General features: G+C 35.5%; 55 protein-coding genes, 1 pseudogene and 1 riboswitch. Of the genes and pseudogenes, 28 read left to right on the plus strand and 28 right to left on the minus strand.

The window, feature by feature from the left end; translation table 11 throughout:
- Window positions 1-148: 148 nt before the first annotated feature.
- From QLS31_RS11820 to QLS31_RS11845, 6 genes are all read right to left on the minus strand, one after another.
- Window positions 149-757 carry a YkgJ family cysteine cluster protein gene (locus QLS31_RS11820; RefSeq protein ID WP_282711421.1) on the minus strand — a complete coding sequence of 203 codons (609 nt, stop codon included), beginning with the start codon at window positions 755-757 and terminating at the stop codon, window positions 149-151.
- A gap of 350 nt (window positions 758-1,107) precedes the next feature.
- The gene (locus tag QLS31_RS11825; RefSeq protein ID WP_282744031.1) at window positions 1,108-2,643 is read right to left on the minus strand and encodes a CHRD domain-containing protein; all 1,536 of its coding nucleotides are present in this window, start codon (window positions 2,641-2,643) and stop codon (window positions 1,108-1,110) included.
- Window positions 2,644-3,048: 405 nt separating this feature from the next.
- A complete protein-coding gene (locus tag QLS31_RS11830) occupies window positions 3,049-3,942 on the minus strand; it encodes a dienelactone hydrolase family protein (RefSeq protein ID WP_282744032.1) in 894 nt (297 codons plus the stop codon).
- Window positions 3,943-4,028: 86 nt separating this feature from the next.
- Window positions 4,029-4,466 carry a VOC family protein gene (locus QLS31_RS11835; protein ID WP_282744033.1) on the minus strand — a complete coding sequence of 146 codons (438 nt, stop codon included), beginning with the start codon at window positions 4,464-4,466 and terminating at the stop codon, window positions 4,029-4,031.
- 60 nt (window positions 4,467-4,526) lie between these two features.
- Window positions 4,527-5,171 carry a dienelactone hydrolase family protein gene (locus QLS31_RS11840; RefSeq protein WP_282744034.1) on the minus strand — a complete coding sequence of 215 codons (645 nt, stop codon included), beginning with the start codon at window positions 5,169-5,171 and terminating at the stop codon, window positions 4,527-4,529.
- 42 nt (window positions 5,172-5,213) lie between these two features.
- Complete coding sequence (locus QLS31_RS11845; protein ID WP_282744035.1) at window positions 5,214-5,849, minus strand: phosphoribosyltransferase family protein; 636 nt, start codon at window positions 5,847-5,849, stop codon at window positions 5,214-5,216.
- A 283-nt stretch (window positions 5,850-6,132) separates the two neighbouring features.
- On the opposite strand from QLS31_RS11845, the gene QLS31_RS11850 reads away from it, so the two are divergent.
- The 7 genes from QLS31_RS11850 to QLS31_RS11880 all read left to right on the plus strand — a co-directional run bounded on the left by QLS31_RS11850 (window position 6,133) and on the right by QLS31_RS11880 (window position 12,937).
- Window positions 6,133-7,095 carry an ion channel gene (locus QLS31_RS11850; protein ID WP_282744070.1) on the plus strand — a complete coding sequence of 321 codons (963 nt, stop codon included), beginning with the start codon at window positions 6,133-6,135 and terminating at the stop codon, window positions 7,093-7,095.
- A 71-nt stretch (window positions 7,096-7,166) separates the two neighbouring features.
- Entirely contained in the window at window positions 7,167-8,066 is a 900-nt protein-coding gene (locus tag QLS31_RS11855; protein ID WP_282744036.1) for a MerR family transcriptional regulator, read from the plus strand.
- A gap of 36 nt (window positions 8,067-8,102) precedes the next feature.
- Window positions 8,103-9,578 carry a phytoene desaturase family protein gene (gene crtI / locus QLS31_RS11860; RefSeq protein ID WP_282744037.1) on the plus strand — a complete coding sequence of 492 codons (1,476 nt, stop codon included), beginning with the start codon at window positions 8,103-8,105 and terminating at the stop codon, window positions 9,576-9,578.
- Window position 9,579: 1 nt separating this feature from the next.
- Window positions 9,580-10,419 carry a phytoene/squalene synthase family protein gene (locus tag QLS31_RS11865; protein ID WP_099716076.1) on the plus strand — a complete coding sequence of 280 codons (840 nt, stop codon included), beginning with the start codon at window positions 9,580-9,582 and terminating at the stop codon, window positions 10,417-10,419.
- 47 nt (window positions 10,420-10,466) lie between these two features.
- Window positions 10,467-10,907, plus strand: a complete 441-nt coding sequence (locus QLS31_RS11870) for a sterol desaturase family protein (RefSeq protein WP_282729854.1) — start codon at window positions 10,467-10,469, stop codon at window positions 10,905-10,907.
- 273 nt (window positions 10,908-11,180) lie between these two features.
- Window positions 11,181-11,642 (plus strand): SRPBCC family protein, encoded by a 462-nt coding sequence (locus tag QLS31_RS11875; RefSeq protein WP_282744038.1) that lies wholly within the window; start codon window positions 11,181-11,183, stop codon window positions 11,640-11,642.
- Window positions 11,642-12,937 carry a deoxyribodipyrimidine photo-lyase gene (locus tag QLS31_RS11880; protein ID WP_282744039.1) on the plus strand — a complete coding sequence of 432 codons (1,296 nt, stop codon included), beginning with the start codon at window positions 11,642-11,644 and terminating at the stop codon, window positions 12,935-12,937. Before QLS31_RS11875 ends, QLS31_RS11880 begins: the two co-directional genes overlap by 1 nt.
- Window positions 12,938-13,018: 81 nt before the next feature.
- Here QLS31_RS11880 and QLS31_RS11885 read toward each other — a convergent pair whose 3' ends face one another.
- The 9 genes from QLS31_RS11885 to QLS31_RS11925 form a co-directional block, all read right to left on the minus strand.
- Complete coding sequence (locus QLS31_RS11885; protein WP_282744040.1) at window positions 13,019-14,437, minus strand: SDR family oxidoreductase; 1,419 nt, start codon at window positions 14,435-14,437, stop codon at window positions 13,019-13,021.
- Between the two features lie 24 nt (window positions 14,438-14,461).
- A complete protein-coding gene (gene folE / locus QLS31_RS11890; RefSeq protein ID WP_233550004.1) occupies window positions 14,462-15,073 on the minus strand; it encodes a GTP cyclohydrolase I FolE in 612 nt (203 codons plus the stop codon).
- A 162-nt stretch (window positions 15,074-15,235) separates the two neighbouring features.
- Entirely contained in the window at window positions 15,236-15,919 is a 684-nt protein-coding gene (locus tag QLS31_RS11895; protein ID WP_099716071.1) for an SDR family oxidoreductase, read from the minus strand.
- A 52-nt stretch (window positions 15,920-15,971) separates the two neighbouring features.
- Complete coding sequence (locus QLS31_RS11900; RefSeq protein ID WP_255409053.1) at window positions 15,972-16,256, minus strand: TIGR03643 family protein; 285 nt, start codon at window positions 16,254-16,256, stop codon at window positions 15,972-15,974.
- A gap of 52 nt (window positions 16,257-16,308) precedes the next feature.
- Window positions 16,309-17,793: an FAD-binding domain-containing protein gene (locus QLS31_RS11905; RefSeq protein ID WP_282744041.1), complete on the minus strand. Its 1,485-nt coding sequence runs from the start codon at window positions 17,791-17,793 to the stop codon at window positions 16,309-16,311.
- 7 nt (window positions 17,794-17,800) lie between these two features.
- Complete coding sequence (locus tag QLS31_RS11910; protein WP_282744043.1) at window positions 17,801-19,105, minus strand: DASH family cryptochrome; 1,305 nt, start codon at window positions 19,103-19,105, stop codon at window positions 17,801-17,803.
- On the minus strand, window positions 19,081-19,215 hold the full coding sequence (locus tag QLS31_RS11915; protein ID WP_082014130.1) for a DUF2256 domain-containing protein: 135 nt from the start codon (window positions 19,213-19,215) through the stop codon (window positions 19,081-19,083). The genes QLS31_RS11910 and QLS31_RS11915 overlap by 25 nt, the downstream gene beginning before the upstream one ends.
- A complete protein-coding gene (locus QLS31_RS11920) occupies window positions 19,215-20,522 on the minus strand; it encodes an AarF/UbiB family protein (RefSeq protein ID WP_282744044.1) in 1,308 nt (435 codons plus the stop codon). The genes QLS31_RS11915 and QLS31_RS11920 overlap by 1 nt, the downstream gene beginning before the upstream one ends.
- Complete coding sequence (locus tag QLS31_RS11925; RefSeq protein ID WP_282744045.1) at window positions 20,522-21,181, minus strand: TetR family transcriptional regulator C-terminal domain-containing protein; 660 nt, start codon at window positions 21,179-21,181, stop codon at window positions 20,522-20,524. The genes QLS31_RS11920 and QLS31_RS11925 overlap by 1 nt, the downstream gene beginning before the upstream one ends.
- Before the next feature lie 118 nt (window positions 21,182-21,299).
- Between QLS31_RS11925 and QLS31_RS11930 the strand changes: the two genes are divergently transcribed.
- Window positions 21,300-22,214 (plus strand): TIGR01777 family oxidoreductase, encoded by a 915-nt coding sequence (locus tag QLS31_RS11930; RefSeq protein WP_282744046.1) that lies wholly within the window; start codon window positions 21,300-21,302, stop codon window positions 22,212-22,214.
- 2 nt (window positions 22,215-22,216) lie between these two features.
- Here QLS31_RS11930 and QLS31_RS11935 read toward each other — a convergent pair whose 3' ends face one another.
- From QLS31_RS11935 to rmuC, 4 genes are all read right to left on the minus strand, one after another.
- A complete protein-coding gene (locus tag QLS31_RS11935) occupies window positions 22,217-22,756 on the minus strand; it encodes a YceI family protein (protein ID WP_282744047.1) in 540 nt (179 codons plus the stop codon).
- 190 nt (window positions 22,757-22,946) lie between these two features.
- On the minus strand, window positions 22,947-23,492 hold the full coding sequence (locus QLS31_RS11940; protein WP_099716063.1) for an acyl-CoA thioesterase: 546 nt from the start codon (window positions 23,490-23,492) through the stop codon (window positions 22,947-22,949).
- Complete coding sequence (locus QLS31_RS11945) at window positions 23,493-23,858, minus strand: 6-phosphogluconate dehydrogenase (protein ID WP_282744048.1); 366 nt, start codon at window positions 23,856-23,858, stop codon at window positions 23,493-23,495.
- Between the two features lie 6 nt (window positions 23,859-23,864).
- A complete protein-coding gene (gene rmuC, locus QLS31_RS11950; protein WP_282744049.1) occupies window positions 23,865-25,235 on the minus strand; it encodes a DNA recombination protein RmuC in 1,371 nt (456 codons plus the stop codon).
- A 137-nt stretch (window positions 25,236-25,372) separates the two neighbouring features.
- On the opposite strand from rmuC, the gene QLS31_RS11955 reads away from it, so the two are divergent.
- A complete protein-coding gene (locus QLS31_RS11955; protein WP_282744050.1) occupies window positions 25,373-26,014 on the plus strand; it encodes a Pr6Pr family membrane protein in 642 nt (213 codons plus the stop codon).
- A gap of 33 nt (window positions 26,015-26,047) precedes the next feature.
- Here the strand turns inward: QLS31_RS11955 and QLS31_RS11960 are convergent, their stop codons facing one another.
- Window positions 26,048-26,413 (minus strand): hypothetical protein, encoded by a 366-nt coding sequence (locus QLS31_RS11960; RefSeq protein WP_121341287.1) that lies wholly within the window; start codon window positions 26,411-26,413, stop codon window positions 26,048-26,050.
- A gap of 171 nt (window positions 26,414-26,584) precedes the next feature.
- On the opposite strand from QLS31_RS11960, the gene QLS31_RS11965 reads away from it, so the two are divergent.
- The 3 genes from QLS31_RS11965 (at window position 26,585) to QLS31_RS11975 (ending at window position 29,374) form a co-directional block, all read left to right on the plus strand.
- Window positions 26,585-27,169 carry a pseudouridine synthase gene (locus QLS31_RS11965; protein ID WP_282744052.1) on the plus strand — a complete coding sequence of 195 codons (585 nt, stop codon included), beginning with the start codon at window positions 26,585-26,587 and terminating at the stop codon, window positions 27,167-27,169.
- Window positions 27,170-27,193: 24 nt separating this feature from the next.
- Window positions 27,194-27,649 carry a tRNA (cytidine(34)-2'-O)-methyltransferase gene (locus tag QLS31_RS11970; protein ID WP_282744054.1) on the plus strand — a complete coding sequence of 152 codons (456 nt, stop codon included), beginning with the start codon at window positions 27,194-27,196 and terminating at the stop codon, window positions 27,647-27,649.
- 114 nt (window positions 27,650-27,763) lie between these two features.
- The gene (locus QLS31_RS11975; protein WP_282744055.1) at window positions 27,764-29,374 is read left to right on the plus strand and encodes a class I SAM-dependent methyltransferase; all 1,611 of its coding nucleotides are present in this window, start codon (window positions 27,764-27,766) and stop codon (window positions 29,372-29,374) included.
- A 30-nt stretch (window positions 29,375-29,404) separates the two neighbouring features.
- Here the strand turns inward: QLS31_RS11975 and QLS31_RS11980 are convergent, their stop codons facing one another.
- The 4 genes from QLS31_RS11980 to QLS31_RS11995 all read right to left on the minus strand — a co-directional run bounded on the left by QLS31_RS11980 (window position 29,405) and on the right by QLS31_RS11995 (window position 32,713).
- Window positions 29,405-30,187, minus strand: coding sequence for an ABC transporter ATP-binding protein (locus tag QLS31_RS11980; protein ID WP_282744056.1), 783 nt, complete (start codon window positions 30,185-30,187; stop codon window positions 29,405-29,407).
- On the minus strand, window positions 30,187-31,218 hold the full coding sequence (locus tag QLS31_RS11985; RefSeq protein ID WP_282729895.1) for an iron ABC transporter permease: 1,032 nt from the start codon (window positions 31,216-31,218) through the stop codon (window positions 30,187-30,189). Before QLS31_RS11985 ends, QLS31_RS11980 begins: the two co-directional genes overlap by 1 nt.
- 1 nt (window position 31,219) lies before the next feature.
- Window positions 31,220-32,362: an ABC transporter substrate-binding protein gene (locus QLS31_RS11990; protein ID WP_282744057.1), complete on the minus strand. Its 1,143-nt coding sequence runs from the start codon at window positions 32,360-32,362 to the stop codon at window positions 31,220-31,222.
- A 90-nt stretch (window positions 32,363-32,452) separates the two neighbouring features.
- Window positions 32,453-32,713, minus strand: a complete 261-nt coding sequence (locus QLS31_RS11995) for a hypothetical protein (RefSeq protein WP_282744075.1) — start codon at window positions 32,711-32,713, stop codon at window positions 32,453-32,455.
- 7 nt (window positions 32,714-32,720) lie between these two features.
- Here QLS31_RS11995 and QLS31_RS12000 point away from each other — a divergent pair, with 7 nt between their 5' ends.
- The 8 genes from QLS31_RS12000 (at window position 32,721) to QLS31_RS12035 (ending at window position 40,014) form a co-directional block, all read left to right on the plus strand.
- Window positions 32,721-32,825, plus strand: coding sequence for a DUF5522 domain-containing protein (locus tag QLS31_RS12000; RefSeq protein WP_282744071.1), 105 nt, complete (start codon window positions 32,721-32,723; stop codon window positions 32,823-32,825).
- A gap of 23 nt (window positions 32,826-32,848) precedes the next feature.
- Entirely contained in the window at window positions 32,849-33,214 is a 366-nt protein-coding gene (locus tag QLS31_RS12005) for a four helix bundle protein (RefSeq protein WP_121341306.1), read from the plus strand.
- 59 nt (window positions 33,215-33,273) lie between these two features.
- Complete coding sequence (gene cobU / locus QLS31_RS12010) at window positions 33,274-33,789, plus strand: bifunctional adenosylcobinamide kinase/adenosylcobinamide-phosphate guanylyltransferase (RefSeq protein WP_282744058.1); 516 nt, start codon at window positions 33,274-33,276, stop codon at window positions 33,787-33,789.
- 90 nt (window positions 33,790-33,879) lie between these two features.
- The gene (locus tag QLS31_RS12015) at window positions 33,880-34,524 is read left to right on the plus strand and encodes a diphthine--ammonia ligase (protein WP_282744059.1); all 645 of its coding nucleotides are present in this window, start codon (window positions 33,880-33,882) and stop codon (window positions 34,522-34,524) included.
- Between the two features lie 122 nt (window positions 34,525-34,646).
- Entirely contained in the window at window positions 34,647-36,323 is a 1,677-nt protein-coding gene (gene cobT, locus QLS31_RS12020; RefSeq protein ID WP_282744060.1) for a nicotinate-nucleotide--dimethylbenzimidazole phosphoribosyltransferase, read from the plus strand.
- A 66-nt stretch (window positions 36,324-36,389) separates the two neighbouring features.
- Window positions 36,390-37,196 (plus strand): adenosylcobinamide-GDP ribazoletransferase, encoded by an 807-nt coding sequence (locus QLS31_RS12025; protein WP_282744061.1) that lies wholly within the window; start codon window positions 36,390-36,392, stop codon window positions 37,194-37,196.
- Window positions 37,181-37,717 (plus strand): alpha-ribazole phosphatase, encoded by a 537-nt coding sequence (gene cobC, locus QLS31_RS12030; RefSeq protein ID WP_282744062.1) that lies wholly within the window; start codon window positions 37,181-37,183, stop codon window positions 37,715-37,717. The genes QLS31_RS12025 and cobC overlap by 16 nt, the downstream gene beginning before the upstream one ends.
- 46 nt (window positions 37,718-37,763) lie before the next feature.
- A riboswitch (cobalamin riboswitch) is annotated at window positions 37,764-38,028 on the plus strand.
- Window positions 38,029-38,103: 75 nt separating this feature from the next.
- Complete coding sequence (locus tag QLS31_RS12035) at window positions 38,104-40,014, plus strand: TonB-dependent receptor (protein ID WP_282744063.1); 1,911 nt, start codon at window positions 38,104-38,106, stop codon at window positions 40,012-40,014.
- 152 nt (window positions 40,015-40,166) lie between these two features.
- Here QLS31_RS12035 and QLS31_RS12040 read toward each other — a convergent pair whose 3' ends face one another.
- Window positions 40,167-41,618 carry a S41 family peptidase gene (locus tag QLS31_RS12040; protein ID WP_282744064.1) on the minus strand — a complete coding sequence of 484 codons (1,452 nt, stop codon included), beginning with the start codon at window positions 41,616-41,618 and terminating at the stop codon, window positions 40,167-40,169.
- 120 nt (window positions 41,619-41,738) lie between these two features.
- Between QLS31_RS12040 and QLS31_RS12045 the strand changes: the two genes are divergently transcribed.
- From QLS31_RS12045 to QLS31_RS12060, 4 genes are read left to right on the plus strand one after another with little or no spacing between them, the layout of a single operon-like run.
- Window positions 41,739-42,248 (plus strand): sigma-70 family RNA polymerase sigma factor, encoded by a 510-nt coding sequence (locus tag QLS31_RS12045; protein WP_282718507.1) that lies wholly within the window; start codon window positions 41,739-41,741, stop codon window positions 42,246-42,248.
- A complete protein-coding gene (locus QLS31_RS12050; protein WP_121341324.1) occupies window positions 42,235-42,720 on the plus strand; it encodes a hypothetical protein in 486 nt (161 codons plus the stop codon). The genes QLS31_RS12045 and QLS31_RS12050 overlap by 14 nt, the downstream gene beginning before the upstream one ends.
- Window positions 42,721-42,780: 60 nt before the next feature.
- Window positions 42,781-43,356, plus strand: coding sequence for a DUF4252 domain-containing protein (locus QLS31_RS12055; protein WP_282744065.1), 576 nt, complete (start codon window positions 42,781-42,783; stop codon window positions 43,354-43,356).
- Between the two features lies 1 nt (window position 43,357).
- The gene (locus QLS31_RS12060; protein ID WP_099716045.1) at window positions 43,358-43,891 is read left to right on the plus strand and encodes a DUF4252 domain-containing protein; all 534 of its coding nucleotides are present in this window, start codon (window positions 43,358-43,360) and stop codon (window positions 43,889-43,891) included.
- 269 nt (window positions 43,892-44,160) lie between these two features.
- Here QLS31_RS12060 and QLS31_RS12065 read toward each other — a convergent pair whose 3' ends face one another.
- The 3 genes from QLS31_RS12065 to QLS31_RS12075 all read right to left on the minus strand — a co-directional run bounded on the left by QLS31_RS12065 (window position 44,161) and on the right by QLS31_RS12075 (window position 45,506).
- A complete protein-coding gene (locus QLS31_RS12065) occupies window positions 44,161-44,586 on the minus strand; it encodes an ATP-binding protein (protein ID WP_349238938.1) in 426 nt (141 codons plus the stop codon).
- A complete protein-coding gene (locus QLS31_RS12070; protein WP_349238939.1) occupies window positions 44,504-44,725 on the minus strand; it encodes a hypothetical protein in 222 nt (73 codons plus the stop codon). The genes QLS31_RS12065 and QLS31_RS12070 overlap by 83 nt, the downstream gene beginning before the upstream one ends.
- A gap of 181 nt (window positions 44,726-44,906) precedes the next feature.
- On the minus strand, window positions 44,907-45,506 hold the full coding sequence (locus QLS31_RS12075) for a hypothetical protein (RefSeq protein ID WP_282744066.1): 600 nt from the start codon (window positions 45,504-45,506) through the stop codon (window positions 44,907-44,909).
- A 546-nt stretch (window positions 45,507-46,052) separates the two neighbouring features.
- Here QLS31_RS12075 and QLS31_RS12080 point away from each other — a divergent pair.
- From QLS31_RS12080 to QLS31_RS12095, 4 genes and pseudogenes are all read left to right on the plus strand, one after another.
- The gene (locus QLS31_RS12080; RefSeq protein ID WP_282744074.1) at window positions 46,053-46,487 is read left to right on the plus strand and encodes an IS30 family transposase; all 435 of its coding nucleotides are present in this window, start codon (window positions 46,053-46,055) and stop codon (window positions 46,485-46,487) included.
- Window positions 46,488-47,164: 677 nt separating this feature from the next.
- Window positions 47,165-47,860: a hypothetical protein gene (locus tag QLS31_RS12085; RefSeq protein WP_282744067.1), complete on the plus strand. Its 696-nt coding sequence runs from the start codon at window positions 47,165-47,167 to the stop codon at window positions 47,858-47,860.
- A gap of 217 nt (window positions 47,861-48,077) precedes the next feature.
- On the plus strand, window positions 48,078-48,584 hold the full coding sequence (locus QLS31_RS12090; RefSeq protein ID WP_282744069.1) for a hypothetical protein: 507 nt from the start codon (window positions 48,078-48,080) through the stop codon (window positions 48,582-48,584).
- Between the two features lie 479 nt (window positions 48,585-49,063).
- A pseudogene (locus tag QLS31_RS12095) lies at window positions 49,064-55,015 on the plus strand (hypothetical protein); the annotation flags it as partial.

Raw genomic sequence — 55,015 nt, forward strand, 5'->3', positions numbered from 1 at the left:
ATTACAATAACGATAGAATCAAGTCTAATTTAAACAAAATGAGCCCGATACAATATCGAGCTCATTATTATCAAAATTAATTATAAATTTGTCTAAACTTTTGGGTGCAGTCTATTTGGGGCTTTTTTTATGGAATGTGTTTTGTGTTTTAGGCGATGTTTTCGAGACCGCCCGGAAATGGCCTGTACGCATAATAATGCAAGACTTCTTCGATGGCAACTTTTAAAGCTTCATTTATAGGAAGTATGGTAGTGGCTAATCTACTGTCAATTTGTGAGAGTTGCATGTAGTAATCAGTAAAAACAGGTATGTAGAGTCCTTTGCTGATGGCTTCTTCGGCCGTTTTGTAGTTTTCTTGTTGTCCTTCTTTGATTATTTTGCAAGTAGCTAATCGTAGTTTGCCATATTTGTCTCTACTGGCAGCATACCCAAAAAGCCTGCAAATTAATCCGCGATAGCGATAATTGCTGCAACTTCCCATATTTCTGTCCAGTACAGTAAGTGGTCGGTATAGATGACAATTGCTGTCGGATTTATTGTTTAGCTCGACTAACATTTCCTCGGCTTTCCCGTTTAAAAATAAATACAATGCCCAAGGTAAAAACTCTAGTGGCGTAGCATTGATGTCTGGAGTGGAACAACACTTGCCGCAACCGGTGCGACACTGTAAATGAGTTTCTGATTGGAACACCGTAACTTCATTTTCAAGACGGTCAAATAATTCTTCGACCAATCGAACCTTGTGTTCTATAGACATTAATTTCTTGGTAAGGTAGGCTATTAAAAATCGTTACAGCGATAATACCGTTTTACTTGCGGATTATATTTTGAAACTAATTTACGTTTACGTGTGTGACGTTTAATTTGTATTAATGAGATTGTTTTTTGTGGTATAATGGTTTGTTCTTCTGAATCATTGTTGAGTGGCAAAGTTGGATACATTTGATTAAATATCGTAGAGAGGTTTTTTTTTGTTTTAAAAATCACAAATAGCTATGAATTTCTCATAGCTATTTGTGTTATTTACTCGCTAATGTAGGCACAGTTTGCAAAACTGCACTAACGATTGTCTAATATTAGCGCTATCTGGGTACTTTTGTTTTTTTCTTAATTAGTAATTGTTATAATACCTGTCATTGATGAATGAAACTCACAGATGTAATATAATGTATTTGGTGCATTACTTGGTACCGTAAAAGTTATAATTCCATTTGATGATCCATTGTTGGTTACCCCATCACTGAATGGATTTAGAGTTCCTGTACTTTGAACACTTTTAATTAGAAAAGGATGTCCAGGTGTATTTACAGTGAAAGTATATGTTTTTCCTCTTTGGAATGTTAAATTAGGATTATTACTATTGATTAAACCATTTCCGTTAAAAACATAAGATGTAGCTCCTGAGTTAGTAACATTATAATTTACAGTAGTAGGATTTCCAGTATTAGATCCAATATTTCCTTGAGCGATTATTGTTGCCAAATTGTTAGCACTTTGATGAACATTTATGTATCCATTAAAATTCAATAGTTCCTCATAGGTTATGGGGGTTCCATTATTAAGCTTATTCACGCTAGTCTCACTCTTTCCAGTAGCACCGGTGATATTGGTAAGATCAATTGCTATAGGTCCTCCCTGGGCGGCAGTATTGAGATGGATGTGTGCGGGAGAACTAACTCCTGCAGTTGTTCCAGTTATGGAGATACTTACTAAAGTTTCACCGCTAACCCTTTTTGTGAATTTCGCTGTTCCGCTTATCGCGTTGTTAGAAACCGCGCTTAAAGTATATGTTTTGCTGGTATTAGTAAGTTCATTCTTACCAATATCGCCTTGTGCTATTAATGTTGATATGGCTGTAGCACTTTCATGAACATTTATATAACCATTAAAAATCAAGAGCTCATCATAAGTGATGGCTGCTCCAGTATTGAGTTTATTTACACTAGTTTCACTTTTACCAGAAGATCCATTTACCGGTGTGAGATCTACTACTACACCGCCTGTCTGAGCGACAGTATTGAGGTGAATATGTGCAATAGAACTAACTCCTGGAGTTGTTCCAGTTAGTGCTATACTTACCAAAGTTTTACCGCTTACTCTTTTAGTGAATTTTGCAGTACCACTTATGGCGGTATTAGAAACGGCACTTAGGGGGTACGTTTTGCTAGTACTTGTAAGTTCATTTATACCAATGTCGCCTTGCGCAATCAATGTTTCAAGATCAACTACACTAAGGTGCACATTAACATAACCATCTAAATTTATTAACTGATCATAAGTGATTGGTGAGCCATTATTTAAAGTTTTAACCACCGTTTCACTTTTACCTGTACTTCCATCAACAGCTGATAGGTCGAGTGCAATAGCTCCGCCTTCTGCAGCTGAATTAGCGTGGATATGTGCAGGGTGAGTTCCACCAGCACTAGTGCCGTTTAATTGAACTGTAATCAGAGTAGCATCATCATTTCTTTTGGAAATAGTAACGGTTCCGCTAATGGAAGGGTTCGATTTATTGAACAAAACGAATTGTTTTGATTCCCCGGTGAGTTGTTGCAAAGCCTCGTCATCACTACATCCAGTAAAAAACGTCATACTGGATAAAAGTAAACATGATAAAAAATATAATTTAAAAATTTTTTTCATAATCTTCATTGTTTAAGTTTTAAGTAAAAAAGTTAAACAAAACTAACGAAAATAATTATTTATCACTTGTTAATTTGTGATTTATTTAACATATTTTTTTATTAAACGACCGAAGGGGTCCTTCAAAGCAGAACTATCTACATACCCAAAATTCCAAAAAATGAATCCCTTTTCAGTCTTCTGATGGTTACTTCAAAAGACTTAAATCCGATATATTGTAACTGGTGTATATGCTCAAAGATGAACTTGTTTAACAGCCATCTTCTTTAGCTGTTACAGAAAGCCCGAGGTGTTGTTTTAACAATGAATTTATTCTTGTAGTCGATCCTTATCATCATTGGTTTCTCCCGTTTGTTTATAAGATTGCTCAATTTACGCAGTATTCTCTTTAAAAATAATCTGTAATTATTTTTTCTTCAATTTTTCCTTAAAAAAATCTATGGTTCTTGTCCAAGATAAAGTGGCGGCTTTTTCATCGTATCTGGGAGTCGTATTGTTATGAAAACCATGATTCACACCGTCATAGAAATAAGCAATATGTTCTATTTTGTTCTTTTTAAGGATGGCTTCAAAAGCGGGCCAACCTTCATTTACGCGCGTGTCTAAACTAGCATATTGCGCTAGGATAGGCGTTTTTATTTTTTCGACTTCAGCTGCCGTGGGTTGCCCGCCGTAATACGGAACCGCGGCACACAAATCTGGGATTTTTACCGCCATCATATTGGCAATCCAACCACCAAAACAAAATCCTACTACGCCAATACGTCCATTACAATCTTTGTGGGATTTTAGGTATTCGTAGGCTGCAATGAAGTCTTCGAGCATTTCCTCACGCGTACGTTTTTTTTGTAATTCTCTTCCCGCATCATCATTTCCGGGATAACCGCCCAGAGGCGATAATGCGTCTGGTGCCAAAGTAATGAATCCTTCCACGGCTGCTCTTCGTCCTACATCTTCAATATACGGATTCAGTCCACGGTTTTCATGTACGACGATGATTCCCGGTAATTTCTTTTTGGTTCCTGTGGGTTGGGATAAAAGACCTTTAATTTTTCCTCCGCCTTTAGGAGAATCGTAAGTGATGAATTCTGATTTTAATCGGGGATCACCGGGTTTTATCAAAATAGAATCAATATAATTTGGTGTCATAAAGCTAAGGAGTGACGGTAGTGTTAGCGCTCCTACCGCAAACAGGGATAGTTTCTCGACGAATTGTCTTCGTTCAATTTTGTTATGGGCGTAATCATCGTATAAGTCAAATACTTCCTGACTGATATCTTCTTTGGTTAGTTTTTTCATAGCATTTATTTTGATTCAACTAATTTAGGAAAAAAAAGCAAGTAAAGTCCCAATGAAGGAATTTTACTTGCAGTATACGAATTGATTTACTCCCCTTGATTTTTCTCAAAATTTATCATCCAGTTTACCCCAAATTTATCTGTGAATGTCCCAAAATAGCCACCCCAAAAAGCATCTTCCATAGGCATGATGACTTTTCCACCGGCTGAAAGGGCTTGGAACATTTTATCGGCTTCATCTTTACTTTCGGCATTGATGGAAAGTGAAAAATTATTCCCGTAAATAGTTTTTGCCCCAAAAGATTCGAAACTGTCACTTCCCATTATTGCTGTTTCGTCACTAATGGGCAGAGAAACATGCATTATTTTTTCAGCATCTCCGGGAGGGCAGGTTTTGCCTTCTGACATTGGCATTTCTTTGAATCTTCCAAAATAAGAAAATTCACCACCAAAAACTGATTTGTAAAACAGGAATGCTTCTTCGCAATTCCCATTATAAGTGATATACGTATTAACTGTTACCATGATACTTTTTATTTAAAGGATTGTTTGCTTCTTTATTTTTTTCCAAATTTATAATCGGTATTAATCGTCTTTTGTTGTTAAATACCTTTTGTACCAAACCATTGCTAATTCAGCTACTTCAAGTAATTTTCCGGGTTCTTCAAAAAGATGGGTGGCTCCGGGAATTATTTTCATTTCTTTTACGGATTCTAATTGATCGTAGGCCATTTTATTCATCCCGATAACTGCAACATCAAGACCGCCTACAATCAGTAGAGTGGGAGCGGTTACTTGTGGCAATTCGGTAATGGCTAAATCGGGTCGTCCGCCACGGGAAACGACAGCTTTAATTTTTGTCTTGAAATATGCCGCTGCCCGCAACGCCGATGCAGCTCCCGTGCTGGCCCCAAAATAACCAATTGGTAAATCCGTTGTGCTTTCATAATCCATCAACCATTGCGTAGTTTCGATTAATCGGTCGCTTAATAAATCAATATTGAACCGGTTCTCATACAGTTCATCTTCTTCCTCGGTGAGCAGATCAAAAAGGAATGTGCCGATGTTTTGTTTTTGTATCAACTCGGCTACCATTCTGTTTCGGGAACTGAATCTGCTGCTGCCACTTCCATGAGAAAAAATAACGATTCCTCTTGCGTTTTCAGGAATTATCAAATCTCCTTTCAATGTGACAGATGATAAAGGAATGTCTAAATCTAATTTTTCCATCATTTCAAGTTTTAAATATGAAACTGTATTTTAAAAATGACATTATTCTGTGCTAATAGGAAGTCGCAACAATTCTATCACTTCATTATCTTCTACTTGATTGAATACTTCATAAAATCCGCCTACACCCGTAAAATATTTCGAAGCTATCAGGTAGATAAATTCATCGGTATTTTTCTCAAATACAGGCACGTTCTCATAAGGTATTACGGGTGTAGCCACGATTATTTTTGCCGGATTTTTTTTTCGAAGCATATTTATGCTGGCAAGCAAAGTATTTCCTGTAGCGATGCCGTCATCTACTAAAATTATATTTTTACCTTTGACATCCAGCGGTTTTCTATTGCCCATATAGAGCTCGTATTTATATTTCATTAATTGCCGCAGCCGAATAATTTCACTGTCGATATACTTTCTAGGGATATTTGGATGTTCATCAAGAATCATAGAATCTGATGAGACGGCACCAATCGCAAATTCTTTATTATTGGGGTGTCCTATTTTTTTTGAAAGAACGATATCTAAAGGAAGGTGTAAATTTTTAGCAATTACATATCCCACAGGTACTCCGCCTCTGGGAACGGCAAGTACTATGGTGTTGCTATTCTGGTACTTTTTTAGTTTTTTCGAAAGCAATAAACCCGCCTCAATTCTATCTTTTAAGATCTCGTCAAACATAACTTAAAGTTTTGTGTGAAAGAATAAATCACACATAAAGGTATTGATTTTCAATTAATTACAATTGTGTTTTAAAAATATTTTAGCATTAAAAATAGCAGTTGTGCAAAAAAATATTCTTGAAAAGAAACATTAGTGATAAATAAAAAAAGGAGGGTACAAATGAACGAATAGCGTTATAAAAACAAGTTGGATTAAGGAATGGCATATTCGAAAGGTAAAAGCACTTCTTATTTATAAAGCGTTTTTTTTGCTATTTTTACCTCACAACAAATGAATAGCAATAACTGCAATGAAGAAAATAAATTCAAAAGCTAAGGCAGATACCAATACTGGTTTTGGAGTAAATGCCAATAACTATGGTGGACGTTTTGTGAATAAAAATGGAACGGCTAATGTAGAGAAACGAGGCATGCATCTCTTGCATCGCATTAGTTGGTATCATACCATGATTGATTTGCCAAGATGGAAATTCATGTTGATTCTTTTGTTGTTCTACGTGGGTATGAATTTTCTATTTGCGCTACTGTATTATGCCATTGGAATCGAAAATCTGAACGGGATTGATGCTTCAGGTTCAAATTGGGTTCAATTTGGACAGGCTTATTTTTTTAGTGCGCAAACTTTTACAACCGTGGGATATGGACACATTAGTCCTTCCGGTTTTTTGACCAGTTTATTAGCAGCTGCCGAGGCTTTGATAGGATTGTTGAGTTTTGCGATTGCTACCGGTTTATTTTTTGGACGTTTTAGCAAGCCCACCGCTTTTTTGAAATTTTCTCACAATGCCCTGATTGCTCCTTATGGGGAAATGAAAGGTTTAATGATAAGAATTACACCTTTTAAAAACACTAATTTTACTGATGCTGAAGCCAAAATGACACTCGGTATGAGTGTGGAAGAAAATGGTGCAAAAACAAATAAATTCTATTCTTTAGATTTAGAATTGGAAAGAATAAATGCATTAACCTTAAGCTGGACTTTGGTTCATCCCATAACCGAAAATAGTCCGCTGTATAACTTAACCAAAGAAGATTTTGATAGTATTCATGGAGAAATCCTTGTTTTTATAAAAACCTTTGATGATATGTTTAGTAATACGGTTGCCATTCGTACTTCGTATACTTTTGAGGAAGTTATCTACGGAGCAAAATTTGAACCTATGTACACTCGAAGTACTGATAATTCAAAAACAGTTCTTGATTTAGACAAATTAAATGCTTTTTACAGCGTCACTTTAGACTAATGCAATAGTTTTCAAATTATTTCAAATTTATAATAAAATTTATTTTACATTTGTTTATTAAATTTAGATAAATGATAAACAATATAAAAAGTGTGTTTAGTATAAAAGATCTTGAAAATCTTTCAGGAATCAAAGCACACACTATACGAATCTGGGAGAAAAGATACGATATTCTTCAGCCGATGCGCACTGATACTAACATCCGATTGTACGATTTGGCTAGTTTGCAAAAACTATTAAACATTACTTTGCTACATGACTATGGCTATAAAATTTCAAAAATAGCGACTTATCCACAAGAAAAAATACCCTCTCTTGTACGAGAAATAATTTCGAACAAAACGGCCAAAAGTCATGCTATCAGTGAGTTTAAAATGGCAATGATGAATTTTGACCAAGAATTATTTTTCAATACCTACAATTGGTTGATTGCTGAAAAATCATTCAAGGAAATATTTCATCAAGTCTTTATTCCTTTGATGAATGAACTGGGATTGTTATGGCAATCTGATACCATAACACCTGCTCACGAGCATTTTATCAGTTATTTAATTAAGCAAAAACTACTCATTAATACGGAGAAACTTCAAGTTTTAAAGCAAACAAAAAACGATAAAGTTTTTGTGCTTTCACTGCCAATGAATGAAATTCATGAACTTGGGTTGATGTATTTAAATTATGAAATTCTGTTACTGGGTTACAAAACCATCTATCTGGGTGAAAGTATGCCTATCAGTAATTTGAAAGATTTAAAAAAACATTTTGACTCCATTATTTTTGTTTCTTACCTCACGGTGCAGCCTGAAAGAGATATTTTGGACGAATACATCCAAAAAATGTCAGATGAATTAGTGGATGAAAATACACAGTTGTGGTTTATGGGACGTTTGGTTGAATTTATAAATAAAGAAGACCTTTCAGATAAAATATCAATTTTCAATTCCATTTCTGAATTAGTGGATGAAATTTGATTTTTTGTTTAAACTTTTTGTATATTTGCTAAACAAATGAGAGAGATAAAAAAAATTACAATTATAGGTTCTGGGTTTTCTTCGCTTGCTGCTTCCTGTTATTTAGCGCAAAGCGGGCACGATGTTACCGTTTATGAAAAAAATGCAACAATTGGCGGAAGAGCACGACAATTAAAAATGGAGGGTTTCACGTTTGACATGGGGCCAAGTTGGTACTGGATGCCTGATGTGTTCGATCGTTTTTTTGCTGATTTTGATAAAAAAACTTCTGATTATTACGAGTTAATAAAGTTGTCACCGGCGTATCGTGTGTATTACGGAATCGATGATTTCATTACCATTGCGGATAATTTAACCGATATAATATTTGCTTTTGAAGCGATTGAAAAAGGTAGCGGAAAAATATTAAATGATTTTATGGCTGAGGCCAAAAGCAATTATGACATTGCCATAAAGGATTTAGTATACCGTCCGGGAGTTTCTCCAATGGAGTTAATAACCGTTGAAACGGCTAAAAAAGTAGGACAGTTTTTTAGCAATATAAGTAAAGATGTTCGTAAGAAATTTAAAAATGAAAAGCTGATTCAAATTCTGGAATTTCCAGTTGTGTTTCTTGGTGCAAAACCATCCGATACGCCTTCGTTTTATAGTTTTATGAACTATGCCGATTTTGGTCTTGGAACCTGGCATCCTAAAACAGGAATGTTTGATGTTGTTCGTGCCATGGAAAGTTTAGCAAGAGAATTAGGAGTTACGTTTCACACGAATTCAAATATTGAAAAGATAATTGTTGAGAATAAAACAGCTAAGGCTTTAGTGGTAAATGGCGAAAAAATTGCATCTGATTTGATTTTGAGCGGTGCCGATTACCATCATACCGAAACATTGTTGGATCAGGAACATCGTGCGTATTCTGAGAAATATTGGAACAGCCGTGTTTTTGCTCCGTCATCATTATTGTTTTACGTTGGTTTCAATAAAAAAATAGAGAATATTTCGCATCACGCGTTGTTTTTTGATGTCGATTTTTATCAGCATGCCAAGGATATTTATGATGAACCACAATGGCCAAGTGAACCGTTGTTTTATGCCAATTTTCCATCAGTGACAGATAAAACTGCCGCTCCCGAAGGAATGGAATCTGGCTTTTTCTTAGTGCCTCTGGCTCCGGGAATCAATGATACTGAGGCATTACGAGAAGAATATTTTGAAAAAATAATGGATCGTTTTGAAACGTTAACACAGCAAAGCGTGAAAAATAATATTATATTTAAAAAATCATTTTGCAAAAACGACTTTGTTTCAGAGTACAACTCTTATAAAGGAAATGCATACGGAATGGCGAATACATTATTGCAAACCGCTTTTTTGAGACCTAAATTAAAAAGTAAAAAAGTAAAGAATTTATATTTTACAGGTCAATTGACCGTTCCGGGACCAGGTGTTCCACCAGCATTAATTTCTGGAAAATTAGTGTCAGAATTAATTAATAAGCAATTTTCAGAGCAATAATATGAAGCAATTATTTGATGATGTATCTTTTAAATGTAGCAAGCTAGTTACAAAAAACTATAGCACCTCTTTCTCTATGGCGGTTTACATGTTGTCGCCAAGTATAAGAGATGCCATTTATAGTATATATGGATTTGTGCGTTTTGCCGATGAAATTGTAGATTCATTTCACGGTTTCGATAAAGAAAGTTTAATCACGGAGTTTGAGGATGAGTATTACAAATCAATGGATAGAGGAATAAGCCTGAATCCAATTTTGAATTCTTTTCAGCAAACGGTAAAACAATACAATATCTCGGATGATTTAATTCAAGCTTTCTTGAGAAGTATGAAATTAGATTTAATCAAATCCGATTACAACAGCAAAGCCGAATATGATGAATATATTTATGGTTCCGCAGATGTGGTTGGATTAATGTGTCTTAAGGTTTTTGTTGCCGGTGATAATAATCGATATGAGCAACTAAAAGACGAAGCTATGCGATTGGGTTCTGCTTTCCAGAAAGTTAATTTTTTGAGAGATTTGAAAGATGATAATTTGGTTTTGAACCGAAATTATTTCCCCGGAGTCGATTTGAATTCATTCGATGAAAAAGCTAAAACAGCAATCATCAATGAAATTGAAGAAGATTTTAAAGTCGCCTATCAAGGAATTGTGAAATTGCCAATAGAAGCTAAGTTTGGCGTTTACACTGCATTTGTGTACTACAAAAAACTACTGAAAAAATTAGAAAACACGCCTTGTCATGAAATTGGAAATGCCAGAATTCGAGTTTCTAATTATACTAAAGCGGGTCTTTTGGCGCAATCTTTTGTAACGTATAAATTAAAATTGGTATAAAATAATACCAGTTTTGAAAAGTATATTTTTAATTAAATAAAAAAACAATGATTTCCTTTTTAATCTTTTTGGGTGTTTTCCTTTTCATGGAATGTGTGACCTGGCTTACGCATAAGTACATTATGCACGGTTTGATGTGGTATTTTCATGCCGATCATCACCAACCTAAATACGCCAATGTTTTCGAACGGAATGACATTTTTTTTGTGATTTTTGCCATTCCCAGCATCGTTCTTTTCTACTTTGGCGTGCAAGGCGGAATGAATTATTTGTTTTTCATTGGACTCGGAATCACATTTTACGGATTCTGTTATTTCATGATTCACGACGTCTTAATTCACCAACGATTTAAGTGGTTCAAAAACACTAATAACAAGTATTTAATAGGCTTGCGAAAAGCACACAAAGTGCATCACAAACATTTGGGTAAGGAACACGGCGAGTGTTTCGGAATGTTATTTGTGCCTTTCAAATATTATAAAATCTAACAATTCCATTTGGGCGTGACCCGCTGAAAAAGCGGGTCGGGCTGTACGTTCCCGCTTTTTTATAGGTAGTCTCGTTCAAAAAAACGAGACCACCTATAAAAAGAGCTCCACTGCCATCCCTCACGCACAATTCCGTAAAGTTAAAGAGATTTTTGGATGAAGATTAAAGATTTTTGTCCTGAAGCTTCGGGAGCAGATTTCTTAAAATCCTTATAAGCACGTTTGAAAATCTTAAATCAAGAATCGTTAATCAAAAATCTTAAATATTTTTAGATGAAACTCTATAAAAAAGAAACCGTTCAGCATGTAAATGCAAGTTTAGAAGAATGTTGGGCTTTTTTTTCCAGTCCACGTAATCTTCAGAAAATCACACCAGAAACAATGGGGTTCGAAATCACTGATTTCGATAATAAATCCATGTACGCAGGGCAAATAATACAATACAAAGTGTCACCACTTTTGGGATTGAAATTGCCTTGGGTTACTGAAATTACATTCGTAAAAGAGAATAGTTATTTTATCGACGAACAACGTTTTGGACCGTATGCATTGTGGCATCACAAACATTTTTTTGAAGCTACTGAAAACGGAGTGAAAATGACTGATTTGGTTCATTATGCGCTGCCTTTGGGTTTCATCGGTCGCATTATGAACACACTTATCGTAAAGAATAAATTGAAAGCCATCTTTGATCATAGACGTGTTATGGTAGATCAAATGTTTAATTCAAAATAATGGTGAAACAACAAGTATCTTTTTTTTGGTTCAGACGCGATTTGCGTTTAGAAGATAATATTGGATTATTCCATGCTTTAAAATCCAAATGCCCGGTTATTCCATTGTTTATTTTTGATGATTCCATTTTAGACAGTTTACCAAAAAACGATGCTCGAGTAGGTTTCATTCACGAATCACTTTCGAAAATAAACACGCAATTACAAGAAATAGGAAGTTCTCTTTTGGTAAAAAAAGGAAAAACTATTGACGTTTGGCAATCGCTTATTCAAGAATTTGATGTTAAGGAAGTCTTTTTCAACAAAGATTACGAGCCCTACGCCATACAACGAGATATTGTTATTTGTGAAATTTTGGAAGCTAACAATACCATCACTTATTCTTTTAAAGACCAAGTAATTTTCGAAGAAAAAGAAATCACAAAAGCTGATGGATTGCCTTATAAGGTTTATACTCCTTTTAAAAATAAATGGTTAGAAAAATACAAATCAATGGCTCCGGTTCCAGAATACGATGCCACGGATATGTTTTCTAATTTTCATAAAAATGACTTTGCTTTTCCAACATTGGAACAAATAGGTTTCGAAGAAAGTCCTATAAAAGTAAAGCCGCACAATTTAAAATTCATTGCAAATTATCACGATATAAGGGATTTTCCAGCCTTAGACAAAACTTCTTATCTTTCGCCACATTTGCGTTTTGGAACCGTAAGCGTTAGGAAATTAGTCAATTGGGCATTTCATAAAAATGATGTTTTTTTGAGTGAATTGATTTGGAGAGAATTCTTCATGCAAATCTTATTCAGTTTTCCAAAAGTCGTTACGCAAAACTTCAAATCAGCGTATGATGGGATTCAGTGGCGCAATGATGAAGAGGATTTCAAGCGATGGTGTTCGGGAACAACTGGATATCCAATGGTTGATGCCGGAATGCGTCAGCTCAATGAAACAGGATACATGCACAACAGAGTCCGAATGGTCGTGGCGAGTTTTCTCTGCAAGCATTTATTGATTCAGTGGCAATGGGGTGAGGCTTATTTTGCTCAAAAATTACTGGATTACGAATTGTCTGCCAATGTAGGAAACTGGCAATGGGCAGCAGGAACCGGTTGTGATGCTGCGCCTTATTTCCGTGTTTTCAATCCGGAGATTCAACAAAAAAAATTCGACGAAAAAGGAATCTACATCCGAAAATGGATTCCAGAATTTGATTTAGGATATGGAAAACCTATGGTAGAGCATGCTATGGCTAGAGACAGAGCGATTGCCACCTACAAAGCGGGAATTTTAAAATAAAAGATACAAATTGAACAGATTGATAACCTGTTCAATTTGTATTTCCTTTTTCCAGTAGGTACAGAAAAGGTTATTTGTTTACTATTGAATCAATTTCTTCAGCATCCCTTCGAAAATAAATCCATGAAACGGCAAAACAGAATACCAGTATAATTTTCCCCAAATTCCTCTTGGTCTAAAAGTCGCCGCTTGATACAAAGTATTTCCGATAATTTTAAATTCTAACCAAGCTTCACCTGGTAATTTCATTTCGGCAAATAAGATTAGTTTTCCCTCTTCTTTATTGGCATACAAAACGCGCCAAAAATCTAAGGCATCACCAGAATGTATATCATGACGATTCGTTCTTCCTCTTCGGGAACCCACGCCACCGTATAATTTGTCTATAAAACCTCGTAAATCCCAAAGCCAATCCCCATAATACCAACCCGAATCGCCTCCGATGGACCAGATTCTGCTGATGGTAAAATCGCGGTCAATGATTTCCATTTTACGGCGGTCGATAAAACAATCTTTTTTTGGAACTTTCAAATATTCCGACATATTGCTGCTAAAACGCCCGCTGATTAAGGAATCTTTCCAACTTGAAGCTACTTTGTCTTCGTCTACTTTTATCAAAGCACGGGAAAGCGCTTGTTTGTAAGTCATAGGCGTAACATTCAATAAAGCATTGATTCGGTTATCACTGCAAACCACTTCGACTTTCATACTGCTAACCAGTGCTGATGCGAGTCTATACGATGTTGAGGTTACAAAATACAACCAATACGAGGATAATTTTGGAGTCATTATTGGGACAGTAATAATCCATCGCTTTAGTTTTTTTGCTTCTGCAAAACCCAAAAGCATTTCTTTGTACGTTAAAATATCCGGTCCGCCAATGTCAAAACTCTGATTGTAGGTAAGCGGATTTAATAGAGATTTGGATAAAAAATCAAGAACATCCGGAATTGCAATCGGCTGGCATTTTGTATTGAGCCATTTTGGAGTAATCATAATGGGAAGTTTATTCACTAAATCCCGAATGATTTCAAACGATGCACTTCCGGAACCCACAATAATTCCAGCTCGTAAAGTTGTCGTGGCAAACGTTCCAATATTTAAAATTTCTTCTACTTTTTTTCTCGATGATAAATGTTTGGACAGCGATTTATCATTGACAATGCCGCTCAAATAAATAACTTGTTTTGCTTTGGTTTCATTCAATCGTTGCACAAAATTCAATGCTGACACGCTTTCTAATTCATCAAAATTATTAGCGGATCCTGACATGGAATGAATCAGATAATAAGCGGCATCAATAGCATCTGGAATGGCTGTCAATGTTTCTTGTTTGAGAAAATCGACTTCAATTACGGTAACACTTTTTTGAAATTCTATGGGACAATAAAACCTGTTTTTATCTCTTACACAACAGATTATTTCATGTCCTTGTGCCACCAACAAAGGCAAAAGTCGCTTCCCGATATAACCTGTTGCGCCTGTTAAGAGAATTTTCATGATTTTGTGTTTAAATGATAAAAATTAACTCAGTTTATTAGAAACCAAACTGATAAATTCTTTTCTGGTTTTGTCTTTTTCGAAAGCACCGGTGAAAGACGATGTTGTGGTAACTGAGTTTTGTTTTTGAATGCCTCGCATTTGCATACACATGTGTTGGGCTTCAATCACAACGGCTACGCCCAGTGGATTCAAAGCGTCCTGAATACAGTTTTTAATTTGGTCTGTCAATCGTTCTTGTACTTGCATTCTTCTGGCAAAAGCATCTACGACTCTTGGTATTTTACTTAAACCTACAATTTTACCATTTGGAATATAAGCGACATGTGCTTTTCCAAAAAACGGCAACATATGGTGTTCACACATAGAGTAAACTTCGATGTCCTTTACCACAATCATTTGTTGATGATCTTCGGTAAACATCGCCGATTTTAATATCTCTAATGGATCTAATCCGTAACCATGAGTTAGATACTGCATGGCTTTTGCAACACGTTCCGGTGTTTTTTCAAGACCTTCACGAGTAACATCTTCTCCTAAATTTTCAATTATTACTCTATAATTATCAGCTAAAGCTTCCGTTATTTCAGTATCGTATTGTTCGATTTTTTCGTAACTTTTCATTTCTTTTATCATGGTGTTCTGTGTTTCAATATTAAGTTTGGCTAATTATTTTATTGGATGTTTTTTTTTTTATAAACCATTAAGAGATTAAGAAAAGTTAAGTACTCTTTCTAAATAAACTTAATTCATTAATGGTTTAAAAACTTATTTTCTAGATGATAAATAACAACTTCTTTAGATTTTAAAAGTCACTATTCCGTAATCCATTTCGAATATCTGACCTGAGATTGATTTCGCATTTTCCGAAATCAGGAAGTTTGCCATATTGGCCACTTCTTCCGGTTTCAAATAACCTTTCATCGGGTGGCGTTCCACCATATTTTCTTTCATTCGATCATTTCTTAAAATACCTGCCGAAAGTGATGTTTCGGTAATCGTGGGAGCAATGGCATTGATGCGTACTACCGAAGCCAATTCTGCTCCCAGCGATTTCACTAATCCTTCAATTCCTGCTTTTGCGGTAGCAATACTAGCATGAAACGGCATTCCTAATTTTGCGGCTACGGTGCTAAACAAAACAATCGATGGATTAGTTCCCTTTTTTAAAACAGGTAAATATTTCTGAATGGCTTTTACTGCGCCAATGACATTAATTTCAAAATCATTTCTAAAATCATCGATACTAAGACTTCCGATGGGTTTCAAATTGATGGAGCCCGGACAGTAAATCAAGGTATCAATAGTTTCAATTTCCGGAAGTGCATCCTGCAAAACATCTGCAGAAAAGTGTTTCAGATTGGGATGTGTGATATCTGGAGCATTTCTGCTGATGTTGTACACCATGTTTGTCTCTAATTGTTGCAACAAAATGGCACTGCCAATTCCCTTACTACCACCTATGATTACTATGTTTTTCATTTTTTATTTATGTTGTTATTTTAACAGATTACTGTTCACTGAATACTAATTTTTATCGCTTAGAAATCTTGTTGTTGTTAATTTGTCTTTGCATCGTACATTTAAAACGCCCTTCTCGAAAATCCCTCAATTTTTCATGTTTTGTTTTGCGGCCTTGCACTCTTTCGCGCCACATTCTAAAACTCGAAGGTTTCATTTCGGTACGCATCAGGTCGATTACTTCTTGTTCTTTTAATCCAAATTGCATTAAAATCGCATCAAAAGTGGTTCGGTCTTCCCAAGCCATTTCTATGATTCGGTCTTTGTCTAAATCGGTAAGTTCTTTTTTTACAGTCACGATATTTTATTTATTTGAAATTGCTATTGTTTTTGAGATTGCTATTGAAAAATTATTCACTGTCGCCAATATCGGCCATGGTGTGTAATTTTAATATGCGTGAACTTTCCTCTTTTACCAATGTATTTTTCTTCATTTTCCATAAAAAATCACTGGCAAATTTCCTCGTTCGTTCCATATTTACAATTGGTTTCGGATAGCTGATGCCTATTTCGAAATCATTAAATTTCTGGTCTAAATAGGTCATTTTATACGGTTCATGTATAAATCCTCGTGGCAAATTGCGTAATTCCGGCACCCATTTTTTTATAAATTCACCATCAGGATCGTGTTCGTAACTGTTCTTTATTGGATTATATATACGTAACATATTGATTCCGGTTTCACCAGCCTGCATTTGCAACTGCGGAAAATGAATTCCGGGTTCAAAATCCAAAAACATTTGTGATAAATGTTGTGTGGCTTCTTGCCAAGGCTGCCATAGATTATGTGTAAAAAACGATACTAACATGGCACGCATTCTAAAGTTCAAATAACCGGTTTCATTCAAGCAGCGCATGGAAGCATCGATTAACGGAAATCCTGTTTTTCCTGTTTTCCAAGCTTCAATATAATTTTCATTGACTTTCTTTTTCAACGAATGAAATCCTTTGTTAACACTTTCAAACTCCATAATTTCTTCCATCTCAAATTTTTGAATGAAATGTGCCTGCCACGTCAGTCTGGAGATAAAAGAATCAATTTGTTTTTTATGGCTGCACGTCAATCTGAACGTAGCTGCTTTTTGCAAAACTTGTCTGGATGATAGATTTCCCCAAGCAATGTATGGGGATAATCTGCTGCAACTTTTTCGAGCCAATAAAGGTTTCGAGATATGCGAACTATAATTGTGATAGCGCTCGTCAAAGAAGTTTTGTAAATATTTGCCAGCCATTGTACTGCCGCCTTTTTGAAAAATAGTATCCGGAACAGTTTCTAAATTTGTCTTTTCTAATGCTTTTTCGAGTTCGGTTATTGCTTCTGTATCGAGGAAATTTTCTGCTTTCGAATCAAAAATAAATTGGGGTTCATTCATGTATTTTTCCCACTTTGAAACCCAGTTTGTTCTGTTTCTTAACGCTCTAAAAATGCCGTTATTGGTGTTTTCAACCCAATTTATTTGATTGTTTTTACAAAAACGTTTGAAGGTTTTGTCTCTTTCATAAGTGATTTTTAATCCCGTTTCCTGATGCGAAAAAACCGTGTCTATTTTATAGATTTCTTGCAGGGTATTGAAAACGGGAAGCACTTCAGAAGACACCGCTAAAACATGTGTATTGGATTGTTCCAGTTGTTTGTTGATATCTACAAGCGATTGTTTGATGAAATTCCAATGTCTCGGGCTGTAATGCGAATCATTTTCTAAAGATTTTTCGAATACATAAAGCAACAAAGTAGGAGTGTTAGTTTTTAGGGCATTAAAAATAGCTTCGTTATCCTGTAAACGAAGGTCTCTTTTAAACCAAACCACATTGATATGTTTCTTGTTTGTATTCATTTAATTTTTAAAATAATTGTTGTTGCAACCATAATTTCTGGAATTTTGATTGCCCGTCATAATTCTCGGCTTGTAACTTAATATTGAATTTTCGATCTCTTGGGTCGTTTCCAACTCCTGAAACATACATCCAATTCCCGTAATTGCTGTGTACATCGTAATCAATAAGCATCGCTTCAAAATAAGCCGCTCCTATACGCCAATCTAACAGAAGATTTTTTGCAAAATAGGAACCTACATTTTGTCTGCCGCGATTGCTCATCCAGCCTGTTTGTTGTAATTCAATCATATTGGCATTTACAAAAGGCTCTTTAGTTGTGCCGTTAATCCAATTTTTTATCGCTAATGGATTGTTTTTCCAATCGTATTTTTTGTCTAAAATCCCTCCAATTTTAAAAATCGAATTCCCGTTTTTCATCGAAACGTATTTAAAATAATCTCTCCAAATCAGTTCGAAAATCAACCAATACGTTGATTCATTTTTCCCAATTTGTTGTTCGTATTTAATAATTTCCCAATAAATAGTTTTCGCCGAAATAGAGCCATTGGCTAACCAAGGAGAAAATTTCGAACTAAAATCAGTTCCAATTAATCCGTTGCGGGTCAATTTATAAACACTTAGTTTTTTGGTTTTCCAAAAATAATGCTCCAATCTTTTCATTGCTTCGTCTTCACCTCCTCGAAAAGGAAAAGCTGTTCTGGAATCCATTTCAAAATCGGTAAATCCTAATGTTTCCATCGTAGGAATTACAGTTTCATTTGCGAACCAATTTTCTTCAGGCATCTGTTGAACTGCAAATTCAGGTCTGACTTTTGTCGATTTTTCACACTGATTCCTGAATTGTGTAAAAACATTTGGAATCGATGGAATGTCAAACGGAATGTCTTCAGGATGAAATAAGAACTGATTGTAAGTAGCTCTAAACGCTACTGAAACCGATATTTTCGATTTGATATTCTCTAAAACTTCCATTTCTTCACTCGTCCATTCTTCTTGGAAGTAAACAGAATTGATTTTATTTTGAGTTACAATTTCCGGAATAGAATCTTCTAGTTTTTGGTGATACACCAAAAGCGGAATATTCAATTTTTCCAAATTTTGTCTCAATACTGTCACAGACTCAATTAGAAATTTGGCTCGGAATTTTTCTGTTTTTTTAAAACCAAATCTTGTTTCCTCAAATTGCCTTGGATCAAAACAATAGACCGCAATTACAGTGTCATTTTCTTGTATCGCATTTGTCAAAGATTCATTATCATGGACTCTGAGATCATTTCTAAACCAAACTAACCCTTTTTGTTTCTCTTGCATTTTTCGCTACAATATTTGACTTCGTCCCAAACTTTTTCCCATTTTTTCCGCCAGCTAAAAGGTCGGTTACAAACCAAACACATTTTTGAAGGAAGATTTTCCTTTTTCACTAGTTGTATTTTTGATATTCATTGACAACAATTGTCGCTTTCAAATCAAACATTAAATTGTATAATCCAAAGAACGTTCTGTTCATATAAATGAAATGTTTGGAACCTCGATTGCCATTCATTTTTCTAAGATTGGTGTCTTTTGAGAATCGTTCGCCCAATTGTGCGATGCTTTCAAAGAATGCTGCGTCCGAGAAATCAAACGTTTCGGTTTGAAAAGGTTTCGTGAAAAGCGATAATAAATCGTAAAACATTTGAGTAAAATATTCCACTTCCTCTTTGGAATCATCCACTCTAAGGATTTCCAATTCGAATAATTTTTGACTAAAAAGTTTCTTGTTATCAATCACTTCTTTGTTTATTAATTCGAAATAAGGAATATAAAAGTCATTCGGAATTTGTTTCATGCAACCAAAATCCAATGCTACTAATTGGTTTTTATCATTTACCAAGAAATTTCCCGGATGCGGATCAGCGTGTACTTTTTTCAGAATATGAATTTGATACATATAGAAATCCCATAAAGCCTGACCAATTTTGTCCGCGATTTCTTGATTGTCATTTTTATTAGTAAATTCCGATAGATGAATTCCTGTCATCCAATCCATCGTGATAATTTTCTCCGATGAATATTGAGAATAGTAATTCGGGAAAACCAGATTTTCAATCTTTTTACAGGCTTCAACCACTTCTTGGCTTTGTTTTAGTTCCAATAAATAATTGGTTTCCTCAATCAATTTGTCCTCAACTTCCTTGAAATACTTGTCAGAATCTTTTCCTTGTAGATTAAACATTCTGATTGCAATGGGTTTTACCAAAGCCAAATCAGATGAAATACTATTGGCTACACCAGGATATTGAATTTTCACAGCCAGTTTTTTTCCGTCTTTTACAGCGAGATGAACTTGTCCGATACTGGCAGCGTTAACGGAATTTGCGTTGAACTCATCAAAAATTTCATACGGTGTTTTTCCGAAATTTGTCTTGAACGTTTTCAATACTAATGGAGCCGAAAGTGGCGGAACAGAAAACTGTGACAATGAAAATTTTTCTACATAAGCCTGTGGCAAAAAACTTTTGTCCATACTTAGCATTTGTGCGACTTTGAGCGCACTTCCTTTCAAACTTTTTAGTCCGTCATAAATATCTTCTGCATTATCTTCGTTGAGTTTATCACGAGTCAAATCAGAATTAACCATTTTTTCTCCGTAATATTTTAGATAATTGACACCAACTTTTGCACCGGTTTGCACTAGTTTTGTGGCCCTTTCAATTTTTGAAGTAGGGATATAGTCTATCGTTTTCATTACTTATTGTATATTTTTTCTTTGAAAATAAATTTTCCAAAGTCTATTAAGCTATCCAGCGGAGTGATGTTCATTAATTCAAAAGAGGCTTTCACTGACTTCTCAATATATATGTCAGTTTTCTCAAAAGCTGGTGAAGAATCATCCAGCCAGAATTTCAACGTCAATAAAAGTTGAATCCATGAGGTTTCCTGAAATGCTTTCTCTTGAAAATTCTGAAATTTTTCTTGTTGCGTTCTAAAATCGTCTGAGATTATTTCGATAAGATAATTTTTGAAACTATTTCTAAGTTCAGAAAGCTGCATCAGTTTTTTTAATTGATTGTTGTGTTCTTTTAAAACGAGCACGACATAACTTCTGTTCGCAGTTAGAATTTCAAAAAAAGTAAAGTAGAAGCTCAGCATTTTACTTTTCATATCATACATTTCGTAGTCCTTGTTTTTGTTGAGCAATTCTACCGTTTTTTCTAAAAACATTTTAAAAATCTCTTTTTCGATGCTTTCTATTGTTCCAAAAAATGAATAGAATTCCGCTTCCGTAAAGTCATTCATTTTTGCAAAATGATATACGGATTTCGGTTTTTCACTATGATCGAGGACATAGTTCATATAAAGAGAAACTATTTTGTCCTTTGTTAGTATTGTTTTTTTAGCAGCCATTTTTTAGTATATTTCAAATTAAAGTATAAAGGTATGAAATGTTTAACTATATATTAATAAAGTTAAACAAAATTTAATATAATTTTATATCATTATAAATCATTAGCTTTACACTATCATGAAAAAAAATGTTTTAATAAGCGGAGGTTCGGGATTTATCGGTAGCCATTTAACAGGTTTATTGATCGCGAAAGGGTATTCAGTATCTATCCTGAGTAGAAGTGAAAAACAAAATAAAGGAGACATTTTCTATTACAAATGGGATGTCGCAAATCAGACTATTGACGAAAGCGCCGTTTTAAACGCGGATTATATTATTCACTTAGCAGGTGAAAATATCGCTGAAAAAAGATGGACCGCTAAACGTAAAGCGGCTATTATTGATAGTCGGGAAAAATCTACTCAATTGTTGTATTCTGTTATAAAAAAAAACAACAAAAAACTGGACGCTTTTATTTCAGCATCGGCGGTAGGTATTTATGGAGCCGTAAATGGCGAAGAGATTTGTTCAGAAAACACGCCACCAGCAAATGATTTCTTGGGTTATACCTGTCAGAAATGGGAAGGAGCTTTGGATTTTATAGAAAACCTAAACATTCGTACCGTAAAAATCCGTACTGGATTAGTATTAGGGAAAAATGATGGTTTCTTAAAAAAACTTATTCCCTTGTTCAAGTTTAGATTGGGTTCCGCATTGGGTTCCGGTAAGCAATACATGCCTTGGATTCATGTAGATGATTTGTGTAACATCTATCTTCAAGCGGTTTTAAATCCTAATATGGAAGGTGCTTACAACGCAGCTGTTAGTGATAATACGACTAATACTATTTTTTCTAAAACGTTGGCTCGTATTTTTGGCTATTCTATTTGGTTGCCCAATGTTCCTGCTTTTGTGTTAAAATTGGTAATGGGCGAAATGGCCGTGATTGTCTTGACCGGTAGAAGGGTTTCTTCTGATAAGATTGAAGAAACGGGTTTTCAATTTAAATTTAAAAATCTGGAAGAGGCTTTAAGAGATTGTTTAACAAAATAGATTTATCGTAAGACACAAATGAGTTGCGTGTTGACGCTTTTGGATATTTTGCTGCGAACTATAAAAGGAATTTCTATCATAAAATCATCCGTGTTTAAGGGAAACTCAGAGATAAGTTCAATTCGCTTATCCACTTTTTTTAGGGTGCCACTAATATCTATTTTTTTTGTTTTGCCATGAATGGTGATTTTCCCGTTGATTTGATATTGTTTAGGAACTGAATTGATGTTTTTTAAATCAAATTTTTCAATTTTACCTTTAAAAACTGCTCTTGGAAAGCGTTTGCTTTCCATGTAGTTTTCATTAAAATGTTCTTCCATCAAGCTTCTTTGAAATTTGAAGTCTTTAATGTTCATCCAACAGGCTATCTGTCCTGTTTTAGTTATCAAAATACAGGTTGTTTTTTCATTACTTGCTTTCACTTCTTCAAATAAGGGAATTGAAGCCTCAAAATGTATGATTGCTCCATAAGTCACCATTTTATCTTGTGCAAAAGATTTAATTGCAATAATGAGTAGTACTATTAGAGTAATTTTTTTCATAATGATTTATGAATTAAATTACTTAAAGTTACGAAATTAACCGATGAAATAAAAGTATTGAGCGGTTGAAAAAATCACCAAATGAGTTAATTTTTCTCGGTTTTTTTAATCAGAAATTAAAGTATAATTGGGAATGTAATATTCGTGGAAAAGTATTTTTTACAAAAGTGTTAGTTATCGATTTACTAAATTATAACTCTAACTTTATGTTGTATTTTTTTAAGCTTTCTAATGATTCTTCTGATGTGTAATCAAACTTTTCTTCATGAAGGTCTTTTTCCTTTTTTAAGGCGATTTGTTTGATGCAATTGCAAAAACGACGTACTTCACTCATATTAGATAAAATTAATCCTGGAACAAGCATGCTATTGCCTTCTTTGTCTTTGGCAACCATCGTAAAATAGGAAGAATTGCAATGTTTGATTTTTCCCGTTTGAATGTTCTCTGCTTCTACACGAATGCCAATAATCATGGAACTATTGCCTACGTAATTCACGCAGGCTTTCATTGTAACGAGTTCGCCTACTTCTATTGGTTTGAGGAAATTGACCGTATCCACGGATGCAGTTACGCAATAATTTCCTGAAAATTTGGATGCACAGGCAAATGCAATCTGATCTAATAAGGATAAAATATAACCACCATGAATTTTCCCGCTAAAATTAGTGTGTGATGGCAACATCAATTCTGAAATTCGAATATTTGAGGATGCAACGGTTTTAAAAGTACGGTTCATTTATTTTATTTTAAAAGGAGAATTTACTTTTTTGACTTCTGTTATAAAATAGCGTGTATCGCCCCACCAAGGAAATGTCCTGTAGCGTTCTACATAAGCTACCTGAACATATTGTCCTTCGAATTCTTGTAAGTCAGTAATTACTTTTTCCTCACTGTCCAATACCGAAAAAGAGAAAATTTGAGCTCCGGAAATGCCCTGACTTATTTCGCCTTCCCATGTTTTGAATGCAACTCCTTTACGGCTCACTTTTATTAATTCGCCTGAACGAACTCCTTCGCTATACGTGGCAGTGTATAAAAAAGCAAAATAACCTGACACAGATACTACAAGGATTACGGTTATTACCATTAAAAATTTTCTCATTTTTGTTTAGTTTAAAAGTTGATTTTCGTCTTTTTCTGCTCTATTTAATATGCTTTCCGGAAGTGCTTTTTTCGCTTTGGCTCCCATTTTTTTCAATTTCTCCACACTCACAATCAGGTTTCCTTTTCCTTCTACGAGTTTATTCATGGCACCGCTGTATTCTGTTTTGCTTTCGTCTATTTTCTTTCCAATTCGGATTAAATCCCCAACAAAACCTTCAAATTTGTCATACAAAGCACCAGCTTGACGTGCAATTTCAAGTGCGTTTTCCTGTTGCTTTTGGTTGGTCCACATGCTGTCAATCGTTCGCAAAGTAGCTAATAATGTCGCCGGAGTAACAATAACTATGTTTTTCTCGAATGCTTTGTTGTACAAACTCGTATCCTCGTTCAGAGCCATGGCAAAAGCCGGTTCGATAGGAATAAATAATAAGACGAAATCAGGGCTTTCTATTTGATATAAATCTTGGTAGTTTTTATTGCCTAATTGTTCTACGTGGCGTTTGATGGAGTTAACGTGTTCTTTTAAAAATCCAACTTTTATATCGTCATCTTCTTCATTGATGTATTTTTCGTAAGCGGTCAAAGAAACTTTAGAATCGACAATCATCTTTTTACCGTCCGGCAGATTGATGACAACGTCAGGAAAAACGCGATTTCCATCTTCGGTAGTGAACGCTTGTTGCACTTCGTATTCACGACCTTTCTCTAATCCTGATTTTTCAAGAACACGTTCCAAAACCAATTCACCCCAATTTCCCTGCATTTTACTGTCTCCTTTCAAAGCTTTGGTCAGGTTGATGGTTTCCTTGCTCATTTGGATATTCATTTCTCGCAAGCCCAAAATCTGTTGGCGCAAAGCCGCATGATAATCAATACTTTCTTTGTGGGTGTCTTCGACTTTCTTTTCGAACAATTGAATTTTATCCTGTAAAGGCGACAAGATATTTTTCATATTCTCCTTGTTCTGTTCCGTGAATTTATTGGACTTTTCTTCTAATATTTTGTTGGCGAGATTCTCAAATTCTTTGGTGAATTTTTCCTGTAGTTTCTCGACTTCTTCTTTTTGTTCTTTATTGCGTTCCCAAAGATTCTCAAAATCAACTTCTTTTTTCGAAAGCTGAATCGCCAGACTGTCTTTTTCACTTCGAATGCTTTCTTTCTCGGCATTTGCATTTTCTAATTGCTTTTCAAAAGTTGTTTTATCAATGACAATCTGCTCTTTTAGTTGGTTGAATTGGGAAGTAAAAGCAATTAGTTTTTCTTCTAAACTGATTTTTTCCGATTGGAATCGGGCAGAGAAAATGAGTTTGCCAATGAAAATACCAATAGCGAGAGCAACGATGAAAATCAATAAAAACGGAAGCATATTTGACATAAAATTTCTTTTTGTAAGTTTGTAAAAATAAACAAAAGTTTCCTTCTTTCCTTTCGGAAATCAAAATAGTATCTCAAGTTTTAGTATTCATGGATTTGTAAAATTAGTTGCCAATTAATTTTTATACTTTAAAAAATATGCAGGATAAATCTTTAAAATTGAATTCTCGTTTTTTTGCAATTATTGCTATTGTCGGTTGGTTTGCGGTTGTATTACAATTGTACCTTATCATTATCAATCGGGTGGTGTCACTTTCGGAAACGATTGTTCGTTTTTTTAGTTTTTTCACCATTCAATCGAATATTTTAGTGGCAGTTTGTTTTACTTTTCTTTGGCTGAAGCCAAAATCCAAATTGGGTTTATTTTTTTCGAAACCTAAAAACACAACAGCAATTACGTTATACATCACGATTGTAGGACTTGTTTACAATGCAATTCTTAGATTTTTATGGGCGCCAACGGGTTCTCAAAAAGTAGTGGATGAGTTGTTGCATTTGGTTATTCCAATTTTGGTTTTACTCTATTGGATTCTATTTGTACCAAAAAAGGAATTGGAATTCAAAAACATCTTTCCGTGGTTGATTTTCCCTGCGGTGTATTTGGTTTACACTTTAGTTCGGGGCGCTTTTTTTAGTTTTTATCCCTATCCATTTATAGATGTGATACTTTTGGGTTATGATAAAGTATTGCTTAACAGCTTTTTTATGCTGCTGGCTTTTGTTTTTTTTGGAACGTTGTTTATTGGAATTGGGAAAATAAAAAAGACCAATAGGAATTAGATTCGTATTGGTCTTTTTGCACTAAATCAATTATTATTCATCCAGTTTTATATTTCCTCGGTCTTCCTGATTATCCGGATGGGAATTTGGATAACGGTTTGGAATAATATCCGAGTTATGATCTTTATTTTCGACCATTTTTTTAGCTTGTTCTTCAGAAACATTTGCAATATCAGAACTTAAATTTATAGGAGTGCTATCCTCATTCTGTTCTAGAGTTCCATCAATATTACGTGCTCTTTGGACAATTTTTTGATTTCCATGACTATCAGTTTCTACTTCTGATTTTAAATGGGATACTTCAGGATTAGTATTTTGGGCTAGATTCTGACCGCTAAATCCTTCGTTTATATTTTGCTTATTATTTGTTTTTTTTGAACCTAAATCGTTGCTTTCCATACTCTTTAATTTTAAAGCTAATACTGTTAGCTTCTATAAGATTACGTCTTTTAAACGAAGGAGTTCAATCATTTAACATAGCTTTTGGTTTACACCAATAAATGTATGGCGACACTATTTTAAATCCAGAGAAAACAAAACTATCTTTGCACGCACAACTAATACACTAAAATGTCTCATTCTCATTTCATCATTCATAAGCCTTACGGGTATCTGAGTCAGTTTATTTACGAATTAAAAAGAAAAAAGAAACTGCTGGGTGAATTGCACGATTTCCCAAAAGGAACGATGGCAATAGGGCGTCTTGACGAAGATTCAGAAGGATTATTGTTATTGACCACGGACGGGAAGATGAGCGAAATCATTCGAAGTAAAAAAGTCGACAAGGAATATTATGTTCAAGTCGATGGAATTATCCATCAGGAAGCGATTGAGCAATTGCAAAAAGGAGTCGAAATAGGTTTCAATGGAACGAAATACATTACGAAACGGTGCAAAGCATTCTTGATAAATGAAATTCCCGCTTTTGGAACCAGAGGAAAAAAGATACGCGATGAACGTCACGGTCCCACTTCTTGGGCTTCGATAACGGTGAATGAAGGGAAGTTTCGCCAAGTCCGAAAAATGACTGCCGCTGTTGGTTTCCCTACGTTACGCTTGGTTCGTGTTCGAATAGGAAACGTACATCTCAATGATTTGCAGGCTGGAGAAGTTTTGGAAGTGTCTGATTTTGCAGTCGATTCGAATGAAAAATAACAATAAAAAATAACAATAATTGCAATGTTAAACATCGTTTTAGTAGAACCTGAAATCCCAAATAATACGGGAAATATTGGCCGATTGTGCGTAGGTACCGAAAGCCGTTTGCACTTAATTCATCCTTTTGGATTTGTCATTAATGATAAAAACCTAAAACGTTCCGGTTTGGATTATTGGGTACATCTTGATGTTACTGAATATCAAAATGTAGCCGAATGGAAAACACAGATTCCTGATTTATCCCGAGTTTTCCTGATGAGTTCCCATGCCAAAAAATCATATCTGGAGACTGATTTTCAGGATGGAGACTGGTTGGTTTTTGGGAAAGAAAGTAAAGGTTTGAGTGAAGCTGTTTTAAACGAATTTCCCAATCATCTGACAATTCCTATGTCATCGTTAATCAGAAGTTTTAATATAGCAAATTCTGTTGCGTTTGTCATTGGCGAAGCAAAAAGACAAATAGCTAGTAGACTGTGAATTGTAAATTAAAAGTTGTAAAAAAGTAAGGCTATTTTGTGGTTGAAATTTCATATATTTGAATAGGTCATTCTGGATCTAATTGTGTTTTTTCTCCCTTAAAACGTACTTTTTATGATTGATAAAATTACTCTTAGAAGCACCATTTTCAAACATTTAGACGGTTTGGTTACCGCTCCCGTTGCGCATGTTTTGTATGAAAAAGGGGTGCTGTCCTATATTCTTGACAAAAAAGAAGTTACGCTTTCGGAACTTTCGGAACACTTTAAAGCCAATGAAGGCTATCTCAATGTGGGTTTGCGTGTTTTGTGTTCGCAGGGATTTCTGAATTATCACATCAATACTTACACAGACCAAATTACGTTTGCCATAAACGAAAAAAGCGCGATTGCTTTTCCTATGTTCTATTTGTATGAAGACGTGCTTGATTTACTGCATTTCACGATGCAATTTAGCACGCGATTATTAGACGATATTCCATTCGTTCGATTGGGGTTAATTTTCGATTTGTATAAAAAAAATTATGAAATTTCATTTTCGAATGATGCGCTGACCAATGAAATTCAGCATCAGATTTTAACGCACATTGAAGGTTCTTTGGTTGGACCAATATTAGTGCGATTGGGTATGAGCGGTATGTTTCATAAGTATTTTATGGAGATTTCCTTCCGTCCTGAAGAATTTCATAAATCTCCCGAGAATTTCAAAATTATATTAGATTTCTTTGCAGATTTAGGTTGGTTTACCCAAAAAAAAGGCAATTACCAGTTTACGGAAAAGGGATTGTTTTTTGCCAAAAGAGCTTCTGCTTATGGAGTGACGGTTTCCTATTTACCTACATTTAGTAAAATGGAGGATTTGATTTTTGGTAACCCAAATATACTCAGAACGGTTGCTGAAGGCGAAGATGAAATTCATGTGGACCGAGAAATGAATGTTTGGGGAAGCGGAGGTGCGCACGATACTTATTTTAAAGTCGTAGATGAGATTATCATCAAATTATTCAATTTACCAATAGAAGACCAACCGAAAGGAATTCTCGATATGGGTTGTGGCAATGGAGCATTTATTGAACATATTTATAATGTAATCGAACGACAAACGCTTCGCGGAAAAATGCTGGATGATTATCCTTTATTCCTTGTTGGTGCCGATTACAATCAGGCTGCGTTGAAAGTAACCCGGGCCAATTTAATCAAAGCCGATATTTGGGCCAAAGTAATTTGGGGTGATATTGGACAGCCGGATTTGTTAGCCAATGACTTATTGGAAAATTATAACATTGATTTAAAAGATTTATTGAATGTGAGAACCTTCTTGGATCATAACCGAATTTGGGAAATGCCTAAACATGTTACTAAAGGCAGAGTAAGTCATTCAACCGGAGCATTTGCGCATAGAGGAGAGCGAATCAGTAATTGTTTAGTCGAAGATAATCTATTGGAACATTTGAATAAATGGTCGCCGTACGTTCGGAAATTTGGGTTGTTAATGATTGAATTGCATACGATTGCTCCAAATTTGACTGCTGCTAATTTAGGGAAAACGGCTGCTACGGCTTATGATGCCACGCATGGTTTTTCGGATCAATACATCGTTGAAATTCCTGTTTTGCACAAAATCGCTGCTGAAGCGGGATTGTATCCGGATGCTAATTTTTTTAGGAGATTCCCAGACTCAAATCTTGCAACAGTGAGTATAAATTTATTGAAAGGAAATGGTTAGTACGATTTTGGACGGAATAAAATGTTGGAACTAAACAATCATGAATTTTCCTTTTTCAGCGTCAAAAATAATATGTTCGTCTTTGAATAAGGTATTGAAACTTCCTTTTGAAATAAAATTACAAGGCTCGTCTTGAAGCACAGTTTCAGGAGTCATAATAATCATTTCGTCACTCAATTGTATCGCCATATCAATATCATGAGTAGAAAATAAAATGCATTTTCCGGTTTCATGAGTAAGCTTTTTCAAAAGTTTGAATAAAGCCACTTTGTGCAATAAATCCAAATGGGTTGTGGGTTCATCCAAAATTATTAACGGAGTATCTTGTGCCAAAGCTCGTGCAATCAATACTTTTTGTAATTGTCCGTCACTAATCTCATAATGTTTTTTTGTGGCTAAATGACTGATTTGCGTCAATGCCATGGCCTCGTTAACTTTAACAATATCAATATCAGATAAAGTTCCCATCCAATTGGTGTAGGGCTGTCTTCCTAAAGCAATGAGTTCAAAAACGGTTAAATTACTGGGAGGTAATTTTTCGGTTAAAACAATGCTTAGGTTTTGCGCTAAATCCAAAGGTTCGTAATCAGTAATTTTCTTTTCATTCAAGAAAACAGCACCAGAAAGCGGTTTCTGGATTCCAGTTATCGTTTTTAAAAGTGTTGATTTTCCAATGCCATTCGCACCAATTAAAGCTATCAGTTTTCCTTTTTTTAAAGCAATAGAAATATCCGAAGCCACTACGATTTTCTCTTTTTTATGAGAATAACCGATGCTAATTTGAGACGCTTGTAAGATGATTTTGTTTTCCATTAGGCAATCATTTTTCGTTTACTAACCAATAGCCAAATCACAACTGGAGCTCCAATTATAGAAGTTACAGCATTGATTGGTAAAGTGATCTCCAATCCGGGCAATTCTGAAATTACATCACAAATAAGCATAATTGAAGCGCCTAAAAGTAACGTACTCCAATACAAAACCGAATGGTTACTGGTTTGAAACACTAATTTTGCTATGTGCGGAACTGCCAGTCCTACAAAGGCAATTGGACCTGCATAGGCCGTGATGCTTCCGGCTAAAATACTTGTTGCAAAAATAATAATTAATCGTGTTTTTTTGAAATTCAAACCTAAACTGCGTGCGTAATTTTCACCCAATAATAGTGCATTAAGTGGCTTGATGCTAAACAGACTTAATAATAAGCCAATTGCCACACAAATTGTCAGAATTACTATAGAAGACCAAGACAAATTACCTAAGTTTCCCATGGACCAAAACGTAAATTTCTGCAATTGTTCAGCTGAACTAAAATACGTAAGAACGCCTACTATTGCGCTGGTAAAACTACCAAACATTAGCCCTACAATTAAGATGGCCATCGTATCGCGTAGCCTTTGGGATACCATCAAAACGGCGAGTAATACAACTGAACTTCCTATAGTTGAGGCTAAAACCACTCCATAAGAGGATAATAAAATGGTACTTAAAAAAGGTGGAAGTAAGCTCGCTCCTAATATTACAAAAGCAACGCCTAAACTGGCACCGGAACTTAGTCCTAAAACATAAGGTCCTGCCAGTGGATTTCGAAACAGAGTTTGCATCAGCAATCCACTTATAGATAATCCCATTCCAACAAGAATTGCAGTAATGGCTTTTGGTAAACGATAATTGATGATGATATATTCCCAAGTAGACTTACTCGCTTGACCACCAGTTAAACTAGTATAAATTTCTTTAAAAGGAATCGTTATGGAACCAAAACTAATGTTTACAAAAAACAATAGAACAAGCCCCAAAGTAAGCAAGAAAAATAGAATCGTATTTCGTTTTTGATTCGCCAATTTAGTTTAGTTTTTGTGCAAAAGTAAAAGTATAGTTTGGAAGCAATTCAGGATGGAAGATTTTAATGTAATCTTTCAAAACTAAATCCGGTCGGCTAGGTGCTAATTCATAATAAATGGTTCCTCCTGTTGCACCTAATTTACTTTCAAAAGTATACACATTTTTAGATTTTGAAGCGTCAAACTGACTGTAATGTGGATTACTGTTTTCGAATTCAGCAATACTTTTAAAAGAACCTGTTGCAATCCAATATTGCGCCGTTTTTGCTTTCTCTAATATTTTTTCAAAAGGCAAACTAAGACTTCCTGTACCTTCGACATTTGCCCACAAATAATTTGCTTTGGCATCCTTCATGAATTGGGCTACCCAGCTATTTCCTCTTGCTACATACCATTGCTCTTGATACATAGATCCGTACAAAACGGTTGCTGTTGGTTTTTGGGTTGCAACCAATTGTATCGCGTCATTGTAATTTTTAACGATTTCATCAAAAAGCGTTTTGGCTTCTTTTTCTTTTCCAAATAAAGCACCGTAAAGCTTAATCCATTCTGCTTTGCCAAGTGGAGTTTGTTCCATCCAGTCCGCTTGTATGAGTACATTAAGACCGCTTTTTTGTAAATTATCAATCATCGGATTGTTGTTGTCAACTCCAAAAGTCACAATTAAATTAGGCGCCAAATCAATGAGTTGCTCCATGTTTAATTTTTCGTTTTGTCCTATGTTTTTTACAGCACGGGCATCAATTAATTTTCTTGTTTTTTCAGAAGAAACATAATCGGTATGAGGGAAACCCACCAGTGATTTTTCAACTCCCAGCATTTCCAAAAAAGGAATATTGGTCGTTGAGGTAACGACGATTGATTCTAAAGGAACTGAAATTGTGGTGTATTTTTGCAGGCTATCAGGAATGCTGCCGTTTTTTTCTTTCAATATATAAGTGAAGTTTTTATTGGCTTCAGGCCAAGGATTTGAAACTGTCACTACTGAATATCCTTCGTATTTATTAATAGAAAGTCCCGAGGCATATTCGATTGCATTTTTTGAATCAGTACTTTCTTTTACGGTTAGGTTTTCGCTTTTTTTACATCCAACGAAAGTTGAAAAAGAGAGAACAAAAAGGATTAATTTAAAGGTGAATTTCATGATTTAATTTTTCGATAGCGACAAAGGTATACCAAATTTATAAAATTTCTTGTTTATTTTTAGCAGTAAAAAATTGAACAAATACTATCTTTACGAAATGAATAGCATTAAAGTCAAAAACTGTTCTACTTGCGGAACTCCTTTTAATTGTGGGGACACACCTGAAGGAAGTAAATGCTGGTGCAATAATTTTCCACCCATTTTTACTCCGTCAGAAGTGGTGGATTGCTTGTGTTCCAGTTGTTTTACAACTGCCTGCTCCACTAAAATTGACGAATATGTTGCAACACTATCTTCTGAAACTGCAACGGATAATAAAGCCAAAGATCTACCCAAAACTACTAATCTCATAGAAGGAATCGATTATTATTTAGAAAATGGGAACTATGTTTTCAAGGCTTGGTTTCATCTAAAAAGAGGTAATTGTTGTGGCAATGGATGTCGACATTGTCCGTATAAATAATTATAAATTGTAAATTATCAATGATGAAAGATAATATTGTTAAAACCAAGAGTTTTGATTTTGCTGTACGAATAGTTAGATTATATCAATATCTATGTTGTGATAAAAAAGAGTTTGTGCTTTCAAAGCAGCTATTAAGATCTGGAACAAGTATTGGTGCTATGATTCGCGAAGCAGAACATGCCGAGAGCAAGCACGATTTTATTCACAAGTTTGCAATTGCACAAAAAGAAGCTAATGAGGTTGTTTATTGGTTAGAATTATTAAAAGCTACGGATTATTTAAATGAGAAAGAATATGAAAATATAAATAACGATGCAATATCAATATTAAAACTTATAACAAGTATTATTAAAACGACTAAAGCAAAAGTTGATACCAAGAAATAAGTTATTCAATTAGCATAAAAGATGTTACTACAATTTACAATTAATAATTTACAATTAGAATGATATATTTAATAACTGGCGGGGAACGCTCCGGTAAAAGTAGTTATGCCGAAAATTTAGCAAAAGGATTGTCGGATAAACCAATGTATGTGGCTACAGCCCGAAAATGGGATGATGATTTCCAAAAGAGAATCGATCGCCATCAAAAAGACCGGGACGAACGATGGATTAATATTGAAAAAGAAAAACACTTGAGCGAAATTGATTTTTCGGGAAAAGTAGCCATTGTCGATTGTGTTACGCTTTGGTTAACAAATTTTTTTGTGGATACGAAAAATGATGTTTCCTTGTGTTTAGAACAAGCTAAAGCCGAATTTGATGCTATTGCCAATCAAGAAAATGCGACAATTATTATTGTAACCAATGAAATAGGGATGGGCGTTCATGCCGAAACGCATATTGGTAGAAAATTCACAGAACTTCAAGGTTGGATGAATCAATATATAGCTGCAACTGCCGATACCGTTGTGCTTATGGTTTCTGGAATTCCTGTAACGATAAAAGAAAAAAAATGAAATAGCTATGATTTTACAATATTGAATTCAAAGAAAATATTGCCTCATAGCGTATTACATATTCAATTAAAAATCAATAAATAACTACATATGAATTTTGTAACTTCTTGGAGTGGCGGAAAAGACAGTTGTTATGCAATGATGCAAGCAATTCAGCAAGGATTTATTCCAAAAGTGTTACTCAATATGATGAATGAAAACGGGAAAGTGTCTCGTTCTCACGGATTACCATTGTCTATATTGAATCAGCAAGCCCAAAAAATGGGATTGCCTCTGGAAGGAATTCCCGCAACTTGGGGCGATTATGAAGCCAAATTTATTGCAGTTTTGAAAATGCTAAAAGCCAAATATGATTTGGAAGCAGCCGTTTTTGGTGATATTGATTTGCAACCTCATAAAGATTGGGAAGATAAAGTATGTGCCGCAGCATTGCTAAAAGCAATTTTACCTTTGTGGCAACAAGACCGAATCGTTTTGGTAAATCAAATGCTTGAAGACGGTATTGTAACGATGATTGTTTCTTGCAATACAATGATGGGAGAACGTTATCTGGGTAAAATTTTGACGAAAGAACTAGCTCAAGAATTACACGAAAAAGGAATAGATCCTTGTGGTGAAAATGGGGAGTTTCATACTTTGGTAATAAATTGTCCGTTGTTTTCTGGAGCGATTGAACTGCCCGAATTCACTAGAATTACCTATGAAAATTATTGTTTCATCGTTTGGGAAGAATAACTTTTCAATAACAAAAAAATAATGACAATATCAATGTCAAAAATCAATATCAAAATAATGTTTTTCAAATTGATTTTTGCAATTGTCATTGAATTTTGCCATTGAACTTTTAAATAAAAAATATGACCTATTTAGATGAAATTTTAAAATCTCGTCGCGACACCCGTCATTTTACGGAGGATCAAGTACCGGATGTTGTTCTTGAAAAAGCACTGCAAGCAGGACATTGGGCGCCTTCTGTGGGTTTGACCGATGCTACAAAATACTATCTGATCAGGTCGGCTGAAATAAAAAAAGCCATTAAAGATTTGTTTTTGGATTATGATGAAAAAGCAGTTGCGCTAACAGATGACGAGCAACAAAAACGAGCATACAAAGCCCTAAAGTTAGAGGCAATAGAAGAAGCACCACTGGGATTAGTGATTTGTTATGATCGTTCCGTTTTGAATAATTTTACGATTGGAACCGTTGGGAGTAATGAAGCAGTAAAGTTCAGTTCCGTTTGTGCTGCACAAAATATTTGGCTGTCCTTAACGGAGCAAGGCTATTCCATGGGATGGGTTTCTATCTTGAATTACTATCAGTTCAAGCAATTATTGGGTTTGCCTGAAAATATGGAGCCGTTGGGGTATTTTTGCGTGGGAAAACCGGCTACAGATTATGATAATCAACCCATGTTGCAACAACTGAATTGGAAACAAAAGCAAGAAATTCCACTAGTTGAGGAAATCACTGTTTTGCATGAAAGTAAGGTGGAGAAAGTGTTTTTTGACACTAAAAAGGAAATGGATCCTACTGCTTTTGCAAATGCGTTACAACATAAAATAGACCAAAAAACAAAACCAACGGGTTCATTAGGACTTTTAGAAGTGCTCGCCAAACAAATCGGGATGGTATTTCAAACTTTAGAACCAAAAATCACAAAACCTAATCTGGTTGTTTTTGCCGCGGATCACGGAATTGCAAATCACGGAGTAAGTGCCTATCCGCAGGATGTAACCAGACAGATGGTGAGTAATTTTTTGATAGGCGGCGCAGCTATCAATGTGTTTTGTAAACAAAATAAGATTCAATTAGCTATTGTGGATGCGGGTGTGAATTATGATTTTCCTACGAATACGGATTTAATTTCGGCTAAAATAGGGAAGGGAACGCACTCCTTTTTACAAGGACCTGCAATGAGTAAAACAGAAGTTGAGTTGTGTTTTACGAAAGGAAGCGAAATTGTTGCCACTATTGCAAAAACGGGCAGTAATTGTATTGGTTTTGGCGAAATGGGTATTGGTAACACAGCTACAGCTTCGGTTTTAATGAGCATTATTTTAGAATTACCAATTGAAGATTGCGTAGGAAAAGGCACTGGTGTAAATGATGAACAGTTGATTCAAAAAATCAATATCCTTAAAAAATGCATTGCTAATTATAATGGTTCAGATGATTTAGAGAGCAAATTAGCTTATTTCGGAGGATTTGAAATCATGCAAATGGTAGGTGGAATGCTTCAGGCAAAGGAAGCCAATATGTTGATTCTAGTGGATGGCTTTATCTGTAGTGTTGCTTTTTTAATAGCCTTCAAAAAGAATCCATCCATTACTAAAAATGCTATTTTTTGCCATTCTTCCGCTGAGCAAGGGCACCAAAAAATATTAGATTATCTAGGAGTTCGTTCCCTGTTGCAACTCGATTTACGGTTGGGTGAAGGCACGGGTTGCGCGATTGCTTTTCCTATAATTGAGTCGGCTGTGGCATTCTTGAATGAGATGGCGAGTTTTGAATCAGCAGGGGTTAGCAGTCGGTAGAGACGCACGTAGAGACGCACTGCAGTGCGTCTCTACAGGAAAATAAAACAAAAAATAATTCCAAAAATGAAAAAAGAACTACACATATTTTTTACAGCATTAATGTTTTACACCAGGATTCCGTGTCCCAAAAATATCGATCACAATCCGGATTATTTGAATAAAGCGTCCCGTTATTTTCCATTAATTGGTTGGATTGTGGGTAGCGTTGCTTTTGGGGTATATTGTGTTTTTAATTATTTAGTTGCTCCTGAAATTGCGGTAATCTTCTCTATGATTGCTTCCGTTTTAGTTACCGGAGCTTTTCACGAAGATGGTTTTGCTGATGTTTGCGATGGTTTTGGTGGCGGTTGGACCAAAGAAAAAATACTGATGATTATGAAAGACAGCGCCATTGGTGCTTATGGAGCGATTGGTTTAGTGCTATTGTTAATCCTTAAATTTCAAGGGTTGACTCAATTAATTGATGTCTCGGATAATCCTAAATTTATAATTTATAATTCACAATTTATAATTCTATTACTCTTTGTTTCTGCGCATTCCATCAGTCGATTAGCAGCGATTTCAATTGTTTTTACCCATGAATATTCTCGTGAGGACGCTTCCAGCAAAAGCAAACCAATCGCACAAAGTTATTCTTGGAGAGAAGTGGCAGGAGCGTTCTTTTTTGGATTGCTTCCATTAGTTATTTTATCCTGTTATAAGTGGCAAATGCTGTTGGTTTTAATCCCTGTTTTTCTGACCCGATTCTTTTTGGCGCGTTATTTTCAGAAATGGATTGACGGGTATACCGGAGATTGTTTGGGAGCAACCCAACAGGTTTGTGAAGTGGTTTTTTATATATCAGTTATTGCATTATGGAAGTTTATTTAGTACGTCATACGGAAACGGTTTGTGAAAAAGGAATTTGTTATGGACAATCCGATGTAAAAATCATGGAGCCTTATGATGCTGTTTTTCAGTCTGTTTTGAGTCAATTGCCTCAAGATGCAATATTGTATTCCAGTCCTTTACTTCGCTGTGTTCTTTTGGCAAATTATATCAAAGACAATTTAGGAATTACTGCTGTAAATGAAGATTCTCGCTTGATGGAAATGAATTTTGGCGATTGGGAAATGAAAAATTGGGATGTAATTCCTCCAGATGATTTTACGCCGTGGATGACAGATTTTGTAAATGTTCGCGTGCCCAATGGAGAATCATTTACGGATTTGCATAATCGAGTAATTGATTTTATGCATAATGAACTTCAAACAACCAATTCAAAACCAGTAATTATTGTGGCACATGCAGGAGTGATACGAAGTTTTTTATGTAAAATTTCAGATTTACCGCTGAAAGACGCTTTTCAGAATAAAGTAGATTTTGGAGCTGTAATTAAAATTGAATTATAAAATCCGCAATTATTTAGGTTATTAACTTAATATAATTTTATCTTTGCCGCCGTATTGAGGTTGAGGTTTGTTTTTTTTCAAACCACATTAAAAGGGAATCAGGTGATAGATTTCAAGTTTTAGATTTCAGATTTCAGGATTTAAATCCTAAATCAAGAATCCTAAATCTTAAATCAAAAATCCTGAGCTGTACCCGCAACTGTAAGCTATCAAGCTTGTTGTTATCTACAAAACCATTGTTCACCGCGGCGAATGAGAAGGTAAACAACAAGACGCAAGCCAGGAGACCTGCCTATTACATCGAGTATCAAACTTTCGGGAAAAAAGGTTTGGGTATGGGTCATTCTATGCTTTTCTCCCCATTTATTAAATTTTACATTTTTAAAATGAACAAAAAATTCATTCGCTTTAGTGCGATTGCATTGTTATTTGCAATGAACACGTATGCACAAGAACAAGAACCAAAACAACTTGATGAAGTTGTTGTTTCCGATTCGAAATTTGCATTATCAAAAGAAAAATCAGGAAAAGTTATCGTGAAAATCACTGCTGCAGATTTGAAGAAAAAAGCAGGACAATCAGTAGCTTCAATTTTAAGTACGGTAGCTGGTGTTGAAATCAATGGGAATCAGAGTCGTAATGGTAAGGATTTGGGACTTTACATTCGTGGAGGAAGAAATCATCAGGTTTTAATTTTGATTGACGGGGTTCCGGTAACAGATGCTTCCGGGATTAGCTTGTCGTATGATTTGAGATTGCTTCCTGTGGAGCAAATTGAAAGTATTGAGATTATGAAAGGCGCTTCAAGTACTTTATACGGTTCTGGAGCAGCAACTGGTGTGATTAATATTACACTTAAAAAAGCAGGTAAAAAAGCTATTGCTGGAAATGCATACGTGAATATTGGTACACAAACAGCTGCCAAAAATGCAAATTATAGCATACAAGATTACAGTCAAGGAATTGCTGTAAACGGTGGTTTTGAAAAAGTAAATTATTTTGCTTCTTTGAATAGTACTGAAACTACAGGGATTTCTGAGGCAAGACCATTAAATTCAAATACTAAATTTGAGAACGATGATTTTTCAAGATTAAATTCGGTGGTAAAAATTGGCTTTACGCCAACTAAAAAATTATCATTGGATTTCTTTGCAAATTATGATCGAATGAAAAACGGTTTTGATGCAGGTTCGTTTGCAGATGATCTTAAAAATTTCAGTCTTTCGGAGCAATTTAGAGTTGGTTTTACTCCAAAATATAAATACAATAAGGGAGAATTGGTAATCAATACCAGTGCAAACGTAATCAACCGCGACATCTTTAGTTATGGATCTTTATTCCAGGCAAAGTCAAGAAGTGTTGATGTTGATGCTTTTAATAAATATGAAATTTCATCTGAGCTATTTGTGGTTACAGGAGCACAATTTCAGTTTCACGAAATGTCAAACTTAAGCGAGTATGATGCAATTACAACTGATATGGCAAAATTCAATATGATTGATCCTTATGTAACGGCAGTTTATAATTCTGGTTTTGGATTAAACTTAAATGCAGGAGCACGTTATAACATTCATAGCAAATACGGGAATAATTTAGTGTATAACGTAAATCCATCGTATAGCTTTTCAGAATCATTGAAAGTATTAGCTTCTTATAGCACAGCATTTGTTACTCCAAGTTTGTACCAATTGTACTCTCCGTATGGTGATTTGGATTTATCTCCAGAGAAAGATGCAACTGCCGAAGTTGGTTTTGAAGTAAGTTTGGCAGATAAGAAAGTGGTTTTAAATGCTGTTGTTTTTCAAAGAGAAGAAGAAGATGCAATAGGGTTTGATTTGATGACTTATAAATACTTTAATGTAGATGGTAAAAACAAAGCCAAAGGTCTTGAAACAATGATTTCTTATGCTTTTAATGATAAAGTAAAATTTAATGCCAATTATACTTTTACGGAGTTAGAAAAACAATCTCGCATTCTAAACCCGAAACATAAAGCTAATGCTTCTGTGGATGTGCAAGCAACAGAACGCCTTGCTTTTAATCTGGCGTATCAGTTTGTATCAGACAGATATTTAGAATACACGACTTATCCGGAGCCAACTTATGATCCTGTTTTAAATTCAGAAATTTTGAAAGACTATCAATTAGTAAATGCCAATGCTCGTTATGAATTGATCAAAAACAGATTGAATGTTTTTGGTGCAGTTGATAATATTTTGGATAAAGATTTTGTTGAAAGTCGCGGATACAGTACAAGAGGAAGAAACTTTAAATTAGGTTTAAATTTCTTATTCTAAAAGAGTATGTTTTAGTTTTTAGTCTTAATTCCCGTTCCTAATTTGGAGCGGGTTTTTTGTTGGAGAAAATCGGATTCTTTGATTTATAATGATAAAAAAAAGAGACTTTCAGTGATGAAAGTCTCTTTTTAGTTTAATTTTTGAAATTAATATTATTCCAATGCTTTCAAAAGTCCTTCTGGAGCTTTGTCAATATACATTTGATTTTGGATTCCTTTGATTGATTTAGCATCTTTAAAAAACTCAAAATCTACTCCTGTATTTTGTTTCAACATTCTGGTTGTTCCTGTTATTTTTCCTATTGCGGTACTTAATAAAGGTTCTGAAGTGTCTCCAAGAACGCCATAAGTGCTAATTGTTTCTTTTAATAAATAATCAGGTTGTAGTCCATTGAAATAATCTCCAAAACCAGTTGAATTCACAATTTTCAATACAATTGGCTGCATGGCGTACCTGTGATTTGGGTTTCTGTTTTCGGAACCAAAAGTAGCAGAGTCATATAGTGTAACTGACCCAACATTTTTTCCTACAGTTACATCACCAATTTGTATTACATTGATATGAGGTTCTAATCCATTGATTACTAATTCACTTGCCGATGCTGTGCTTTGAGTAGTCAATATATAGACTTTAGTCAAGTTTAAACTGTTTATTGCGGTAGTCCCAATTTTGTCAGTAAAATTATTTATTAAAGCTCCGGGATTGTTAGTTTCGAAATACGCGTTGATTTTAGCATTCCATTGTTGTTTAGCAAATACCTGTCCAGTAAATTGTCCGGTAATCATACTCGCTAAACGTGTAGCCGTTTGCACAGAACCACCTCCGTTATAACGTAAATCCAAAACTAAGTCCGTAACTCCTTGTGATTTTAAAGAAGCAAAAGCTTCATTCAATTGCGTGTCATAATTAGCATAAAAACCATTGTACATCAAATACCCTATTTTATGTGAACCAGAAGTGATTACTTTGTTGATTAAAATTGGATTTTCGGATAAAACGGTTTTTGTTAACTCTACTGATTTCCCGTTGGCAACAATAGTAGTTCCGTTATAATCTGCCAGATTTAATGTGTAAGTTTCGTTTGAACCAAATAATAGAGATTCATAATTGCTCAAAGTAAGCTGAGTTCCATTTACGGCAGTAAAAAAATCACCACGCTTGATGTTCTTGTTCGACGCATCTGAATTTGCAATGATATAACGTACATAACCAAATATTTCAGTAGTGCTTCCAGGCTTTCTGCTTAAACCAAAATCAACACCATTATTTTTAGTTGTTCCTTGAAGTGTTCCTTCCAACTCTAAATAATCATCCACAATCCAACTGAAACGGTCTATGGTTTTGTCAACTCTAAGCGCGTCAAACAACTCTTCAGGAACAGGGTATCCTCTTAGAAATGCATTTAATGCAGTTTGGTCTGCAAATTTATCATCTGATAAATTTGGAACATCTGCTTGCCATAAGTAATATTGGTTCATCCCTTTCCAAATAAAATCTTGTATGTCTAAACTGGCTGGTGGGGCAACATCATCATTATCTTGACAGCTTTGGAAAGTGAAAACTGCTATAAATAATAAAAGCGTAAATTTGAAACTTGTTCTCATATGTAGGTTTTAATATAATTAACGTAAAAATAGTAACTTTAGTTTTATTTTATGTTTTTTGTTACAAAAATAAAAATGAGTCGTCTAGATTATATAACCAGTTTAAAAACCTAATTTTTTATGAACCAAAATGAGTTTGTGTTGCTTGTCACTCCTTTTAAAGACAAAGTTTTTAGGCTGGCCAAGCGATTGCTCGTAAGTACTGAAGAAGCCGAAGATGCAACTCAGGAAGTTTTGGTCAAATTATGGAGTAAAAATGGAAATTTAGCGGAGTATAGCAGTGTAGAAGCATTTGCAATGACAATGACCAAAAATTATTGTTTGGATCAGCTAAAATCAAAAAGAACAGGAAACCTCAAAATCGTTCATACAAATTATGTAGATAGAGAACCGGGTCTCGATAAGAAAATGGAAGACCTGGACAGTTTGAACTGGGTGGAGAAAGTAATGAATAAATTACCCGTTCAACAAAGATTAATTATTCAAATGCGGGATGTTGAACAATACGAATTTGAAGAAATCGCAAAAATACTCGACATGAATGAGAGTGCGATTCGGGTGGCGCTTTCAAGAGCAAGGAAAACGATACGGGATTATATGACAGAAACACACAATTATGGAATTAGTTAAAATAGAAGATTTATTAGAAAAATACTTTCAGGGAGAAACCAGTATTGCAGAAGAAAATGAATTACGTAATTATTTTTCTTCATCGAATGTTGCGCAGCATTTAGAACAATACAAACCTTTATTTGGGTATTTCTCTCTTGCAAAAGAGCATCAGTTTACGCCAGAAATTCCACTACTCCCGAGGCCTCGGGATAAAAAACGTAATGTTGCGTGGATATCAATTGCGGCTTCGGTTGTTGTTTTGCTGGGAATAGGAACCTATGCTTATTATAGTGCTGATGTTGTAAATAAAAGCCAAGATTTAGGAACGTATGATGATCCTGAAGAGGCTTTCAGAGCAACTCAAAAAGCATTATCATTATTATCAGATAATGTAAATGTTGGCATAGAAAGTGTACTGTATATTCAAGAATACCAAACCACAAAAGACAAAATATTCATTAGTACTAAAAAACAGTCTGGTGGTTCTTAATTGCCTTGAGTAAACAGTAAAAAACAAAAAAATAATTTTGAACCATAACAATTTAAAAAAATGAAATCAACAATCAATAATAACAAAATGAACAGTAATTTTAATAAGAGTAAAAAGTTTATACTAACATTAGTATTTACATTAGTTTCAAGCACATTTTTTGCACAAGCGATTTTTGATAAATTCGACGGGCAAGAAGGCGTAACATCAATCATTGTAAATAAAAAAATGTTTGATTTGATGAGTAAAGTAAAAATGGATGCTTCAGATAAAGAAACGCAACAGTACTTGAGTTTGATAAAGAAACTGGATGATTTGAAAGTATTTACCACTAAAAGTGCCAGAATTGAAGGCGAAATGAAAGTTATAGCCGATAAATACATAAAAACGGCAGGATTAGAAGAACTGATGCGTGTGAATGAAGATGGCAGAAGTATTAAAATTCTAGTAAAATCAGGAGCGAGTGATTCTCAAATAAGAGAGTTGTTTATGTTCATTGAAGGTGCCAAAAATGACGATACGGTTTTAATGTCTTTGAAAGGTAATTTCGATTTGAATGAAATTTCAGTTCTTACCAATAAGATGAAAATTCCTGGTGGAGAAGATTTGAAGAAAGCAACTAAAGGAAAAAAATAAGATGAAAACAGTTTTTGGATTAGCGCTGCTATTGAGTTTGTTTCTCGTGAGCTGTAACTCGGAACCGACCTTGCAAAAGTATTTTGTAGAAAATACCGAAAACAAAAATTTTATCGCTCTTGATGTGTCACCTAATATTCTGAACGTTGATAAAACAAAATTGTCAATTGCACAGAGTGATGCTTTGAAGTCGTTTGACAAGATGAATGTTTTGGCTTTCAAATTAAACGATAAGAATAAAGCGGAATTTGAAATTGAACGTGCCAAAGTTAATTTGATTTTAAAAGACAAAAAATACCAACAGCTTATGAAGTTTGGTTCTGGTAAAGAAGGTGCTTCGGTGAGCTTTGTAGGGACTGATGAGCATATTGAAGAGTTTGTTTTTTTTGCGAATAAAAAGGAAAATGGTTTTGCTGTTGTTCGGATTTTAGGCAAGGATATGAATCCTACTAGTGTTATGACTATGATGAGCGTTTTACAGCAATCTAATATTGATTTAGAGCAATTGAAGCCTTTGCAGCAGTTAATGAAATAAACGTATTCTAAAACAATAAAAAGCGCCTTGATAGCATGTCAAGGCGCTTTTTTTGTTTGTGACAAAATAATTTAAAAATGTTACATAGGAATAATATTTAAAAATGCTCAAAATAAGGAAAACTGTAAAGTAAAACTGTAAAGTAAATCAATTGAGATATACTAAGATTCCAAATTCCAGTGATATTGACCATCTCCATTTTTTATTAAAAACTACTCTTTTTCATCTGTTAATTAGTAATCAAATATACTTAAAATATTACCCTTTGTTTATCCTCTTTTCTTTCTCATAGATTCTCCATGTAATTCGAGTCGGTGAGCTTGATGTATAAGCCTGTCCAAAATTGCATCAGCTATAGTTTTTTCGCCAATTATATCATACCAACCTTGTACTGGGATTTGTGATGTCACAATTATAGAACCATTATTATGTCTGTCTTCAATGATCTCCAAAAGGGTAATTCGATTGTGACTATCTAATGCTTGCAGTCCAAAATCGTCCAATATAATGACGTCTTGCCTTTCAATTTTGGCAAGTTCGCGCAGGTAAGAGCTATCTGCTTTGGCCATTTTTAATTTAGCAAACAACTTCGAAGTATTAAAAGAGCTTACCTTAAAACCCTGTATGCAGGCTTGATAACCAATTGCAGTGCCTAAATAGCTTTTGCCTACACCAGTACTTCCTGTGATTAAGATGTTTTCGTTTTTTTTCTACAAATTCACATTCTACCAGAGGCAGAACTATGTTGCGATCTAGATTACGGGTTTTGTCAAAATTGATACTTTCAATATTTGACTTGTAATGGAATCGGGCATTGGCGATACTGCGTGAAATACGCCGATTGTGTCTTTCATCCCATTCCCATCAAAATAAGCATCGATACAAACTGATCGAGTGTGTAATGGTCAGTTTTTCCATTTTCAATGGCTGTTTTAAAAGCATTATACAGCTATCCGATTGTATTTATAATAGATCTCTACGGTTGATTTGGTATACAACAGTTTCGTTTTTTTCTTTAATATTGATACGGAACGCTATAGTAATTTTTGTCTTGACTGAATTGAACATGCCCGTTTTGTATTACCTTTGCAAAGGATTGGTATTTGATTTCAAAGCGTTCTTGTGGTTGTGGGCGCAGTTTTTGTTGCTCATCTTCTAAAAACACTTCTACACGAGAGTAAGGACGGCCTGTGAGTTTTCGACTATTATGGACATCCAATAAATCCCATACTTGCTGGTTTAGTTCTTCCAGAGAAAAGAATTTAGTTTCTTTTAGATTTACATAAATCTTTCGATACAAGATCTTGACAGCTCCTTCAACCAATGATTTATCTCGGGGTTTATAAGCCCTGGCAGGCAAGATTGTAGTTTGGTAATGCTTGGCTAAATCCGCTAAAGTTTCATTGATAGTAGGTTCAAAACGACTGCTTTTTATCACTGCAGATTTTAAATTATCGGGGACAATTGCCGCAGGAGTGCCTTCAAAAAAACGCATGGCATTTTCTACCGAAGTCATAAAATCTTTTTTTTTCTGGCTCATTGAAGCTTCGGCATAGGTGCATTGACTGGCTCCCAATATGGCTACAAAAAAAACTGTACTTCTTTGATTTCTCACGTGTCTTTATCAATGATGGAGAGTGTTTTTCCAGCATAATCCACATACATTTTATTACCCGCTTTGTGATTCATATGCATCACTGGATTGACTCGTTAGCTCCATATTTTATAATGATATCCAAATTGCGAGCTTCTGTAACCATTAGGATTTAGGGCAATATATTGCTCCCACGGTAGTCTGTGAAAACAAAAATTCTAGTTCTGCATCTGTTTTTCATTAATTGCAATTGAAGCTTAATCCGAGGACTTCAAATAAAGAGATATACTTCTTTATCGTATTTCTGGAAAGGGATAAGTAGCTACTTATAAATAACTTACTCTTTCCGTCACAATAGAATTTAATTACTTTTCTAATTTTACTCATGTCTGTTATTTTGTTTGCCATAATGCGTATTTTTAAAGAATGTATGGTGCTAACAACATGAAAAAGTCAGTAGTTTTTAATAATCAATTTACCCCGAAATTAGGTGGTCAGTTTGCTTCGGAACTAGTGGTCAATTTGACTGGTTTTTCCAATAGATACTATAATAGGTAAGAACCACAAATAGGTAAGAACCACAAAGGAGCTATTGTGACTATAAACGATAGAGCCACCGGGATATTGAGGATAAAAAAAATAAAAGCAAAAGAAAGCGAATTAGTTAAACAAGCGGTCATTGAATTATTAGAGAACTGGAAGCCCTATTTGTTTACAATAACATCCGATAATGGGAAAGAATTTGCAATGCATAACGAAATAGCAATAGTATTAGAAATTGACTTCTATTTTGTAAATTCTTACAGTCTTTGGGAACGCGGGGCTAATGAAAATCTAAATGGACTTATAAGGCAGTATATACCTAAATCGACATCTTTTGAAGAAATAACCATCGAAAGAATTATAGAAATACAAGAAAAATTAAATTACCGTCCGAGAAAAAGATTTAAGTTTGAAACACCAAATTATATGTTTAACCAAAAAGTTGCATTTATAACTTGAATCTAGCCTTCTAAAACTCTGTAATAATTTTACTATATTTGACATCAATATTGGTTTGTTTTTCGACTTCAAGATGCTGAATTTTAGTGTTTTAATTAATGTTTAGTCGATTTATTTAGCTTCAAATAATTACACCCAACGGGTTAATATTAATTTTATGTTTGATTAAGGTCTTCTTAACGGGGTACAAGTAGATCAAATGAGTGTTAATTAATATGAGTTATTAAAAATACTTTTAACAAGATATAAATCGGTACTAGTTTTCTGAGTGTGATTTTTTTTTGAGTTAGTTTTGTTTTTTCTCAAACAATTCATTTTGCTTGTGCCAAATCAATTAAATAGCTTGAAGTATAATAGTTTTTCCATGTTTTTATTTGGTTGTTTTTTTATGGGGGGGTTGTTTTTTAAGTTTTTTTTTGTGAACTTCGCTCTCAAATATGAAAATCTTTTTTTTATATACATTACAAAACCGTTAACGGTTTTGTAATGTATATAAAAGAAAAATTTCATTAGAAACCTAACTAAGTTATTAAAATAGACAGTAGTTTCGATTTCTATTGAAATAAGATGCTTTTCAGTTATTGATCATGAATAATAACATTATCTTTAACCCGTTGGGTGGAATTAAATTGTTTGATTGCACCCAACGGGTAATATTAATATAATAAATATAGCGTATGCGCAACCTTACTAAAGGATGTTTCCAATTGTCTTATGTGATTTTCTTAAATTTAACATTGCTACTGTTCTCTCAGGAAAGTTTTCGCCAAAGGTTTTGTAATAATAATGCTACCACTGCAACCAGTTTAAGTTTTCAAAAGTTGATTTTGTCTTTTAACACAAGTTTCAAATTGTATCTGTCCTTCTTTTTAATATTAACTAGTAGTTTAGTTTTTGGACAAAATGCAGCTTTAGAATTTGCGTCAGGTAATGAAAACCCAACAGGAAACGGTCCGGTTATTTTTTCTGTTATTAGGTTTAGAAATAAGACTAACAATCCAACTGGAACAACATTTGCAACATATAATCCAGCCTTAAATGTAACGGCAACATTATCAAATCAGCAGTATAATTATGTTGGCATAACTCCTAATGCTAGTGTAGTTTTTGGTTATGCCAATGCAGTTTCTCCAATTTTCCCTTTATTTAATGCTTTTGGAGTACATGCTGATGCTGATTATACAGCCTCTGGAGCAGTTGTAGGACAAGGTATTAATGTAGCTAACAATAGTGCTATCGAAGTTCAAAGTATTACTACCCCTTTACGAGTAGCAGGTATTCCAACTAATCAGCGTGTTAGGATGGCTGATTTAACCTTAACATTTAATCGTCCGGTTAATAATCCTAATTTTGCATATTGCAGGATGGGGTGATTCGATAGGTACACTTTTATTTCCAAGCGAGTTTGACTTGTTATTTAGTAATGTACCTGTTACATTGTTGAGTTTGCAGACTAATTAATTTTTAACCTTAAAGGTAGATTTCATGAAAAAAAAATTACATTTTCTTATAATATTCTTTTTTTTGATTTTAGGATTTCATGTTTTTTCTCAGACAAAGACTATTGCATCTGGTTCTCTAGTTATTAATATGGGTGTAACTCCTCAGACAATTGGAAATTGTTTAAAGCCGTATGGTTTGATTTACAACTTACTCGATATTCAGAAAGTACCAGTTATATGGTCTATTAATCCATCAAAATCAAAAGAAGGCATAGATTTTTCAGTAGGTGGAAATGATTTTAGAGGTGGTACATTTGTTGTAGAAGCAGGCTATGCTTCGGTTCCAAGTGTGCAAGCTGCTATTGCTAATTTTGTTGCGCAGGGTGTTATTACTTACACAACGCTTACTTCAGTTGATGTGCCAGTGTATAGGGAGTTGTATGAATTTTCTAATTGGGTATTAGATACAGATAATGGAGGTATTGCTCAGAATTATTTAGTTAATGCAGGGGTTCCTTCAACAGCTTGGCGTTTTGCGTTACCAACGGGGTTGGATAATTGTGACGATTTATTTATATTACCATACGCTGATCCTACCTGGATACTCATTGACAAAACACCTCCAGATCTAAATGCCACCGGTACCGCTACTTAATCAGGAGCTGCTTCCAGCAGAGTAATGTTTGAATTTAATGATGTTTCAAGTATCGAGTTCGATAATTATGCAAATAGCAGTTTCCTTAAAAATTTTGATATGAATTAAAATAATTTTGCAATCGCTAATCCTAGATATTGGGTTTGTTTACAAGATACTGATGGTAAAAACGATGCTATTGATTTAGATGATGATAATGATGGTATCTTAGATTCTGTTGAAGCAGGCGGTCATAATCCAAATGGCGAAAAGGATGGGGATGATTTACTTAACTTTTTAGACACTGTCAATTTAATGTTGGTTAATAGTGGTACAATTAAATTTATAAACTGTGAGGAAATTTACTAATTCCAAAAAATTAAGATGTACACAAAAGAAAATTCAAACTTTTGATAAGACTTGTTATTTTATTTAACTGCAAATTAAGTTAGTTAAACAAAAAAAGCTCTTTCAAAATCAATCAATTTAAAACATATATTGTGAAAAAAAATACTTTTAATATTAATAATTTAAAACTTAAATTTCTGAGTTTATTTTTAGGTATGCATATTCTTTCCTTTGGAAATATAAAAGAGAATGAGGTTAAATCAATAAATTTTCTTCCACCAGTGGTCACAAGAACATCAACTGATATTTTTTACATTGATCTTGGTGCCTCAACACCTATTAATTCAGCTTATGCATCTTATACCATTTCTAGTCCCGTTGGATCATCAATCATAAATGATCTTTGGGTAGAAATTAGTAATTTTAGTGATGTGTCTGCAGTTGAAGCCACCTCAGTTAATTTGGCATCAAATGAATCGAGTATAGTAAATCTAGGTACTTTATCGGCGGGAAATTCAGCTACGGCTTTTTTTTATTTAACGGCAACTGCCGCTACATTAACTGATCAAACACATATTATCAAAGTTTACGATGGTAAACCAGGCGCTGGCGGGGTTCTTTTAAATGGGGCCACGGGTACAACAATGACTTTTTTATCGGTTGAGTCAGCAATTTCAGCTGCATCAAATAAAGTAGCTACCTCTATTGTAGGACCAACATCTAATGCATTGGGAGGTCTTATGACAATGACTGTTACAGGAAATACTGGTACGGTTGGAGCGGCAAAAATATTTTCAGTATCTCCAGCATCTTTTGCGAATTGGAATCCTACCGCGTATGAATTGATTAATTCACAATTTACTTTTGCTTATGGAGCTGGTACGGCAGATGATATTTCTTATAGTAACCAGCTAAAATTTGTATTAGGATCAACTACTTCAACTGATTATACTTTAGTATTCACTTTTAGAGCAGTAACCACAACATCATCCCCAACGGTTGTGAGTCCAATTTCAAGTATAAGTAGTGGTGCCCAAATAAAGCACACAACTTTGGATGCGGCTTTTTTAGCATTAGCCCCAATAAATTCTGCACAAAATTTTTTAACTTTAACGAAATCTACGAGTACTCCAATTTTAACAAGCGGAGGAACAGGGTTATATACTATTACATTAACAAATACTTCAACACAAGCGCTTCTTGTAGACGATATTACTGATATTATGCCATTAGGAACTGCTTATGTGGCGGGAACTTCTTCTTTCGGGGGTTTGCCAATTACAAATCCTACGATAACTGGGCAATCTTTAGTTTGGGGAAACAGCTCGAATTTTAGTATCCCTGCTAGCGGAAGCGTTAGTTTAACATTTAGCGCTACTATTCCCAATACAAAAGGTACTTATACGAATAGTGCATATGGAAACGTAGGTGCCACGCAAATAGACACAACATTGAGCACTACTGATGATTCAAAAGCAACAGCGTCAATTGCTGTCGATAATCCTCCAGTTGCTGTAGATGATAATTATACATTTACAGTAAATTCGACAGGAAATGTTCTTAATCTGAAAGCAAATGATACAGACATAGATGGAGATTCTTTGACTGTTGTTTCTATTAATGGTATTGTATTAACGCCAGGAACTGCGCAAAATATTAGTGTTCCCGATGGTACTATATTTGTATCCTCAACTGGGGCAATTAGTTTTTCATCAGCTGTAAATTACAGTGGTTCAATTAATTTTGATTATGTCATTTCTGATGGAATTGTTACAGATACAGGAGGTGTTTCTATAGTTGTAACACCCGAATCAAATGTGGGTGTTACTAAAACTGTAGATAACGAAACACCAGCTTTAGGTAGCAATGTAATCTTTACAATTGTTGCTAATAATGCAGGGCCAAGTACTGCGACTAGTGTCAATGTAAACGATTTATTGCCCACAGGCTATACCTATCTAAGCTCAACAGTAACGACAGGCACGTACACTAGTGGAACTGGTTTGTGGGCTATTGGGACAGTAGTCAATGGGGTTTCTCAGACCTTGACCATAACGGCTACTGTCAATGCAACAGGAAGTTATGCTAATACAGCAACTATTGCAGCTAACGAAGTAGATCCAACACTGGCTAACAACAGTGCAACAAGTACTCCAACTCCAGTGGTAGCAACACAAGCCAATGTGAGCATCGCTAAAACGGTAAACAATGCAACGCCAAATGTAGGCGACACAGTTACCTTTACTTTAACAGCGAGCAATGCAGGACCAAGTGCAGCCACAGGTGTTAATGTTACAGATTTGTTACCATCGGGCTATACGTTTGTAAGTGCGACAACAGCAGCAGGAACGTATACCAGCGGAACAGGAGTTTGGTCTATTGGCAGTTTAGCCAATGGAGCCAGTGCAACTTTAAGCATAACTGCTACCGTAAACGCAACAGGCAGTTATGCCAATATGGCTACTATCTCAGCCAACGAAGCTGATCCAGCTCCAGGGAATAATACGTCAACCAGTACCCCAGTACCGGTTCCACAAGCGAATGTGAGTGTTTCTAAAACGGTAAATAATACAACACCAAATGTAGGAGACAATGTTACCTTTACGTTAACGGCTTCTAATGCAGGATCAAGTGCATCCACTGGAGTAACAGTCAATGATTTGTTACCATTAGGCTATACTTATGTAAGTTCAACAACTGCAACAGGAACATATACAAGCGGAACAGGAGTTTGGGTCATTGGCAGTTTATCCAATGGATCAAGTGCAACTTTAAGCATAACAGCTACCGTAAACGCAACAGGAAGTTATGCCAATACGGCCACTATCTCAGCCAACGAAGCTGATCCAACCCCAGGGAATAATACGTCAACTAGTACACCTGTACCGGTTCCACAATCGAATGTTGGCATTACTAAAACCTCAAGTAGCGCCACACCAAATGTAGGAGACAATGTCACTTTTACGCTAACGGCCAACAACGCAGGACCAAGTGCAGCAACAGGCGTATCGGTAACAGACCTGCTACCGGCAGGCTATACTTATGTAAGTTCAACAACTGCAACAGGAATATATACAAGCGGAACAGGAGTTTGGGCTATTGGCAGTTTAGCCAATGGAGCAAGTGCCACCTTATCAATAGTAGCCACAGTAAATGCTACGGGAAGCTATGCCAATACAGCAACAATAGCAGCCAACGAAGTAGATTCAACCCCAGGAAATAATGCGTCAACCAGTACCCCAGTACCGGTTCCACAATCCAATGTGAGCATCGCTAAAACAGTAGATAATGCCATGCCAAATGTAGGCGACACAGTTACCTTTACTTTAACAGCGAGCAATGCAGGACCAAGTGCAGCCACAGGTGTTAATGTTACAGATTTGTTACCATCGGGCTATACGTTTGTAAGTGCGACAACAGCAGCAGGAACGTATACCAGCGGAACAGGAGTTTGGTCTATTGGCAGTTTAGCCAATGGAGCCAGTGCAACTTTAAGCATAACTGCTACCGTAAACGCAACAGGCAGTTATGCCAATATGGCTACTATCTCAGCCAACGAAGCTGATCCAGCTCCAGGGAATAATACGTCAACCAGTACCCCAGTACCGGTTCCACAAGCGAATGTGAGTGTTTCTAAAACGGTAAATAATACAACACCAAATGTAGGAGACAATGTTACCTTTACGTTAACGGCTTCTAATGCAGGATCAAGTGCATCCACTGGAGTAACAGTCAATGATTTGTTACCATTAGGCTATACTTATGTAAGTTCAACAACTGCAACAGGAACATATACAAGCGGAACAGGAGTTTGGGTCATTGGCAGTTTATCCAATGGATCAAGTGCAACTTTAAGCATAACAGCTACCGTAAACGCAACAGGAAGTTATGCCAATACGGCCACTATCTCAGCCAACGAAGCTGATCCAACCCCAGGGAATAATACGTCAACTAGTACACCTGTACCGGTTCCACAATCGAATGTTGGCATTACTAAAACCTCAAGTAGCGCCACACCAAATGTAGGAGACAATGTCACTTTTACGCTAACGGCCAACAACGCAGGACCAAGTGCAGCAACAGGCGTATCGGTAACAGACCTGCTACCGGCAGGCTATACTTATGTAAGTTCAACAACTGCAACAGGAATATATACAAGCGGAACAGGAGTTTGGGCTATTGGCAGTTTAGCCAATGGAGCAAGTGCCACCTTATCAATAGTAGCCACAGTAAATGCTACGGGAAGCTATGCCAATACAGCAACAATAGCAGCCAACGAAGTAGATTCAACCCCAGGAAATAATGCGTCAACCAGTACCCCAGTACCGGTTCCACAATCCAATGTGAGCATCGCTAAAACAGTAGATAATGCCATGCCAAATGTAGGAGACACAGTTACCTTTACTTTAACCGCGAGCAATGCAGGACCAAGTGCAGCTAGCGGAGTAGCGGTTAACGATTTGTTGCCATCGGGTTATACTTATGTAAGTTCAACAACTGCAACAGGAACATATACAAGCGGAACAGGAGTTTGGGCCATTGGCAGTTTAGCCAATGGAGCAAGTGCCACCTTATCAATAGTTGCCACAGTAAATGCTACGGGAAGTTATGCCAATACAGCAACAATAGCAGCTAATGAAACCGACCCAACCCCGGCCAACAATACGTCAACAAGTACCCCAACTCCAGTGGTAGCAACACAATCCAATGTGAGCATCGCTAAAACAGTAGATAATGCCATGCCAAATGTAGGAGACACAGTTACCTTTACTTTAACCGCGAGCAATGCAGGACCAAGTGCAGCTAGCGGAGTAGCGGTTAACGATTTGTTGCCATCGGGTTATACTTATGTAAGTTCAACAACTGCAACAGGAACATATACAAGCGGAACAGGAGTTTGGGCCATTGGCAGTTTAGCCAATGGAGCAAGTGCCACCTTATCAATAGTTGCCACAGTAAATGCTACGGGAAGTTATGCCAATACAGCAACAATAGCAGCTAATGAAACCGACCCAACCCCGGCCAACAATACGTCAACAAGTACCCCAACTCCAGTGGTAGCAACACAATCCAATGTGAGCGTAGCTAAAACGGTAAACAATGCAACACCAAATGTAGGCGACACAGTTACTTTTACTTTAACAGCGAGCAATGCAGGACCAAGTGCAGCCACAGGTGTTAATGTTGCAGATTTGTTACCATCGGGCTATACGTTTGTAAGTGTGACAACAGCAGCAGGAACGTATACCAGCGGAACAGGAGTTTGGGACATTGGCAGTTTAGCCAATGGAGCAAGTGCCACCTTATCAATAGTTGCCACAGTAAATGCTACGGGAAGTTATGCCAATACAGCAACAATAGCAGCTAATGAAACCGACCCAACCCCGGCCAACAACACGTCAACCAGTACCCCAACTCCAGTGGTAGCAACACAATCCAATGTGAGCGTAGCTAAAACGGTAAACAATGCAACACCAAATGTAGGCGACACAGTTACTTTTACTTTAACAGCGAGCAATGCAGGACCAAGTGCAGCCACAGGTGTTAATGTTACAGATTTGTTGCCATCGGGCTATACGTTTGTAAGTGCGACAACAGCAGCAGGAACGTATACCAGCGGAACAGGAGTTTGGGACATTGGCAGTTTAGCCAATGGAGCAAGTGCCACCTTATCAATAGTTGCCACAGTAAATGCTACGGGAAGCTATGCCAATACAGCAACAATAGCAGCTAATGAAACCGACCCAACCCCGGCCAACAACACGTCAACCAGTACCCCAGTACCGGTTGATGTAATTGATGCTGTAATTGATGCTGTAAGCGATGGTCCAACATTTGTAGCTACAGCGACAACACCTAAGATTATATTAAGTGTTATAAATAATGATACTTTAAATACTATTGTAGTGACAGTTGCTAACTCCGATGTAACACCAATTACTACAGGGCCATTAAGTATTGATATTGACGGCAATTTAACATTAGCTGCGAACACCCCAAGTGGTACGTACACGGTAGTGTATGAAATCTGCGAAGTAGGCGCAAGCCCTGCCAATTGTGATCAAGCCAGCGTAACGGTTGTCGTTGCCAATGCCATAGTTGCA

The organism is Flavobacterium sp. XS2P24 (assembly GCF_030010285.1).
GTDB classification, from domain to species: Bacteria; Bacteroidota; Bacteroidia; order Flavobacteriales; family Flavobacteriaceae; genus Flavobacterium; species Flavobacterium algoritolerans.

Coding starts and splice junctions, on each gene's coding strand:
- QLS31_RS11820 (WP_282711421.1), bottom strand. CDS start 757: ATGTCTATAGAACACAAGGTTCGATTGGTCGAAGAATTATTTGACCGT.
- QLS31_RS11825 (WP_282744031.1), bottom strand. CDS start 2,643: ATGAAAAAAATTTTTAAATTATATTTTTTATCATGTTTACTTTTATCC.
- QLS31_RS11830 (WP_282744032.1), bottom strand. CDS start 3,942: ATGAAAAAACTAACCAAAGAAGATATCAGTCAGGAAGTATTTGACTTA.
- QLS31_RS11835 (WP_282744033.1), bottom strand. CDS start 4,466: ATGGTAACAGTTAATACGTATATCACTTATAATGGGAATTGCGAAGAA.
- QLS31_RS11840 (WP_282744034.1), bottom strand. CDS start 5,171: ATGGAAAAATTAGATTTAGACATTCCTTTATCATCTGTCACATTGAAA.
- QLS31_RS11845 (WP_282744035.1), bottom strand. CDS start 5,849: ATGTTTGACGAGATCTTAAAAGATAGAATTGAGGCGGGTTTATTGCTT.
- QLS31_RS11855 (WP_282744036.1), top strand. CDS start 7,167: ATGATAAACAATATAAAAAGTGTGTTTAGTATAAAAGATCTTGAAAAT.
- crtI (WP_282744037.1), top strand. CDS start 8,103: ATGAGAGAGATAAAAAAAATTACAATTATAGGTTCTGGGTTTTCTTCG.
- QLS31_RS11865 (WP_099716076.1), top strand. CDS start 9,580: ATGAAGCAATTATTTGATGATGTATCTTTTAAATGTAGCAAGCTAGTT.
- QLS31_RS11870 (WP_282729854.1), top strand. CDS start 10,467: ATGATTTCCTTTTTAATCTTTTTGGGTGTTTTCCTTTTCATGGAATGT.
- QLS31_RS11875 (WP_282744038.1), top strand. CDS start 11,181: ATGAAACTCTATAAAAAAGAAACCGTTCAGCATGTAAATGCAAGTTTA.
- QLS31_RS11880 (WP_282744039.1), top strand. CDS start 11,642: ATGGTGAAACAACAAGTATCTTTTTTTTGGTTCAGACGCGATTTGCGT.
- QLS31_RS11885 (WP_282744040.1), bottom strand. CDS start 14,437: ATGAAAATTCTCTTAACAGGCGCAACAGGTTATATCGGGAAGCGACTT.
- folE (WP_233550004.1), bottom strand. CDS start 15,073: ATGATAAAAGAAATGAAAAGTTACGAAAAAATCGAACAATACGATACT.
- QLS31_RS11895 (WP_099716071.1), bottom strand. CDS start 15,919: ATGAAAAACATAGTAATCATAGGTGGTAGTAAGGGAATTGGCAGTGCC.
- QLS31_RS11905 (WP_282744041.1), bottom strand. CDS start 17,793: ATGAATACAAACAAGAAACATATCAATGTGGTTTGGTTTAAAAGAGAC.
- QLS31_RS11910 (WP_282744043.1), bottom strand. CDS start 19,105: ATGCAAGAGAAACAAAAAGGGTTAGTTTGGTTTAGAAATGATCTCAGA.
- QLS31_RS11920 (WP_282744044.1), bottom strand. CDS start 20,522: ATGAAAACGATAGACTATATCCCTACTTCAAAAATTGAAAGGGCCACA.
- QLS31_RS11925 (WP_282744045.1), bottom strand. CDS start 21,181: ATGGCTGCTAAAAAAACAATACTAACAAAGGACAAAATAGTTTCTCTT.
- QLS31_RS11930 (WP_282744046.1), top strand. CDS start 21,300: ATGAAAAAAAATGTTTTAATAAGCGGAGGTTCGGGATTTATCGGTAGC.
- QLS31_RS11935 (WP_282744047.1), bottom strand. CDS start 22,756: ATGAAAAAAATTACTCTAATAGTACTACTCATTATTGCAATTAAATCT.
- QLS31_RS11940 (WP_099716063.1), bottom strand. CDS start 23,492: ATGAACCGTACTTTTAAAACCGTTGCATCCTCAAATATTCGAATTTCA.
- QLS31_RS11945 (WP_282744048.1), bottom strand. CDS start 23,858: ATGAGAAAATTTTTAATGGTAATAACCGTAATCCTTGTAGTATCTGTG.
- rmuC (WP_282744049.1), bottom strand. CDS start 25,235: ATGTCAAATATGCTTCCGTTTTTATTGATTTTCATCGTTGCTCTCGCT.
- QLS31_RS11955 (WP_282744050.1), top strand. CDS start 25,373: ATGCAGGATAAATCTTTAAAATTGAATTCTCGTTTTTTTGCAATTATT.
- QLS31_RS11960 (WP_121341287.1), bottom strand. CDS start 26,413: ATGGAAAGCAACGATTTAGGTTCAAAAAAAACAAATAATAAGCAAAAT.
- QLS31_RS11965 (WP_282744052.1), top strand. CDS start 26,585: ATGTCTCATTCTCATTTCATCATTCATAAGCCTTACGGGTATCTGAGT.
- QLS31_RS11970 (WP_282744054.1), top strand. CDS start 27,194: ATGTTAAACATCGTTTTAGTAGAACCTGAAATCCCAAATAATACGGGA.
- QLS31_RS11975 (WP_282744055.1), top strand. CDS start 27,764: ATGATTGATAAAATTACTCTTAGAAGCACCATTTTCAAACATTTAGAC.
- QLS31_RS11980 (WP_282744056.1), bottom strand. CDS start 30,187: ATGGAAAACAAAATCATCTTACAAGCGTCTCAAATTAGCATCGGTTAT.
- QLS31_RS11990 (WP_282744057.1), bottom strand. CDS start 32,362: ATGAAATTCACCTTTAAATTAATCCTTTTTGTTCTCTCTTTTTCAACT.
- QLS31_RS11995 (WP_282744075.1), bottom strand. CDS start 32,713: ATGAGATTAGTAGTTTTGGGTAGATCTTTGGCTTTATTATCCGTTGCA.
- QLS31_RS12005 (WP_121341306.1), top strand. CDS start 32,849: ATGAAAGATAATATTGTTAAAACCAAGAGTTTTGATTTTGCTGTACGA.
- cobU (WP_282744058.1), top strand. CDS start 33,274: ATGATATATTTAATAACTGGCGGGGAACGCTCCGGTAAAAGTAGTTAT.
- QLS31_RS12015 (WP_282744059.1), top strand. CDS start 33,880: ATGAATTTTGTAACTTCTTGGAGTGGCGGAAAAGACAGTTGTTATGCA.
- cobT (WP_282744060.1), top strand. CDS start 34,647: ATGACCTATTTAGATGAAATTTTAAAATCTCGTCGCGACACCCGTCAT.
- QLS31_RS12025 (WP_282744061.1), top strand. CDS start 36,390: ATGAAAAAAGAACTACACATATTTTTTACAGCATTAATGTTTTACACC.
- cobC (WP_282744062.1), top strand. CDS start 37,181: ATGGAAGTTTATTTAGTACGTCATACGGAAACGGTTTGTGAAAAAGGA.
- QLS31_RS12035 (WP_282744063.1), top strand. CDS start 38,104: ATGAACAAAAAATTCATTCGCTTTAGTGCGATTGCATTGTTATTTGCA.
- QLS31_RS12040 (WP_282744064.1), bottom strand. CDS start 41,618: ATGAGAACAAGTTTCAAATTTACGCTTTTATTATTTATAGCAGTTTTC.
- QLS31_RS12045 (WP_282718507.1), top strand. CDS start 41,739: ATGAACCAAAATGAGTTTGTGTTGCTTGTCACTCCTTTTAAAGACAAA.
- QLS31_RS12050 (WP_121341324.1), top strand. CDS start 42,235: ATGGAATTAGTTAAAATAGAAGATTTATTAGAAAAATACTTTCAGGGA.
- QLS31_RS12055 (WP_282744065.1), top strand. CDS start 42,781: ATGAAATCAACAATCAATAATAACAAAATGAACAGTAATTTTAATAAG.
- QLS31_RS12060 (WP_099716045.1), top strand. CDS start 43,358: ATGAAAACAGTTTTTGGATTAGCGCTGCTATTGAGTTTGTTTCTCGTG.
- QLS31_RS12085 (WP_282744067.1), top strand. CDS start 47,165: ATGCGCAACCTTACTAAAGGATGTTTCCAATTGTCTTATGTGATTTTC.
- QLS31_RS12090 (WP_282744069.1), top strand. CDS start 48,078: ATGGGTGTAACTCCTCAGACAATTGGAAATTGTTTAAAGCCGTATGGT.